The organism is Sphingopyxis sp. PAMC25046, assembly GCF_004795895.1.
In the GTDB taxonomy this organism is placed as follows: domain Bacteria; phylum Pseudomonadota; class Alphaproteobacteria; order Sphingomonadales; family Sphingomonadaceae; genus Sphingopyxis.
Genome location: NZ_CP039250.1, coordinates 344010 through 401158, shown reverse-complemented (window position 1 = coordinate 401158; position 57149 = coordinate 344010). Strand labels below are relative to the sequence as shown.

At 63.3% G+C, this 57149-nt stretch carries 53 protein-coding genes (2 of these 53 cut by a window edge); 17 read left to right on the top strand and 36 right to left on the bottom strand.

The window, feature by feature from the left end; translation table 11 throughout:
* The 3 genes in view from E5675_RS01835 to E5675_RS01825 are tightly spaced (at most 39 nt apart) and all read left to right on the top strand, a layout consistent with a single transcriptional unit that may run on beyond the window.
* A protein-coding gene (locus E5675_RS01835) for a TrlF family AAA-like ATPase (protein ID WP_037553330.1) crosses the window boundary here: on the top strand, positions 1-303 show its final stretch. Its footprint begins 2661 nt before the window's first position; only the last 303 of its 2964 coding nucleotides appear in the window; its start codon lies beyond the left edge, outside the window; its stop codon occupies positions 301-303.
* 39 nt (positions 304-342) lie between these two features.
* A complete protein-coding gene (locus tag E5675_RS01830) occupies positions 343-1128 on the top strand; it encodes a hypothetical protein (RefSeq protein ID WP_037553329.1) in 786 nt (261 codons plus the stop codon).
* Positions 1125-4061, top strand: coding sequence for an SEC-C metal-binding domain-containing protein (locus E5675_RS01825; protein ID WP_197411522.1), 2937 nt, complete (start codon positions 1125-1127; stop codon positions 4059-4061). The genes E5675_RS01830 and E5675_RS01825 overlap by 4 nt, the downstream gene beginning before the upstream one ends.
* 10 nt (positions 4062-4071) lie before the next feature.
* Here E5675_RS01825 and E5675_RS01820 read toward each other — a convergent pair whose 3' ends face one another.
* The 4 genes from E5675_RS01820 to E5675_RS01805 all read right to left on the bottom strand — a co-directional run bounded on the left by E5675_RS01820 (position 4072) and on the right by E5675_RS01805 (position 8086).
* The gene (locus E5675_RS01820) at positions 4072-4788 is read right to left on the bottom strand and encodes an SDR family NAD(P)-dependent oxidoreductase (RefSeq protein WP_037553328.1); all 717 of its coding nucleotides are present in this window, start codon (positions 4786-4788) and stop codon (positions 4072-4074) included.
* Positions 4789-4840: 52 nt separating this feature from the next.
* Complete coding sequence (locus tag E5675_RS01815) at positions 4841-5713, bottom strand: antitoxin (RefSeq protein WP_235211415.1); 873 nt, start codon at positions 5711-5713, stop codon at positions 4841-4843.
* 35 nt (positions 5714-5748) lie between these two features.
* Positions 5749-6846, bottom strand: coding sequence for a MarR family transcriptional regulator (locus E5675_RS01810; RefSeq protein ID WP_037553325.1), 1098 nt, complete (start codon positions 6844-6846; stop codon positions 5749-5751).
* Between the two features lie 163 nt (positions 6847-7009).
* Positions 7010-8086 carry a PIN domain-containing protein gene (locus E5675_RS01805; RefSeq protein ID WP_037553323.1) on the bottom strand — a complete coding sequence of 359 codons (1077 nt, stop codon included), beginning with the start codon at positions 8084-8086 and terminating at the stop codon, positions 7010-7012.
* Positions 8087-8295: 209 nt separating this feature from the next.
* Between E5675_RS01805 and E5675_RS01800 the strand changes: the two genes are divergently transcribed.
* Positions 8296-8526, top strand: a complete 231-nt coding sequence (locus tag E5675_RS01800; RefSeq protein ID WP_037553321.1) for an EexN family lipoprotein — start codon at positions 8296-8298, stop codon at positions 8524-8526.
* Positions 8527-8532: 6 nt separating this feature from the next.
* Here E5675_RS01800 and E5675_RS01795 read toward each other — a convergent pair whose 3' ends face one another.
* On the bottom strand, positions 8533-9462 hold the full coding sequence (locus tag E5675_RS01795) for a HEPN domain-containing protein (protein ID WP_037553319.1): 930 nt from the start codon (positions 9460-9462) through the stop codon (positions 8533-8535).
* A gap of 83 nt (positions 9463-9545) precedes the next feature.
* The gene (locus E5675_RS01790) at positions 9546-9869 is read right to left on the bottom strand and encodes a DUF736 family protein (RefSeq protein WP_037553318.1); all 324 of its coding nucleotides are present in this window, start codon (positions 9867-9869) and stop codon (positions 9546-9548) included.
* Between the two features lie 369 nt (positions 9870-10238).
* On the opposite strand from E5675_RS01790, the gene E5675_RS01785 reads away from it, so the two are divergent.
* From E5675_RS01785 to E5675_RS01760, 6 genes are all read left to right on the top strand, one after another.
* Complete coding sequence (locus E5675_RS01785; RefSeq protein WP_052181962.1) at positions 10239-11165, top strand: lipid kinase; 927 nt, start codon at positions 10239-10241, stop codon at positions 11163-11165.
* A gap of 203 nt (positions 11166-11368) precedes the next feature.
* Entirely contained in the window at positions 11369-13027 is a 1659-nt protein-coding gene (locus E5675_RS01780; protein ID WP_037553316.1) for a hypothetical protein, read from the top strand.
* Between the two features lie 206 nt (positions 13028-13233).
* On the top strand, positions 13234-13878 hold the full coding sequence (locus E5675_RS01775) for a sigma-70 family RNA polymerase sigma factor (RefSeq protein ID WP_136173115.1): 645 nt from the start codon (positions 13234-13236) through the stop codon (positions 13876-13878).
* Positions 13875-14795 carry a FecR domain-containing protein gene (locus tag E5675_RS01770; RefSeq protein ID WP_052181960.1) on the top strand — a complete coding sequence of 307 codons (921 nt, stop codon included), beginning with the start codon at positions 13875-13877 and terminating at the stop codon, positions 14793-14795. The genes E5675_RS01775 and E5675_RS01770 overlap by 4 nt, the downstream gene beginning before the upstream one ends.
* A 93-nt stretch (positions 14796-14888) precedes the next feature.
* Complete coding sequence (locus tag E5675_RS01765; protein ID WP_168707775.1) at positions 14889-17819, top strand: TonB-dependent receptor; 2931 nt, start codon at positions 14889-14891, stop codon at positions 17817-17819.
* Positions 17813-19786: an Atxe2 family lasso peptide isopeptidase gene (locus tag E5675_RS01760; protein ID WP_037553315.1), complete on the top strand. Its 1974-nt coding sequence runs from the start codon at positions 17813-17815 to the stop codon at positions 19784-19786. The genes E5675_RS01765 and E5675_RS01760 overlap by 7 nt, the downstream gene beginning before the upstream one ends.
* On the opposite strand, the gene E5675_RS01755 is transcribed toward E5675_RS01760, so the two are convergent.
* The 14 genes from E5675_RS01755 to E5675_RS01700 all read right to left on the bottom strand — a co-directional run bounded on the left by E5675_RS01755 (position 19687) and on the right by E5675_RS01700 (position 33500).
* Positions 19687-21387, bottom strand: coding sequence for an asparagine synthase C-terminal domain-containing protein (locus E5675_RS01755; RefSeq protein ID WP_039579005.1), 1701 nt, complete (start codon positions 21385-21387; stop codon positions 19687-19689). The two genes, E5675_RS01760 and E5675_RS01755, sit on opposite strands and share 100 nt — an antisense overlap.
* Positions 21384-22043 (bottom strand): lasso peptide biosynthesis B2 protein, encoded by a 660-nt coding sequence (locus tag E5675_RS01750; protein WP_136173114.1) that lies wholly within the window; start codon positions 22041-22043, stop codon positions 21384-21386. The genes E5675_RS01755 and E5675_RS01750 overlap by 4 nt, the downstream gene beginning before the upstream one ends.
* Before the next feature lie 56 nt (positions 22044-22099).
* Positions 22100-22222, bottom strand: a complete 123-nt coding sequence (locus E5675_RS21880; protein ID WP_255265931.1) for a hypothetical protein — start codon at positions 22220-22222, stop codon at positions 22100-22102.
* A 68-nt stretch (positions 22223-22290) separates the two neighbouring features.
* Complete coding sequence (locus E5675_RS21875) at positions 22291-22413, bottom strand: hypothetical protein (protein WP_255265930.1); 123 nt, start codon at positions 22411-22413, stop codon at positions 22291-22293.
* 82 nt (positions 22414-22495) lie between these two features.
* Positions 22496-23134, bottom strand: coding sequence for a GntR family transcriptional regulator (locus E5675_RS01745; protein WP_052181958.1), 639 nt, complete (start codon positions 23132-23134; stop codon positions 22496-22498).
* The gene (locus E5675_RS01740; RefSeq protein WP_037553312.1) at positions 23131-24042 is read right to left on the bottom strand and encodes a phytanoyl-CoA dioxygenase family protein; all 912 of its coding nucleotides are present in this window, start codon (positions 24040-24042) and stop codon (positions 23131-23133) included. Before E5675_RS01740 ends, E5675_RS01745 begins: the two co-directional genes overlap by 4 nt.
* Before the next feature lie 13 nt (positions 24043-24055).
* On the bottom strand, positions 24056-24673 hold the full coding sequence (locus tag E5675_RS01735; RefSeq protein WP_052181957.1) for an acyl-homoserine-lactone synthase: 618 nt from the start codon (positions 24671-24673) through the stop codon (positions 24056-24058).
* Positions 24674-24764: 91 nt separating this feature from the next.
* Positions 24765-25508, bottom strand: a complete 744-nt coding sequence (locus tag E5675_RS01730) for a LuxR family transcriptional regulator (RefSeq protein ID WP_052208764.1) — start codon at positions 25506-25508, stop codon at positions 24765-24767.
* 242 nt (positions 25509-25750) lie between these two features.
* A complete protein-coding gene (locus E5675_RS01725) occupies positions 25751-26683 on the bottom strand; it encodes a DUF2493 domain-containing protein (RefSeq protein ID WP_037553311.1) in 933 nt (310 codons plus the stop codon).
* 317 nt (positions 26684-27000) lie between these two features.
* A complete protein-coding gene (locus E5675_RS01720) occupies positions 27001-28035 on the bottom strand; it encodes a toprim domain-containing protein (protein WP_037553310.1) in 1035 nt (344 codons plus the stop codon).
* 189 nt (positions 28036-28224) lie between these two features.
* A complete protein-coding gene (locus E5675_RS01715; protein WP_037553309.1) occupies positions 28225-30342 on the bottom strand; it encodes a ParB/RepB/Spo0J family partition protein in 2118 nt (705 codons plus the stop codon).
* A 121-nt stretch (positions 30343-30463) separates the two neighbouring features.
* Entirely contained in the window at positions 30464-31657 is a 1194-nt protein-coding gene (locus tag E5675_RS01710; protein WP_136173113.1) for a DUF932 domain-containing protein, read from the bottom strand.
* Positions 31658-31894: 237 nt separating this feature from the next.
* Positions 31895-32824, bottom strand: a complete 930-nt coding sequence (locus E5675_RS01705; protein ID WP_197411521.1) for an alpha/beta hydrolase — start codon at positions 32822-32824, stop codon at positions 31895-31897.
* Positions 32766-33500 (bottom strand): methyltransferase domain-containing protein, encoded by a 735-nt coding sequence (locus E5675_RS01700; protein WP_052181955.1) that lies wholly within the window; start codon positions 33498-33500, stop codon positions 32766-32768. Before E5675_RS01700 ends, E5675_RS01705 begins: the two co-directional genes overlap by 59 nt.
* 83 nt (positions 33501-33583) lie before the next feature.
* On the opposite strand from E5675_RS01700, the gene E5675_RS01695 reads away from it, so the two are divergent.
* Complete coding sequence (locus tag E5675_RS01695; RefSeq protein WP_081932949.1) at positions 33584-34354, top strand: helix-turn-helix transcriptional regulator; 771 nt, start codon at positions 33584-33586, stop codon at positions 34352-34354.
* A gap of 196 nt (positions 34355-34550) precedes the next feature.
* Positions 34551-35252: a histidine utilization repressor gene (gene hutC, locus E5675_RS01690; RefSeq protein WP_052181953.1), complete on the top strand. Its 702-nt coding sequence runs from the start codon at positions 34551-34553 to the stop codon at positions 35250-35252.
* 6 nt (positions 35253-35258) lie between these two features.
* On the opposite strand, the gene E5675_RS01685 is transcribed toward hutC, so the two are convergent.
* From E5675_RS01685 to E5675_RS01655, 7 genes are all read right to left on the bottom strand, one after another.
* Positions 35259-35993, bottom strand: coding sequence for a PepSY domain-containing protein (locus E5675_RS01685; RefSeq protein ID WP_037553306.1), 735 nt, complete (start codon positions 35991-35993; stop codon positions 35259-35261).
* The gene (locus tag E5675_RS01680; protein ID WP_011542692.1) at positions 35990-36694 is read right to left on the bottom strand and encodes a PepSY domain-containing protein; all 705 of its coding nucleotides are present in this window, start codon (positions 36692-36694) and stop codon (positions 35990-35992) included. Before E5675_RS01680 ends, E5675_RS01685 begins: the two co-directional genes overlap by 4 nt.
* An 11-nt stretch (positions 36695-36705) precedes the next feature.
* Entirely contained in the window at positions 36706-39411 is a 2706-nt protein-coding gene (locus E5675_RS01675) for a TonB-dependent receptor (protein WP_037553305.1), read from the bottom strand.
* Between the two features lie 285 nt (positions 39412-39696).
* Positions 39697-40449, bottom strand: a complete 753-nt coding sequence (locus E5675_RS01670) for an amino acid ABC transporter ATP-binding protein (RefSeq protein WP_037553304.1) — start codon at positions 40447-40449, stop codon at positions 39697-39699.
* Positions 40446-41693: a cystathionine beta-lyase gene (gene metC, locus E5675_RS01665; protein ID WP_037553302.1), complete on the bottom strand. Its 1248-nt coding sequence runs from the start codon at positions 41691-41693 to the stop codon at positions 40446-40448. Before metC ends, E5675_RS01670 begins: the two co-directional genes overlap by 4 nt.
* Positions 41683-43875: an ABC transporter permease subunit gene (locus tag E5675_RS01660; protein WP_223181174.1), complete on the bottom strand. Its 2193-nt coding sequence runs from the start codon at positions 43873-43875 to the stop codon at positions 41683-41685. The genes metC and E5675_RS01660 overlap by 11 nt, the downstream gene beginning before the upstream one ends.
* Positions 43872-44942: an amino acid ABC transporter substrate-binding protein gene (locus E5675_RS01655; protein ID WP_003046368.1), complete on the bottom strand. Its 1071-nt coding sequence runs from the start codon at positions 44940-44942 to the stop codon at positions 43872-43874. The genes E5675_RS01660 and E5675_RS01655 overlap by 4 nt, the downstream gene beginning before the upstream one ends.
* A gap of 55 nt (positions 44943-44997) precedes the next feature.
* Here E5675_RS01655 and E5675_RS01650 point away from each other — a divergent pair, with 55 nt between their 5' ends.
* Entirely contained in the window at positions 44998-45903 is a 906-nt protein-coding gene (locus tag E5675_RS01650) for a LysR substrate-binding domain-containing protein (RefSeq protein ID WP_003046376.1), read from the top strand.
* A 36-nt stretch (positions 45904-45939) separates the two neighbouring features.
* Here E5675_RS01650 and E5675_RS01645 read toward each other — a convergent pair whose 3' ends face one another.
* The 9 genes from E5675_RS01645 to E5675_RS01600 form a co-directional block, all read right to left on the bottom strand.
* Positions 45940-48411 (bottom strand): TonB-dependent receptor, encoded by a 2472-nt coding sequence (locus tag E5675_RS01645; RefSeq protein ID WP_003046379.1) that lies wholly within the window; start codon positions 48409-48411, stop codon positions 45940-45942.
* A 241-nt stretch (positions 48412-48652) separates the two neighbouring features.
* Positions 48653-49000 (bottom strand): hypothetical protein, encoded by a 348-nt coding sequence (locus tag E5675_RS01635; protein ID WP_003046382.1) that lies wholly within the window; start codon positions 48998-49000, stop codon positions 48653-48655.
* A gap of 26 nt (positions 49001-49026) precedes the next feature.
* Entirely contained in the window at positions 49027-49551 is a 525-nt protein-coding gene (locus tag E5675_RS01630; RefSeq protein WP_003046385.1) for a DUF411 domain-containing protein, read from the bottom strand.
* Between the two features lies 1 nt (position 49552).
* Positions 49553-49942 carry a DUF305 domain-containing protein gene (locus tag E5675_RS01625; protein ID WP_223181178.1) on the bottom strand — a complete coding sequence of 130 codons (390 nt, stop codon included), beginning with the start codon at positions 49940-49942 and terminating at the stop codon, positions 49553-49555.
* Between the two features lie 92 nt (positions 49943-50034).
* A complete protein-coding gene (locus E5675_RS01620; RefSeq protein WP_003046391.1) occupies positions 50035-51246 on the bottom strand; it encodes a copper resistance protein B in 1212 nt (403 codons plus the stop codon).
* Positions 51243-53084 (bottom strand): copper resistance system multicopper oxidase, encoded by a 1842-nt coding sequence (locus E5675_RS01615; RefSeq protein ID WP_037553295.1) that lies wholly within the window; start codon positions 53082-53084, stop codon positions 51243-51245. Before E5675_RS01615 ends, E5675_RS01620 begins: the two co-directional genes overlap by 4 nt.
* 113 nt (positions 53085-53197) lie before the next feature.
* Entirely contained in the window at positions 53198-53782 is a 585-nt protein-coding gene (locus E5675_RS01610; RefSeq protein WP_003046398.1) for an RNA polymerase sigma factor, read from the bottom strand.
* Complete coding sequence (locus E5675_RS01605) at positions 53779-54216, bottom strand: periplasmic heavy metal sensor (protein WP_003046401.1); 438 nt, start codon at positions 54214-54216, stop codon at positions 53779-53781. Before E5675_RS01605 ends, E5675_RS01610 begins: the two co-directional genes overlap by 4 nt.
* Positions 54217-54218: 2 nt before the next feature.
* Positions 54219-54485 (bottom strand): hypothetical protein, encoded by a 267-nt coding sequence (locus E5675_RS01600; RefSeq protein ID WP_003046403.1) that lies wholly within the window; start codon positions 54483-54485, stop codon positions 54219-54221.
* 143 nt (positions 54486-54628) lie between these two features.
* Here E5675_RS01600 and copC point away from each other — a divergent pair, with 143 nt between their 5' ends.
* From copC to E5675_RS01580, 4 genes are all read left to right on the top strand, one after another.
* Positions 54629-55012 (top strand): copper homeostasis periplasmic binding protein CopC, encoded by a 384-nt coding sequence (gene copC, locus E5675_RS01595; RefSeq protein WP_011542702.1) that lies wholly within the window; start codon positions 54629-54631, stop codon positions 55010-55012.
* 6 nt (positions 55013-55018) lie between these two features.
* The gene (gene copD / locus E5675_RS01590; RefSeq protein WP_003046408.1) at positions 55019-55987 is read left to right on the top strand and encodes a copper homeostasis membrane protein CopD; all 969 of its coding nucleotides are present in this window, start codon (positions 55019-55021) and stop codon (positions 55985-55987) included.
* Between the two features lie 32 nt (positions 55988-56019).
* The gene (locus E5675_RS01585) at positions 56020-56709 is read left to right on the top strand and encodes a helix-turn-helix transcriptional regulator (RefSeq protein ID WP_003046411.1); all 690 of its coding nucleotides are present in this window, start codon (positions 56020-56022) and stop codon (positions 56707-56709) included.
* Positions 56710-56846: 137 nt separating this feature from the next.
* Positions 56847-57149 carry the start of a class I SAM-dependent methyltransferase gene (locus E5675_RS01580; protein ID WP_003046415.1) on the top strand. The gene runs 375 nt beyond the window's last position, so the window shows 303 of its 678 coding nt (coding positions 1-303); its start codon is at positions 56847-56849; its stop codon lies off the right edge, out of view.

Below are 57149 nucleotides of genomic sequence, written 5' to 3'. Positions count from 1 at the left end.
GAGGAAAATCTCGATCCCAAGTCGATCTATGATGAACTCGTCGGCCTGTTCCTCAAGGCCAAGGCGAAGCGCCAGGTCATCATCGTCACGCATAACGCCAATCTGGTGATCAACACCGACGCCGATCAGGTCATCGTTGCATCGGCCGGCCCGCATCCGGGGGATGGCTTGCCCGAGATCGCCTATGCGAGCGGCGGCCTCGAAGATGCACCGATCCGCAAGATGGTCTGCGACATTCTCGAGGGCGGGGAACATGCGTTTCGCGAGCGCGCACGGCGCCTGCGCGTTCGCCTGGAGCGTTAGTCTCGATATTTTGCACGGGCTCAAGGGGGAGCAAAACCAATGAGGAAAATCATTCTGGCTGCGGCGCTGATCTGCGCGCCGGGACTGGCGCAGGCGCAATCGGGCTGTGCAGCCTATACGGGCACCATGGTGCAGCCCCAGACCTTCGACCAGGCTATCGCGTCCATCAAGCCCGTCGCGCCGAAGGACGAATTCGAGACCAGCGATGCATACCGCGCCCGGCTCGCAGCAGCGGGCGGCTCCGGCCCCCTCATCATCTCGAAGAAGATCGAAGGCGCGGAATATCTGGCCTATAATGCCGATCTCGGAGCCTTCGAGGTGAAGTCCTACCTGTTCGACAATACGAACTTCAGCGCTTGGGACACCTTCTATTATGCAAAAGTCGAAAGTCCGAAGGCCAGCACCCTCAGCAACCTCGACGTGACGATTTCGAGCAGCGAGGTCACGACCGGCACCTATTCCGCGCAGAATGGCTTCGGGGCGAAGGCCACCATCAGCAAGATTACCCGGACCGAGAACGCGATCTTCGAGGGTGAACCGGCGCGCTATGGCGAAGAGCTTTTCATCGCCAACAAGGGTGGGGTCATCGGGACCATCCCCATGAGCGTCGCCGAAGCGCAAGCCTTCAAACCCCAAGCCAAGATTGCCTTTGTTGTCGTGCCGAAGCTCCCGAATGTCGTTCGCGCCACCTACCCCTATGGCAAGACGACGATCAGCAATCCGACCGATATCACGGTGAATTCGACGGTCCTGGTCGCCGACATTCAGTGCGGCCTGCTCATGGACGGGACGAACAAGGTCGTCGCAGCCTTCACGACACGATGACCGCGTCAGAAGATCCCGGAGACAATTCCGGTCATAATGCGGCCGATCACCGCGCGGAGGATGAGGCAGAACGCCCACAGCCGCCGGTCGACGAACTCCTCGTTCTCGACGAGCGCCAACTCATCCGGATCGAGGCCGTACACAGGGGTTTCCTCTACCAGCATCTTTTCGCGGCAGCGTGCCTTCTCCTCGCGGGAAAGGCGGGAGCCGAACATATCATCGTCGAGCGGGACGAGGACATTGAAGTCCAGCTTCCGGACGCCCGTATCTATGCGCAGGTCAAAACGCGGCAGGACGTCCTCAATCCCAGTGATATTTCAGGAGCACTAGAGCGTTTCGAGGACATACGTGCGGATCATCAGAACGGCCTGCGAGCTGGCGACGCGAGATTCGTGATCGCGACGAATGCGCCTCCGTCGCCAGCCCTGCTCAAGAAGATTGCCGCGGATGACTGGCCTGACGATGTCGAGCTGCATTGGCCAGGCGGTCCTGAGCCCTCCGACAATTGCCTGCCTCGACCTGCCGACAATGTTGCCGGTATGGCTGCATATTGCTCGGATCTCGCGGCGCAGCTGCCATTCGGGTTGCTCAGGCCGGAGACGCTGACCTGGAAGCTGGCCGCCATGGTCATGCTCGCATCCGCTGGCACGCCTCCGCGCGAGGATCACAGTTTTTCCCGCGAGGAATTGCCGGACCTGTTCGAGCAGCTCGTGGTCCAGATGCAGCAGCTTCCGGCGCCGCCCCCGGTGTACCGCGCCCAGGTCGACGAACCCGCCCTGCTAAGTGACCAGCCCGTCCGCATCATAGCGGGACTTTCGGGCTCGGGGAAAACCGCCTGGATGGCCGAGGCCGCGGTCCATGCTGCGCTCCCGGTCACCTATCTCGACGTTGGGGACACGCCGGGACCCGCGCTCGCGTCAGCGGTAGCGCGCGAAGTGGCGGCGAAGATGTTCGGTCGCTCCAACGACAAGCTCGGCGAAATTCTTCTGCCGGGCGCGAGCGGATTGGACATGGTGAGCGCGCTGAGCATCAAGCTCGGCGAAGACGGCCTTCACGCGGCTGTCGTCATCGATAACAGCCACCGCATTCCCGCGGCCGATATAGAGGCGCTGGTAGCACGGGGCCCCAATCTCCGATTTGTCCTGCTGAGCCAACCGGGTCGGCACATCGCCGAACTCGAAGCAGGACTAGATATTCAAGCCGAGACTCTGAACGGCTGGGACGAAGACACTATCGCGGCGGCAGTTCAAGATGCTGGTTGCCGTGCCGATTTCGGCGATTGCGAGCGGCTATCCAGAATTACCGGAGGCCTGCCATTTTATGTACTCAATGCGGCGACGATCGCGGCGCGCGAATATGGCGGCGACATTAGGGCCTTTTGTACGGATATCGAGCAGCAGACCAATATCGTCGAGACGGCTCAAGAGATTATCCTGAGGCGCGCGTTCGAAGGCTTGCCGCCGGTCGACAGAGAAACGATCGCGGTCCTGAGCCTCGCCGATGTCGCGCTCTCACGGGACGAAGCCAGTGCCTTGCTTCAAGCCGCATGCGACATCGACGCGAAGGCGGCCACGGCCCGGTTGCGCGCGCTTCCCGCAACGGGTGCGCTGGAATTATTCGGGAATAGCGGCCTAAAAATTCACGACGCGGTGAGGATACTCGGCAAAGCGGACGTCTCGGCAAAGGGTCAGGACTTCGAGCAGAAAGCCTTGGGCTCGCTGCAGCGGGTCATCGTAAGCTCGATCCGGACCAACTGGAGCCTCGCGAAGTTAGGACTGCTCATCCGTCTGTTCGGGCTTCTCGGTCAGGCGAGAATATTGGTGCAGTTTGCCACAGACGAATTGTTCCACGAACTCGGGGTCTGGCCGGAAATCGAACCCTATCTGCTGACGATCGCGGCCGATCCGAACGGAGATGCCGAGACAAGGCTGTGGGCGCTCGACGGCCTGGTCTTCAATGATCTGCGCGAGGGAGATTATGAGGCCGGCCGGGAGCGGGTCGACGAGATGGAATCGCTGCTGAGGGCGAACGAGCTCGGCGACGAGGAGTGGATGGCCTGGGGCATGAAGCGGATGTTGCTCTTGTCCGAGCTTGGCGACATTGATGGCGTCCGGGCCATGCTTGACGAAGTTTCGGATCGACTTCCCGACCAGCCCGAACATCTGCGCGTGTTTCGCTACAATCGCGCCCTCGCCCTCTTCAAGCTCGGCGACAACGATACAGCGGTAAGTGAGGCACTCGCCCTCATCGGCGAATATTATCGGGAGCTCGGGATCAGGCCCGACGATGTGATAGGACGGAACGCCCCCGAACTTCGGGAGCTTCTTCCCAAAGACGAAGATCTCACCGATCGGCTGAAACATCTGGCAGACAGTCACGATCTTTTCGCGCAGGCCTTGGGCCGGAAGAGCCAGCGATCTACTCTCGCACGCATCCATGCGATGAAATTCTACGAACTGTCGCAATCCTACCAGTCATTCGTCCGGGTTGGTCTCGATCTTGTCGAAGAACTGGTCTGGGTGAACGACTTCATAAGCGCCCGCGAGGCCTTCGAACGGAACATCTTCCCCATCTTGCAAGGCGCGGGCCTCGCGGGGCCCGTTCTCGAAGCTCGCGCTCTATATGCGGTGGTTCTTGCGTACTGCGGCGACCATGATGCGGCGGCGAACGAGGTCGAGCGGCTGCTGCCGTTCGAGGATGCGATGGATCCGAACCATCGCGCGGCATTCCAGGAGCAGAAGGCCATCATTCGCGAGGTTCGGCGCAAAGGCGGTCCCCCGCAGCGACAGGTTGTGATTCCTGCCCCTTTGCAGGCGCTGTTCGATCAGCGTCGCGGTGCCCCCAGGGAGGTTGAGCCGAGGAAAAAGGTCGGCCGCAACGAAAAATGTCCCTGCGGTTCTGGCAAGAAATACAAAATCTGCCACGGGCGATGATCGCGAGCGGCTAGAGTCGGTCGTAGATGGCGTTCGGCAGAAGTTTCATCAGGCCAGCGACGAGCCACCAGCGTTTGGTGACATAGGCATGAGACTTACGGGCGCGGATGGCGCCGTAGATCTGCTTCGCCGCCTTTTCAGGCGAAGCAACCCAGAAGAGTCCGTCACCCTTCGCCATCGCGGTGTCGACGAAGCCGGGCCGCACGTCGGTCGTTGCAATCGGCAGGCCCCGGCGCGCCATGTTCTGGCGTAGCGCCTCCATATAGTTGGAGACGAAGGCCTTGGACGCATTGTAGGCAGGCGCGTCGCCGCTTCCCCGCAATCCCGCGATCGACGAAATGGCCACCAGATGCCCCGTGCCTTGGGCGATGAAGTGCTGCATGCCGATATTGGCCGCGGCCGCGAAACCTTCGACATTCACCGCGATGGTCTCGCGTTCCGCCTCCCAGACAAGATCGGCATTTATGTGGCCGACCCCGGCACTGATCACCAGCAAGTCGAGCCCGCCAAGCCGCTCGATCAGGGCGGCGAGTCCGCGTTGCATCGCGGTCGTGTCGGCCACGTCGAACGCCTCGTAGATTATCGAACCGGAAGAATTGCCAGCGAGATTGGCGAGCAGGTCGCGGCGCCGACTGGTGACGCCAACCGAATAGCCATGATGCGAGAGCAGCATCGCCAGCTCTCGGCCGATCCCTGAACTCGCGCCGACTATGATCGCTTTGTTCACGGGCAAGCTCTTGGAATGCGCCGGAACGAAACTGCGATCACAGCCTTCGTCATCAGATTTCGAATGCCTTGAGGAAGTCGGCCATAATTTCCGCGGCATGTCGCTGCCGCAAGATCCGGGCGTTCAGCAGATCGGGGTCGGCCGAGACATCGGCTTCGTCGTCTTCGAAACTTGCCACGGCGACGGGCCCGTCGCGCAAATAGCTCTCGTCGGGATTGGGATCGCGGAAGCGAGCCGCCATGCGAGTAAGAGCCTCGCGTATCGCCTCGGCATGCGGACCGGTCAGTGCAGCCGCGAATGCGGATTGCGCCGCGCCGACGCCACCTTCCAGATTCTCGATGCAGTAGATCAGGTCGTGCGCATCCTTGCGCTCGAACCTCTGATCGAAAGCAAAGGCCTTGAGACAGGTGAAGGTGACGATATCAGCGTAGCGCACGACCTCGGTGGCACGGCCCTTACCGTTCAGCAGGTCCGCCGTGATTTCGACGGTCCCGTGATGGTCGAACACCATGGAAGCGTGGGGGATGTTCAACGCCGAGACATTTCCGTCCGAAGGAAGTTCCTTTACCTTGCCGCCTCCAAGTTCCGGCGAGTCCGCCAGAAACTCGAGGATCATCGTCGTGCCGTCCTCGATCTCGGCGCGCCACCGCCAGGATTGCTTCGCACCCTTTTCATTCTCGGCGCGCTCGAAGTTCATCGCCTTTAGATTTTCTTCTAGCGTACTGTAGGCTTCGGTCGTCGTGAGGATTCCGACGTCGACGACGATATCGACGTCACCCGTGCCCGCATGTTTCGGGACTTTCGGCGGCCTGGCGGTCACGAGATAGCGCGGCGCGAGTCCGCCGACGAGAAAGACCGAATCCTTCCATGGTCCAAGCCCGCGCAGGAGCGTGACCAGTACGCGCTCGCACGCGTCGGTGACCATGTCCTCATAGCCGCTGATCGTCTGTGGTTTGGGCATTATTTATCCAGACATTCGCTACGGAGGTGCATCGCCAATTCACGGGAACGGCCGGACGCCTGGAGCAGGTCGAGATAGACCTGCAGCGGCGGCGCATAGCAGACGCCATCGATCCGTTGGCCGACCGCGACATCGCGCCGGCTCTTCGCCTCGATGATACCGAGATTCCACCCCTCCGCCACGGGCCGGGCGTCGAGATTGAGCAGCGCCTCGATCAGCTTCTGCCCGGGCTCGATCCGGCAACGAAGCTGCGAGATGGAAGAAAGATAGGGGGCATAGATTTGAGCGGCTACCTCGCCGGTGACCGCATAGGCGGCTTTCGCCTCGTCGCACGCCTGATCAAGGCGCAGCGCCAGCGCCAGTGCGTCACTCCCTTTCGGGACATAGTAACGCCGCACTGTCGGCGCCTTCTGATCGCTCGCATAGCTGGTCCAAGCTTCGAGAAGGGGCCGTGCGGCGCGCAATCGACGCTGTTTCGACGGACCCGCCCCCTGCACATCCACCCACTCGCGCCGTTCGAGTTCCGTGAGGGTCTCGGAAGCCGTAGCGGGCGATACGCCGCTCGCATCGGCGAGATCCTTCACGCCCAGCCAGTCCTGCCGCCTCTCATAAATTTCATGGAGTGCGCGCGCCTTTTGCCCCTGAAAAATGGAATCGAATTTCTTCGTCCCTTTTTTCGGAGCCGGTTTATCGAGAAATATGAATGCCTTTTTCCCCGGAATATAAAGCGAGCCTCCGAGGTCGTAATATCCGACGCGCTCTTCCCGAAAAATCTCTCGAGCGCCCGGCGAGATCGCACGGGCGACAAAAAAAGGAATGATTTCCCGGTCGTCACCGGAATTGCTGAGATGGGCCTGATTATTCCGAAGCTGCCAGATTGCTTCGCGCACATCGCGCGGAAAAAGCTGCGCCTTGATTTCGACAAGCAATAAGAGCGGCTGGCGGCCGATATATGCGCCGATCAGGGCGTCGGCGCGGCCGCGAGGCCCGATTTCGACCTCATATCGCTCGATTTGCGCGTGCGACTGCGGCAGCGCCAAAAGCGCCTCCAAAAGCGCATCGAGCAATTCGCGCTGAGAATTTTCAAATTCGGCCATATTTTGTGCCCAGCAAAAATCACCCTAAAAGTGAATATTCGGAAAAACCTTGATATTTGCTGCGCAGAAAATTTGCATTAAAAAAATGGAAAAAATTTCATCTGAAATCTGGAAAGCGTCGAAACTGGCAACGCTCCGGTGGCGTCAACGAAGGATTTTGGCGTCACCGCGCCTCGAGGGTGATTTCACGCCTGCTGAACTGAGATGGCAATTTGATTTCGATATCGCCCGATGTGATAGCCCAATCGGTCGTCACCAAGGCTGGCTCTTCGCCACTATCGTCCTCGGACACCAGCACCTCAACATAAATAGCCGCGCTGGAAGTTGGACGAGCATGGTAAGTCCGAATATCCAAATCAGGCTCTCCCCGCCGCGAGATGACATACTCATGACCCGTCTCACGAACGTCGGCTTCGACCTCAGCCAAGACTTCGACCTCAAGGACAAAATCCTGTCCCTCCTCGGATTCGTCGACGAGAAACACGCTCGAAATCTCAAGATCGAAGAACTCGACATCTTCAACCTCGATATCGACACGGCGCGGACGATAGGAGTTAAGGCGTGCCCTCAGCCTTTCGAGCAGGGACGCGTCTCCACGGACATGCGCTTCAAGACGCTTCACCAACTGGGCTGACGCCAGAGCCAGCGAGAGAAGCTGGGCAACGGAGTCCAATTGGATCAGATCGTCCCGTCCCTCGCAGAATTTCACCAGGTCCGGATCCTTGCCAACCACATATATTCTGGGTCGACCGGGCCGGATCCAGGCGAGGAGGCTCGACAGCACAAAGGCGTCCGGAAACTCGCTCTTTTTTTTGCCCTCCCCAAAGGGCGCAGCACCAGCAAAATAATCGTCAAAAATCGCTTTGTGATCGGCAACAACGGGGATTTCGGTAAATTTTGCTGTCGCTAGGAATTCTCGAAAGCGCGCGTGAAGCAGTGCCTTCCGATCGGCTGGATCGGTATCACCAAAGGGACCGCTTTCTCCAAGCTGGCCAAAAATCGCGCCGTGCTTCTTCGCTGCTGCTTCCGCCTCCGCCAGCGCTTCCGAAAGTCTCGCTTCAACCTCCCGCGTGGTGATGGAAGTCGTGATCGGCTCGAGCGTGCTCTTCGACGCTAGATCGATCAGGCTGGACCAAGTTCGCGATTGCCAGTCGAGACCCGCCGCACGAAAAGCCTCGGTATCGATGAAAGCATATGGTGTGACGAGGCGCTGTCCGCGCGGTGCTGGTGGTTCGCTCATCGTTGCAAACTAGCTTTTGCGACGGATTTCCTCAATCGTTCCCTTGAGCCTCGCCGCCCAATGCGACGCTTGAGAGAGAGCTAAGAATGGCGCAAAACTGGCTCACATAGGCCGATGGACGGAGAACTAGCCTCAATTTGGTTCTAAATCTCAAATCGCCACTGCATGGACCGGGTCGCCGACGCTAGAGTTGATCGTCGGAGGTGACGATGATCATTTTCAAGATGCTGGCGATCGCCAGCCTGACGATCCTGACAGCATGTGCTCCGCCGGAGCCACGCAGCGTTCAATATTTCGAGGCCAATCTCGATGAGGCACGCGACGTCGTCCAAAGCTGCACGGCGGGCGACAAGCGCGGCGATGAATGCAGCAATGCCAATGTCGCGGTCGAGACTGCCGAGGGAAAGGCCAAATTCGAGCGGTTCCGCGGGAAAAAGTAGCGGGTCTCAACCTGCCTGACGCGCTGTTGTCTCAAGCTCAGCGATGCGGTCACGGCAAATAGTCTCGACGATACCGGCGAGATGCTGAACCCGCGCGCCGAGCCATTCCAGTTCGTCGGCGGTGATCGCGTAATGCTTCGAATAGCGCGCCTTGATGTACGCTTCCTTCAACTTTTCGAACCGCGACCGGTCGGCCTTAACTTCTCGCGGCCATGCCTCGATCAATCGATCATCGATCCGCTCGGCTTGGGTGCGCAGGAAAACAAGATTATGGATGTGCGGCGTGTGGAAAGTGCATACCAATAAGATGCAGTGGTAATATCGTTCCGTCGCCTGATGAAGCTGAAAGGCCGCATTGTTCAACCAACCTGCAGCGACAGCGCTTCGATAGTGATGAAGAAACTGCGCTCCGCTAGGATACCACTCATCAAAATACTCGCGCGCCATCTCGAGCGCCGCATGCGGCGTCATCGGCTTGGGTTCTGCGAGCTCCTTCCCGTCGGCCTCGTACAGCGCGATCCCGTCACGAGCGACGTCGATGAAGAAATAGCGACCCTGCGTCAGTCCGGCATTCACCTCGTCGAGACTGTGAACGATGAAATTCACCGGCGTGCGGAGCCGCTTCGTTACCGACAGCTCACGAATGAGCCGGTCGTCGAGCTTCGACCAATAGTCCGCCCGATCGGTCAGCCGCTTGTCGTTGACGATGATCAGCAGGTCATAGTCCGACTGATAGCCCTTCGCCGTGTGCGGCTCGTCGACCCACCCACCCCGTGCATAGCTGCCGTAGAGGATGATCTTGGAAATCCGGCCCTTGCGCTTCCAGTCCTGCGTCGCGAGCGCCAGCGCATCCTCGAATTCCTCGAAGATGATCTCGACGACGCGCTCGATCTCGCGTTGCTTGTGCGGGGGAAGATGTTCGAGGCTGCTCTGCATTGGGGTCACCCTAACAAGGTGGCGGCACCCTTGCACCCGGAAGATTGTTCCGATGCGCAAGGATGCCGCAAGATGGCCGCCGCTCAGTCGGCGGGTGTCCAGATGATCGCGAAAACATCGTCGCGATCCTGCCCCGCGGCCCGCCCGAGATTGGCGTAGATGCGCCGCGGCCCGAACTCGGGGGTCGCGAGCGAGAGCGAGACATAGGGACGCCCCGATTGCTCGGCGACGCGAATCCAGCCGGCTCCGATCTCGACGCCATCGGACCAAACGCGATAGTCGGGCTGCACATCGCTCGCCTTGCCGCGGTTGGGGCGTATCTCGATCGGTGCCTTGATCGACAGCGTGATGAGCTGGCCCACAAAGCCCTTCTCGATGCTGCCGCTGACGATGCCGATGCTCGCCATGTCGATACTCCTGCTGATTTGCCCGGGACCATCCCGGGCGTGCAGCCGGGCGGGTCGGCGGCTTGAGGCGCTTGCGCACCCGAAGGGCCGAAGCGCAGCGGAGGAGTGAGGCTACGCCTCGCTTGCGCGGGCGCCGCCGCCGACCAGATTGGCGGAGCGCTCTTGGGTGGGACCGGTCGAACTTCGAAAATGGAAGAGCGATCAGGGCGAGCGATCGCGCCAAGGATATGACGAAGCCGAAAAGGGAGCTGCATCGATACGGATGCTTCCCGGCCTCGTCGCGGCGATATATAGGCCTGCTCTATCGGGCGTGGTTCTTCTGAAGGCACGCGCTCGACGGTCGTAACTCTGCTGAACAGGATCGTGTCGATGCCGTGGCCCAAAGGTACGCGCGCCCTCGTGCTGCACAATGCAAAGGCGCGGCAGGGCGAGCAGGCGCTCGTTCCCGTTCGCGAGCGCCTCGCTGCCGGCGGCCTTCTGGTGACGGTCGAGCCGTTCGAGAGCTTGCCCGAAATTGCACGCGACGTGACACGCTTGCATCAGACCGCCGATATCATTGTCGTGTGCGGCGGCGACGGTTCGATCTCATCCGCCGCGCCCGCGGTGATCGAGAGCGGCCTGCCGCTGGGAATCATTCCCGCCGGAACCGCGAATGACTTGGCGCGCACCCTGTCGATCCCGCTCGACTTCGCGGCGGCGGCCGACGTCATTGTCGAGAGTCACAGCCGACGGATCGATGTCGGCATGGTCAATGGCCATGCCTTCTTCAATGTCGCGAGCATCGGGATCAGCAGCGAACTTGCGCAGAAGCTCGACCCGGCGATCAAGAAAAGGTTCGGCCGCCTCGGCTATGCCGTCGCCGCGCTGCGGGTCATCCTGGCTGCCCAGCGGTTCCGGGCGAGGATCAGGGAGAAGGGCGAGTCGAGGACCGTCAGCACCTATCAGGTCGCGATCGGCAACGGGCGTCTCTACGGGGGAGGTAATGTCGTAGAAGAGAATGCCGCGATCGACGACGGCACGCTCGATCTTTATAGTCTCGAGGTCAAAAACCTCTGGAAGCTCGCCCTCATGCTTCGCGCCTTCCGGTCCGGCACGCATGGCGCGTGGAAGGAAGTGCGCACCGCCAAATGCGTCGAGTTCGATATCGAGACGCGGCGGCCGATGCCGGTGAACACCGACGGTGAGATCGTCACCGCGACGCCTGCGCATTTCCGCGTCTTGCCTCGAGCGATATCGGTGCTCGCCCCGTGCGAATGCCCGACCACCGCACGGCAATTCCCGCTCTACCATCACTGACCGAGCGAAGGCCCAGCGCAGTTGCGGCTGCAGCGTGCGGCGACGATTTTCAGTCGTTCGAAATGGCTCTGTGACATCGCGCCGCGCGGACGTCCAAAAATCGTCTCGTTAAGTATTTGAAAAATTTGAGTTCATATCGAAGGTTGAAAAACGAGGAGGCACAGGGTAGTTAAATTAATAAATTAAGCAGTGTGACATCGACCATGACCACCATCGCGCAATATCTTTCAGAGCATGGCCCATCGCGCTCGTCGCTGATTGTCGAGGCGCTCGTCGCTGCCGGAGCGAGCCCAGAGGCAGCGCGCCAGCGCGTCGCTCGGGTCGCAAAACCGATACGCCGCTTTCCAGTCCCGATGCTGCCCAAGCGCGAAGCCTTTCTCTATCTCGACAAGGATCGGAACAGCGAACGCTTCTGGCAGAATTTCATTCGCGACATGCGCGCGACCAATTCGGTCTTCGCTGCATCGGTCGATGGCATGATCGCACGCGGCGGCCTCATCCGTGCCGACCAATTCGCGTCGATCAGCGGCGCGACGGTCATCCCGCAGCGCGGACAGCTGCCGGTCGAGACGGTCGCGCAACGCCTGATCGCCGCAGGGTTCATCAAGGAAATACATAATATCGACCACGGCCGATGTTTCGAGCTCGCGCCGTCGCTGGCTTTCGGCACGCCTGCCGGACTAAGGGCCCGCGACCTCACAGAGGGGATTCTGCTCGACGGAATGCGCGAATGGGCGAGGAAGATCGGATTTGCGAGCTACAATCTGATCCGCATCCGCGGCGACGAAGAACTCCAGCCCATCGGCCCCTTCGCCTTCGATTTCGCCGGCCCGAGCTACCTGCTTCCGCTCCAGGGTCCCGGCGGCAAGCCCGGCTTCATTGTCGCCGACGTGTTCGCTGAGGGGCGGCTTACCGCCGACGAAATCCAGTTCTTCATCCGCAAGGCGAGGATGCTCAAGGCGACCCTCAAGAATATCGGGGTGTTGTCGATCATTGTCGCGGAAGAATTTACCGGCGAAGCAATGAAGGCTGGCCATGCCGCGGGCGTGATGCTCGCCACGCCGAAAGATCTGTTCGGCAAACGGGTTGGGGTGGCGATTGCGTCACTATGCGAAGTCCTAAAAAATGCCGCCAAATATGCATCGTCCAGTCCTGAGCGGCTCACATACCTCCTCGACAATTTGCTCGACATCGAGGGACGCAGCCTCAACCTGCGCGGCATCCTATTCGAGTTAGTGGTCGGCTACCTCGCCCGGCGAAGCGCTATCTCTATCGATATGGGGGTTACCGCGCGAAATCCTGCGACCGGCCAGACCGCGGACATAGACGTTCAGGCCATCACCCAGCAGTCGAGCGCGGTGACAGCGATCGAATGTAAAGGCAAAGAGCCCGGCGGATCACTGTCGCGCGCTGAGGTCGAAATCTGGCTCAAAAAGATTCCGATCTTTCGTGCGCACTATGCGAACCATGCCGCCCTACGAGAAGCCGAACATCGCTTCGAGATATGGACGAGCGGAACGATCGATGCCGACGCTCTCTATCTTCTCAAGGAAGAAAAGGCCAAGCGGTCCAAGGCGCCGATCGACTGGAAGGACGGGGATGCGGTTCTTGCGTTGGCGCGTGCCGGAAAGGAAAAGGGTATCGCCGACGCGCTCAACCAACATTTTTTCAAACACCCGTTCGCCGAGGTCGGCAAGACGCTCGCGGCCGAAAATCCTCCAGAGTTCAATTTCCCGTCGTTCATGATGCCTGCTTTCAAGCCAGACACGGGACCCGGCCCCTCGGGGCTGCCCGCCCTTCCCGACCTTTCGGGGATGGTCACCGAATGCTCACTCGACGACGAACTAAAGGGCGCGAAATAGCCTCGCGGTCCGCAGGAATTTGACTCGATCTGGACCTATCTCCGCACAGCCGGCTTGCAAGCGACAGGGGCAAAGCTATGCTTTGAGGTGCATCGGGCAAGGCGCACGGTGCCAGGCGTGAGAACCTGCTTAGCTTAGTTTTCCTATTCCATCCTGCCGGGTGGCCGCTGCGCATGTCCAAGCCCTCGGGCTAAAGGCGGCGGCGCTTGTTCGCTAAGCAAGTTCTCAACGCCCGGCTTGCCGCCTTCGTCCCGAACGGGAAGGCGGCAGGTATGGACTTCGAGGACAAGGACAGCGAGCGACCGGGTATTGCCGGCGGCGACCCCTTGCCGCCAGAGGATTGGGAGCGCTTCGGCCGATCGGCGCGCATCGAGGCGATCTACTCCGAACACCGCCCCCAAATAACCCGCTTCTTCAAGAGCCGCGCGCCGACCCAAGATGTCGGCGACCTTGTGCAGGAAGTCTTCAGCCGCTTTGCGAGCGCGCGCGGCGGCCTCGCTGCGCTGGTCGAAGGCCCCGGAGCCTATCTCGTGAAGAGCGCCCGGATGCTCCTCGCCGAATATGGTCGCGCCGACGGGCGCCGTCACCGGTCGCAGCACGACAGTTTCAGTGACGAGCATGAGGGAGCGAGCGACCCGCACGCCGCGCTCGAAGCGCGCGACGTCCTTCGCCGGGCAGAAAGAGCCATTTCGAGGCTATCTCCGCTCACGCGCGAGATTTTCCTGATGCATCGCTTCGAAGGACTACGCTATCCCGAGATCGCTCGAATCAAGGGAATCAGCGTGAAGACGGTCGAAAGCCACATGACCAAAGCCCTTGCCGCCATCAAGCGCGCGCGGGGTAAGCAGTGAGCCGCGCCGAAAGCGAAGCCACCGCCTGGCTCGACAAGATGATGGGCCCCGATGCCGACCAGCACCGGGCGGCGTTCGACGAATGGCTGGCCAAGCCGGACAACGCCAAGGCCTATGACGAAGCGCGCGACAATTGGAACTGGTCTGCGGCGATGTCGCCGTCCCGGATCGAGGCCGATGTTCGGGCCGATGCCCGGGAGCGTGAACCCGGCGGGCGGCGATGGGCTTTTGCCACAATTCTCGCTGCGGTGATCGCGGTCGGGTTCGCCTGGTATCTGGTCGGCCGCGACAGCGATCAGCCGATCATCGCCACCAATTCGGCGCAAGGCGAGAGCCAGCTCGCCGACGGGACGCGCGTGACGCTGATGGACGGCGCCCGCATCGAGACGCGCTTCTCGGACGGCGAACGCCGCGTCATTCTGTATGACGGCCGAGCCAGGTTCGAGGTCGCACACGACGCGTCGCGTCCCTTTCTCGTCGAGGCCGGAGATTCGGTCACGCGCGCGCTCGGCACCATCTTCGAGGTCGATCTCCGCGCGGATGTTCCGCGCATCGCGCTGGTCGAAGGCTCGGTCGAAGTGCGGCGCCTCGAAGGCGGAAAGGCACTTCGCCTCCGCCCCGGCGAACGCGCCGAGGTCAGGTCGACCGGCCCCCAGACGATCAAGAGCGAGGAGGCGAACGCCCCGGCCAAATCACTGTGGGCCGACAATCTCCCGCTTGGCGCGATCCTCGACCGCGCTGGCCGCGAGAATGGCGTCAAGATCAGCTTGGCCGATCCGGCGCTGGCATCGCTGCAGGTGACGGGACGCTTCGACATGACCGATGCCCGGAAACTTGCGCTGAAGCTCGGCGCCGCGCTCGATCTCAAGGTCGAGTTCGGTGCGAACGGACCGATTCTCGGCGCGAAATCCGAGTAGGACACCCAAGAAAAACCCATAGGGTGTTCGGAGCCCCCGTCATTTTTTCCCTTCAGACGGCCAAAATCGGCCGCACGGGAGGGATGAATGACGATGAAATTTTTCGCGGCCGTTCTGGCTTCGGGCGTCTCGGCGACCGCACTCTATGCACCCAGCGCGTGTGCGCAGACGGGCGAGCAGACCTACAATATCGAGGGTCAGCGCCTTAGCGACGCACTTCGCAAATATTCGGACATTTCCGGCCGCGAGGTCATCGCGGCTTCGAGCCTGCTCGAAGGCCGACGCAGCAACCGTGTCCGCGGGCGACTCTCTCCCGACGCCGCCCTTTCCCGACTCCTCACCGGCACGGGCCTGACGATCGAACTCGTCGAAGGCGCATGGGTCCTTCGCTCGGGAAACGTCGATGCCGGGGAGACTGGATCGACTGAGACGAACGGCGAAGCGATCATCGTTACAGGCTCGCGCATTCGCGGTGCAGGACCGACCGGTTCTCCGGTCGTCACCATCGACCGCGAAGCCATCGAAAAGAGCGGCTATGGCACTGTTCAGCAGATGCTCCAATCACTGCCACAGGCATTTGGCGGCGGCCCCAACGAGGCAGTCTCGACGACCACGACCCGGAACGGCGGGGGTTCGGATTCGACTTTCGGCTCGAGCATCAACCTGCGCGGCCTCGGGACCTCGTCGACCCTCGTCCTCATCGACAATGCGCGCCCAGCGCTTGGCGGGATCGGCGGCGTCTTCGCCGACATCTCGCTCATCCCGGTAGGCGCGGTCGAACGGATCGAAGTGCTGATCGACGGCGCATCGGCGATCTACGGCGCCGACGCGGTCGCCGGGGTGGTGAACGTGCGGATGCGGAGTCGCTTCGAGGGAGCCGAGACAATGCTGCGCGCGGGCACCGCCGATGGCGATACGACCGAGTTGCAGTTCGGCCAAATCTTTGGTCGTGACTTCGGCGGCGCACGGCTGGTGCTTGCTTACCAATACTCGCAGCGCGGTGCGCTCGCGGGCGCCTCCCGCGATTTCGCGCGCGAGGATCTGCGGGCCTTCGGAGGCCCCGACTATCGGACCAACTTCGCGGTGCCCGGGACGATTACGGCCGCGAATGGACAGCGGTTTGGCATCCCGGCCGGACAAGACGGCCGCGCATTGACTGCCGCTCAGCTGATTCCAGGTGTCCAGAACCGCTACGACGGTCGCGTGAACAGCGACATTTTGCCGAGAACGCGCATTCACAGCCTTTATGCCGCTGCCGAATTCGACCTTACCGACACGTTGACCTTTCGCGCAAGCGCGCTCGCGGCGCAGCGCCGCTACAGCCGCGTCAGTACCGGAGACTTCATCCAGGCCGCGCGGGTGCCGGTTACCAATCCTTTCTACGTTGATCCGATCGGCACGAACCAGCCGGTCAGCGTCGCCTATCGCTTCGTGAACGACTTGGGACCGCAGATCGACAGCGGCCGGGCGCGCGGCCTCACCGCCTCAGCGGGCTTCGACCAGGAAATTGGCCGCTGGCGCGTGCAGGTCGGCGGCGCCTATGGCCATCAGCGCGGCATCGCGAACAAGGCCAATCTCGTCAATCGCCCGCGCCTTGCTGCGGCGCTTGCCGACACCAACCGAGCAACCGCATTCAACGTCTTCGGAAACGGCACCGCAAACAATCCGGTCACCATCGACAGCATTCGCGGCACATTCCAGTCGGTCAATGATTTCGAAAGCTGGTCGGCGGCGCTCCGCGGTGACGGCCCGCTCTTCCGCCTGCCCGGCGGCGAGGTCCGGCTCGCGATCGGCGCGGAGTATCGCCGCGAGAATTTCGACTATTACACCGTCAACGGATTCAGCCTCGCGACGCCCTTCACCGACCCATTCGACATCATTCCGAGCGTGCGGAAGGTTCGCGCAGCCTATGCTGAACTGCTCGTGCCGGTCTTCGGGCCGGATAACGGGATGCCGGGTTTCCGCAGGCTCGACATTTCGTTGGCCGGGCGCGCCGAGAAATACAGCGACGTCGGCCGAAGCGAAAATCCCAAGGTCGGCGTCCGATGGGAACCGTTCCAGGGCATTGCGCTGCGCGGGTCCTACGGAAAATCCTTCCGCGCGCCCGCCTTCGACGAGCTCATCGGCGAGGCGATTTCGCTGTTTCAGACCGAAGCGGTCCCCGACCCCGCTTCGCCGACGGGCACGACCAACATACTCGGCCTGTTCGGCTATGCACCGGACGTAGGTCCCGAAAGAGCGACGACCTGGACCGCGGGCATCGACGTCGCCCCCTCGTCGCTTGCCGGTTTCAAGGCGTCGGTCACCTATTATGACGTCGACTATCGCGACCGCATCGGGACGGCGAGCGAGGATTACACCCGCTTTCTTGTCGACCGGGCGCGCTTCGGCGGGCTGATCACCGACAATCCGTCGCTGGCACTGGTAGAGGGATATTTCGCACGTCCCAGCTTCGTGAACGCAGCAAACATCGCGCCGGGCCAGGTCGCCGCGATCCTGGACGGTCGCATCCGCAACCTCGCCGCCGAACGCCAGCGCGGGATCGATTTCGATGTCGGCTATTCCCCCGCATTCGCGGGCGGAACGCTCGACCTCGGCATCGCGGGCACGCATATCTTCTCGATAAAACAGCAACTGACTCCGGGCGGGCCGCAGGTCGATGTCGTCGGCACCTATGCCAAGCCGGTCAAATGGCGCCTTCGCGGTCGCTTCGGTTGGGCGACGGGCGGCTTCTCGGCCAATGCCTTCGTCAACTACATCGACGGCTATCTCAACCAGGTCGTGACGCCGATGGAGCGGGTCGGTTCTTGGACCACGTTCGACCTCAGCATCTCGCAGCGCATCGGGGGCGGCGATGGCGTGGAAGGGCGGGGCCTGCGGCTCAGCCTTGGAATCACCAACCTGTTCGACAAGGATCCGCCCTATGTGAACAACCGCAGCGTGTCGTCCGCGCTCGGCTACGACCCCGAGAAGGCGAGCCCGCTCGGCCGCATGATGTCGCTCCAGGCCACCATCCGATGGTGAGCAAAGCCGCGATCCTCGGCTGTCTCCTGGCCGCGGCATCGCCCGCGGCCAGCCAGACGACCCCGCGCGAAATCGCCGAGATTGCCGACCTGTCGGGGCTCGCGGTCTCTCCTGACGGAAATTGGATCGCCTATCGGGTCGAGCGCCCATCCACCGTCACCAACCGGATCGATATCGACTGGTATCTAGCGCCCACGGACGCCACCGCCCCTCCCCGCGCGCTCGGACGACTCGGCACCGCGATGTGGAACGACGCCGGGAGCGTCCTGCCCGGCGAAGCCACATGGATGCCCGACGGCAAGGCAGTCGTTGTCCGTGCCCTTGTCGACGGACGAATCGGCCTGTGGGTGAGTCCCATCGACGGGTCGGGATTCCACGAGATCGGGCCAAGCGAAGGCGAAATCGAGGCCTTTGCCATCGCCGCTGACGGTACCGTCATCTCGCGCGAAGGACCTCCGCGCGATGCGATCGCGCGGGCAGAGGAGGCCGAGCGCGACACCGGTATCTTGTTCGACGCGCGCGTCGATCTTGCCCAACCCCTCTATCGCGGCGCCTCAATCAATGGACGTCCTTCGACGCAGCGCTTCTCTGGTGACTGGTTCGACCGCGTGCCGCTGCTCGAAGATACACCGCGCGCTGTCGTTGCCCGAGACGCATCCGGCACCAGCGAGCGCCCGGCGAACGACGCTGAACGCGCCCTGCTCAAGCCGGCGCCCGGGCCGGACATCCCCGAAAGCCTCCGCGGCATTCTTCGGCAGCGCGGCGTCTGCGTCGCGGCGAGCGGCTGCCCGAACGATGCGGAGCGTATCGCATGGCGGAGCGGGCTTGCCGACGGCCGCGTCCTGATCGCACTCCGCGCCCAATCGGGCCAAACGACCCTGCATGTGTGGACGCCCGCGTCGGCGAAGTTCAAGATGATCGCGGTCTCGGCAGGACAGCTCTCGAGTGGGCGGAGCGACAGCAAGCCCTGCGCTGCAGGCGAAAAAGCAATCTTTTGCGTCGAGGCGGCCGCGTCGGTCTCACCCCGCCTCGTCCGGATCGAGGCCTCTGGCCGCAAGAAGATCATCGATTCCCCAAATTCATTTCCTGGCCGCGACGGGCTCCTTGTCGAAACGATCGCGTGGCAGGTGAGCGGCAGCCGTGCGTCGGGCATACTCATCCGCCCGAAGATCCCCGGGCGGCTGCCGCTCTTCGTCACCTACTATCGCTGCAATGGATATCTGCGCGGCGGAACAGGCGACGAATGGCCTCTGCGCGCGCTTGCCGCGGGCGGCATCGCATCGCTCTGCATCGACGTCCTCCCAGGCGGCGAGATCGCGCAGGATCGCTACCAGATCGGCATGGAAGCCGTGCGGGCCGCGATCGACACCCTCGACCGGCGCGGAACGATAGATCGCAGCCGCGTCGGCATGGGCGGTCTCAGCTTCGGAAGCGAGGTTGCGGTATGGACTGCCATGCACAGCGATCTTCTCAAGGCGGTTTCGATCGCCTCGGTCCAGATCGAACCCACGTATTACTGGTACAATGCTCGCCCGGGCCGCGAGACATTCGCCCGCAATATCCGGCAGAACTGGAAGCTCGGCCCGCCGGATACCGAACCTGCCGAGTGGCAGGCGCTTTCGGCCGCGCTCAATATTGATATGATCACGGCGCCGATGCTGCTGCAACTTCCCGAGAGCGAAGCGCGCCAGTCGGCCGAACTGATGAGCAAGCTTGCTACCAACGGTCTCGGCGAGACCCACCTCTTCCCCCTCGCCCCGCATCTGAAGGTCGAACCCCGCCAGAAGCTCGCGGCCTATGAGCGCAATCTCGACTGGTTCCGCTTCTGGCTCAAAGGCGAGATCGACCCCGATCCAGCGAAGGCCGATCAGTATCGTCGCTGGCGGCTGCTCGGCCCCATCAAGGGCGAGGCTTCTACCGACCGCACCCAACGTTCGACATCGGCGATTTCGAGCAGCCGGAAATAGGCGAAGTCGCCCTCGACGAGATCGTGCGCGAGGTAGGTCTCGATCGCAGGCTTGTCCAGCAGCCCGCGTTCCGCCAGCCGCCCGCCGAGCAGGAGGTCGGCGAGCGCACCGCGCTGGCGAAGATAGCTTGCGGTACAGAGGGAATCGAGCCGCCCTTTGCCGCGCCTCCAAACGACCTCCGGCGGAAGTCGCGACGCGAATGCGGCGCGGGCAACCGCGCGGTCGCGACCGCCCCTCACCCACGCCCAGCTCGGAACAGTAAGGCAAAATTCTACCACCGGCTGTGAAAGCAGCGGCGCTACGACATCGCGGTCCCGCCAGCGGCGCGGCCGGTCGACGAAGTCGAGGATGCGCCGAAGCGCGCGCACATGGTTGCGCTTGCCGCGCGGCGCATCCTCCTCGCCCGCATCCCAGGGATGAGCCGGCGGCGAGGCCGGCACCTGGTCCGCGACGCAGAAGCCGGTCTCACGGCGCCAGCCGCTCGGGCCGTCCCGCACCGCCCGATACGCCAAGCGAGCGGCCTGCCAGACCGTTGCATCGCCCGCGCGCGCGACGTCGCGCATCGTCTCGAATGCAGGGCGCCGCGGCCCGAAATGACGAAAGGCGTCGAGGATCGGCGCGACGCTCGTGTCGAAATCGAAGATATTGTCCCCACCGATGCCCCCGAAGATCGCGGCATCGGAAACGGGGAACGCCGATTCGAAGGCATCGTCGATCCCGCCGAGCACGCCATAGGCGGAGGGCCGCGCGTGAAGGACAGGCGGTAGCGATACCAGATCGATGCCGGTATCCGCGTGGGGCATTTCGAGAAGCTCAGCACCGCAATGCGCCGCGACGGCGCGCGCGTAGGGACGCTCGTCGCCGTCGGCACCGGACGAAACGAAAGTGACGGCAGAGAAATTGGCTTGCGCCGATGACAGGCCTGCCGCGACGATCGAAGAGTCGAGTCCGCCCGACAGCTCGAGCAGGATGTCGCTCCGATTCCCACACCAGCCTCGCAAGCACCCAAGGAACCGACGTTCGAGGTCTAGCGCAAGTTCAGCGACTGGTCGAAGATCGGGCTGCGAGACAGCCTTCCAAGGCGTCCACAAAGTCTGGACAGCTGACTCCTCGGCCAAAAACTTGGCACAGCTGCCGGGCAATAGCTCGCTCACACCTTCAAGCCCGGTCCGTTCGGTCCGCAGATTGGCGTACGCCAAAGTCCCGGCGATGAACTGCCAATCGAATGACCCGATGCCAAGCATTGGCGCGACCAGCTCGAGATCGTTCCAAAGCAGAAAGCCGTCTTCAAACCGGGTCCAGTAGATCGGCATGCCGGTGAGCGCGGCGCGCGCGATCTCGACCGATGCATCGTCGACGGTGAAGGCCAGATAGCTTCCCCAGCCGTCGCCGGGCGCGTGGCAGGTAGCGCCCGAAAGCGAATAAATGTCCCCGAGCAATAGGGCACCGCTTTCCATCACTTGGTCAGCAATGCCGGCGCCTGCATAGACGGTCAGTGCGCCCGCATTCTGAACGCATCGCAATGCGTGGCGCTCGGCAGCTGCCGCAAGCGCCAGCCCCCCGGACGTGGTTCCCACAAGTGCGAGAATGCCGCGTTTCATCCGATCGCCAATATTGGTGTGAAGTTGCGGGCCTCGGCCGAGATTCCGGTCAACACCGCGCCGGGACTCTGTAACCAGCAATGTGCGGCAAAGGGGCTGAGACGCACCCCAAAAACCAGCCGCGCGCCTAGGCCGTGCGACAGGAGGATGTGGTCGAGCGCTAGCGCGTCGATCAAACATCGTGGCGGGGTCCGCGCCATCCAGCGCGATGCTGCATAGGATGAAGCGATGCCCCGAACCGCCGCTTCGGCGCCCGGCACGCCGAGCCGAAGCTTTGCGTTCCGCATGGCTTCCACCGTTGACGCGATCCGGTTTGGCCGCATCGAACGTCTTGCCCAGCGCAGCGCGCGGGACGCTGCGAAACCCATGCGGAGCGATGTCGGTCCGTCGGCGACCGCCGACAAATCGTTGGCCGGAATGTGAGGCGAGGCCGGATCGAGCTTCGTCGGCTCGCTCGACCGTGCGAGGAATCCTGTCGCCACAAGACGCCCCATCGCCTCGCTGTCGTTCGGCTCGCCTGCCCGAAGCCGCTCGAAGGCCGCGCGGTCTTGCCCGCGCAGCGCGAAATATTTGTCCCGGACAAGGTCGAGGAAGACGAGATCTCCGTCGACTTCGCAATAGCCCGTTCCGGTTGCCAGTTTCCAGCCGGTCGTCATGGCGCCGCGCGAGACCCGGGAGCCGCTCGATGCTGGACGGCTCCCGGATACACCAGTCAGTCCTGGACGAGACCGGGCGTCGGCATACGGCCGCCGGCTTCGACATACAGGCCCCAGTCGCCGGCGGTGTCACCGGAGACCGAGCCGAGTTCGACGAGCGTGTCGTTATCGCGTTCCATGTTGCTTCCCTTCTCAGACACAAGGAAACGACCGGGGGCCGGCCTCGGGCCGGTCCCCGGAGCGCTGGTCAGTCCTGGCTGAGTCCGAGCGGCTTGAACTTGCCGTTCGTTTCGATGCCGACGTCTTCGCTGCCCGCGGTGTCGCCGGTAACGCTGCCGAGTTCGATCAACTCATTGAGTTCGCGGTCCATGATCGCTTCCTTCCATGATTGCCGCGGAATTGCGGCCCTCTCGAAGCTAGGGAGGCCGCGCCGTATAGGAATTTAATACGACTCATATTCTCCGAATATTATCCAGCGGCTCGGACCGGCGCCGGATTTCGGCCGCGACGCGGCCGGCATATGACGCGCGGCGGCGATGGAAGCGCGTGATTTTACTGCGTAAAGCGCTCCATCGACCGAACCGGTAATCGTCCGCCATCGCCGTGAGCGCGTCGCCCACAGACCCATCGACACGAACCTCCAATGTGCGGATTGTCATGCTTCGCTCGACACAATTGATGATGGTAGCGCGAAGTTCGCCGTTGCTGCTGCCGATTGCGATGGTCCGGAAGAGGCCATTGAGCCCCTCAGGATAGGCCTGGTGATTCGCGAGCGAGATCAGTCCGCCTGGCAAATCGGGCCTCGGCGTCCTCCCCTTCAACGCCAGCGAGAGAAGGGCGCCGGTCCACCAATAGAGTTCGACCAAATCCGCCTCATTAAGAAGGGGCTGCCGAAACCCCTCCTGATGCCAGCTCTCGATGATCCGCTCGCCCGACAGGCGATACAGGGCATCGCGAACGGGGGTAGCGCTGGCCGCCAGCGACTTTGCGAGCTGCGCCGCCTCGAGGCGCGTACCGGGCGGATAGGTGCCCGACAGGATACGCGCCTTGAGGTCCAGATAGACCCGCTCCATCGTGGTGCCCGGGCTCATGCCGCGAGCGTCCCGTCTCCGCCCGCCGATCTTTGGTCGCCGATATAGTCGGCAAGAAGCGCCTGCTGGTCGGGCCGGAGCGCATCAACGGCTGCGATCGGGTCGGGGGGATAGCCGCGGAACAGGATCGAGGGACACTGGCCCTCGAAGTTGCCGAGGTTTGGGCGATGCTGTACATAGCCGGTCAAGGCCGCCAGCTCCGGCGGAAAGTCCTTCGCGACGTCGGGTGGATAGGCGAGCCACTGGTTCTCATATGGTTTCAGCCAGCCAAGGCAGTAGCTGATGATGATCCCGCGCCGCACCGACGCGCTGCAATTGCCGCCGGCTCCGTGGAGCGTCGAACCCAGGAAGACGATGGCATCGCCCGGCATGGTCTCGGCAATGATCGGCTCCTCCGCCGGTTCCTCGATGAGCGCCTCGAGCCCATGGCTTTTCGGCCAGATGATCGTGGCGCCATTCTCGGTGGTGAAGGGCGTCAGCGGCCACATCACATTCACGAGATATTCGACCTCACCGAGTGTGCCCTGCCACATATCTTGATCGCGGTGCGGGAATTGCGGAAGCGCTCCCGGATGCAGCTCAATCGCTTGGGCGAGATTGAGCTGGATGCGCTCACACCAGTCGCCGAGCGCGGCCTCGGCGAGGGCGAGGATCGCCGGGTTCATGACCAATGCGCCAACATGCGGCGAGCGGATGAGCAGGCGGCCGAAGCGCTTGGTGCGTGTCCCATAGAAGCCGCCCTCGCAAAAGGGCGTCGCGGCGTATCGCGGATCGAGGTCGCGATCGATCGCCGCGATCAGCTCGGCGGGAACGGCTTCGCGAACGATCGCGTAGCCGTTTTCCTTGAGCGCCCGCATCGAAGCAGAGGGCGGCTGGTGGCTATCGACTGGAGCGATATCGGTAATCATGGTCCCGCTCCTTTCACGCTGCATTGGCCGCGACCGGCGTCGCAGCGCTGCCCGAAACAATCCCCGCCGACTTGAGCCTTGCGGGGGTGTCGGCGTCGATCTCGATCCGCAGCGAGGTCAGCGCGCGGCCGTCGTAAATGCCGGCTTCGCCGAGCGCCTTGCAGTCCCAGCCAAAGGTCCGGATCTGAGCGAACCAGTCGAGCTCTGCGACGCCGGTGTAGGAGCGGATGCCGTTGGCGAGCGCATAGTCTACCAGCCCGACAAGAAGCGTGTCGCGCGCGGTGCGGCGCTGGCGCGCACCGATCCCCGGCGACAGGCAGAAGCGCGTGATCTCGAAGATGTCGGGGCCGGACGGCGGGATGCCGTCGACGAGGCCGGGGAAGAGACCATCGAGAAGAGCCGGGCGCGTGGTGGGAAGGAGGCGCGCCGAGGCGAGATGCCCGCCCTCCTGATCGCCGACGATCAGATAGGTCGCATGGGGATCGTCGAAATGATCGATCTCGAACCGGTCGGCGAGCACCGGCAGGTCCCATTTCAGAAGATCGATGAAGACGCGCTTACGCGCCTCGAACATCGCGCGGAGCAATTGATGCTCGTGCGCGCGGTTGGAATGGTCGATTACCGAAAGCATGGATGTGTCTCCTTTTCGAAAGAGACCATCCAATTGAACGGCTTTTTGCCACTCCACCATAGCACGATCGGGGGGTGTCGGCGAAAAAAGTTCAGCGCTTGGCGATATCCTCGTAGCTGAGGTCGCCGGCATAAAGCGCGCGCACCGTCAGCGTGATCCCACCATTCGCGTCGTAACGCTGCCGCGCGTTGCGAAGATGCTCGCGAACCGTGTCGGGACTGAGATCGAGGATGCGTCCAACCTTCGGGGCACTGTTGCCTTTGGCGGACAAGATCAGACATTCGCGCTGGCGGTCCGTCAGCCGCGGCCCGACCTGCGCGAGTTCGGGATTGGCGAGCAGCCGCGCGGCTTCGAAGGCTGGCCCACCGATCATTCGGGCAAAGAGGAGCGCCATATCATTCGCGGCGATCCCCGGCGTCCAGGCGAAGGACACCGAACCATGCGCCTCGCCAGGAATATGCGCCGGTATGGTAAGCCCGTCTCCTATTCCGTGCCGCTGCGCCTCACTGAGAACCAGTTCGTCCTCGGGGCGTTCGCCCGAAAGCGGCTTCATGTTGCGCCAGAAGAAACCCTCGAGACTGCGGTGACTGGCGCGATGCACCGGATCGGTAAGCCCTAGGCCGCGCTCGTCAAACCAGCGGGCCCAATCCTCGGGATAGTTGTGGACGCGAACACCCCTGTCGGGAGCCGCGAGGAAATCGACATGGTGGCTCAGCGCGAACCAGGAACAGCCCATGCGCGCGCAGGCCTCCGCCAGCAGATCGGCCAGACCCGCCGCATCCTTCACCCGCGTGACGTCGAGCGCAAAAGCATGCGCAGCGTCCATCGTCGGCATTGCGACCCATGGCAGCGGACGGCAGTCGTCGCCAAGTCGGCCGACCGTCCCTGCTCCTCGTCATGGCCTGCGAGCGGTGCCCTCTCAATGGGCCGTCCCGCCGGCGACGGGTGATCGCCGCTGGTCATAGCGATCTACAATGATGTAAATTTGCGGATGTTACGAATATATTTCAATTATATTCGGGAGATAGAACCAGATTGGGGCCATTTTGCCGAAAGCGTCCGAATGCCCGACGGCTGTCATCGGCCCCGCTTGCGAAAATCCCAGACCGGAAGGCCGATCTTCGCAGCCTTGTCGGCGAGATTGTCCTGGATGCCGGTGCCGGGGAAGATGATGACCCCGACCGGCAGTGCTTCGAGCATCCGGTCGTTGCGCTTGAACGGCGCGGACTTGCCATGCCGGCTCCAGTCGGGACGGAAGGCCACCTGCGTCACCTTGCGGGTTTCGGCCCAGCAGGCGGCGATGCGTTCGGCCCCCGTCGGCGTTGCCCCATGGAGCAGGATCATATCGGGATGGCGGTCGCGTGCGCGATCGAGAGCATCCCAGATCGCCCTATGATCGTCGACATCAGCGCCGCCGGTGAACAGGATGCGCGTGCCCTCGGGAAGAAGTGCAGCCGCTTTCTGGCGCAACCGCGCGTCGAGAAAGTCACGGCTGTCGATCATCGCCGCGGTCATCGACCGGTGATGCGCGCGCGATCCGGTGCGCGGTGACCAGGCCTTGCGGCAGTGGGTCCGAAATTGTTCGGCGGCGCTTTCGCGGAAGAATTCCATCGCATCGCGCCGTTCGATCAGGCTGATCCCCTGCTGCACGAGGCGTTCGAGCTCGACCGACCGGATCTCGCTCCCGTCCTGTTCGCGCTGGGCTCGGCGTTGCGCCTGTTCATTGTCGTCGAGGCTGCGTTCGACCCGCTCCCCCGCGCGGTGGAAGAGGTTGACGACGTTCCAGAGGAGCTCTTCGAGATCGGGCTCGATCCGCGTATCGTCGAGACAGCCGACAAGGGCATCGAATATGTCGGCGACAGCGCCGGCCGCCAGGCGGGCATCGGGCAGCGGGCGCGGGTCGGGTTCGTCTTCGAAGGGGCGATGTCCGAAGAGTTGCATCTCCTGAAGGAGGAGATGGGTGGCGCCGGCTTCGGCAGGATCGTCGGCGGGTTCGGTGGGGCTCAACATGATCGTCTCCAGTCGGGTTTTGCCGCGCTCGCGCGGCCTTCGCGGCGACCCCTCGCGGCGCGCCGTACCGAACTGCACCGCGGCCCCGGCCGCGGCCGAAGCCGAAGGCGGAGGATGGCGGGCGAAGGCTATTTTGTTTCGCGATGCAAAGGGGCGCCGCGCGCCCCGGCGGAAAATAGCCGCCCGCCCGCCATTGCGGGCCCGGTACGGTTCGCCGCAGTCGCCCTCTTGCGAAGGCCGGAGCGCGGCCACCCCGTGGTGCTGCATCAGCACCGGTCCATCCCTCGCCCGCCCTCCTTCCGGCCGATGCTGAGGCGTCAGAGCAGGAGTGAACGATCCGCAGTCCGGAGCTGGGATCGAAGCGAGCCGATCATTCGCTGTCGGCCGAGTGTCATGAGATCGGCATTGAAGTCGCCGCGATCCGCTTCGAGCGCGATGACCTCGATGCCGAGCGGCCGGGCTCGGTCGCAAAGCGTCCCGAAGGCGGCCGCACCCGCCGGGTCGTCGTCACGCGCGACATACAGTCGCTGCAGTCCGCGCGGGAAGGTCAACGCTCCCAGATGGGCCGCCGAAAGGGCGGCGATCATCGGCAGGGCTGGTGTGATCTGACGCAAAGACAGGATGGTTTCGATGCCTTCGCCCGCCGCCATGACCGCAGCCGACGTGCCGAACCGAACGCCATGACCGAGCAATTGGCCCATGGCGCGCCGCGGATAGGCAACCGGCGCCTTGTCGCAGGCGGCCGAGTCGAGCCAGGTGCGATGGACTCCGGTGACATTGCCCGCCTCGTCAGTGATCGCCGCGATCAGGGCGGGCCATGCCCGGCGGACATCGGGGGCGTCGTCCTCGGATGGATGATAGAAGCAATGGGGATGGAAACGAAGCCATTCGGCATCGCGAAGGTCGCCGATCGCGCGGGCAGACAGATAGGCGCGGGCAAGGGTGCCGCTGAGCGGCTTCGATCCGGCCCATAGCCTGCGGGCGGCCTCGGGGGTGCCGCGCGGTGCTTTACGCGGAGCCGGATTTCGGTCGCCGGGCATGACGGCAGGCAGGCTCAGAAAGCGGCGCGCCTCGTCGAGCGTGTCGCGGAAGGATGTATGGCCGCAGCTCGCGGCGATGACATCGAGAAGATCGCCATGATCGCCGCTGGCGGCATCGGTCCATTTGCCAGCGGACCGAAGACCGTCGGCGGTGCCAGAAAGGCGAACGTAAAGGCTGCGGCCCGGCGAATTACGGACGTCACCGACCATCCAATAATGTCCCTCGCGGCGTCCATGGGAGAGATATCGGCGGCAAACCGCCTCGGCATCGTCGGCGAGGCGTCGCGCGACCTCGGCTGCAGGACTCGACATGGGGGCCTCCTTCACAAGACAGGCTGCGCGCGATCCCGCCCGGTGGAGCGGGTCAGGAAGGCATGCGGCGGTCTGGCAGCCCCTGCCGGACACCTCCGATGTTCGCGCGGAGCGTCCTGATTTCAAGGGCCAGCGAAAAAATGGGGAGCCCGGCACAGCGCCGAACTCCCCGAATGATAGTCGGTGGCGTTATTCGGCGGCAATCGCTTCGATGTCGTCGTCGCCCAGCTCGTCATGGCCCGCTTCGATTGCAGGGCCATCGTCATTGGCCGCAGCCAGCTCCCCATCACCGTCGGGCTCGTCGATGACGGGCGTGCGCAGCGGATGTGCAAGCCAGCCGGTGCCTTTGAGCAGGTCCTCGGCGGCGCTCGCCATCTCGGGCTTCTTCAGTCCCGCAATCCGCGCCGCCGCTTCGGCCCCGCAAGCCTCTTCGACGGCATCGAGGATCCCCGGCTTGGTCACCCGTCCGAGGTAATTGGCCGTGGTAGCAACCCAGCCCGCCTGGACCATGTCGAGGCCCGACGCCCGCGCGAGGATGTGCGAATGGTCGATCCGGCTCGCCACCGCGCGGGCCGACACCCGGCCTTCATTATAGCGGGTCGCCGGCTCCCACACCGCATTGACGCCGAAGGAGACGCAGTGCGCGAACAGTGCTGCCTGGTCATCAGCGTCGAGACCGGCAAGCACGTCCCACAGATCGGCGGTCGCATCGGGCAGCCGCTCGGACCAGCCTTCGTGCCGTTCGCGAATGGCCCGCGCGGACGGCGTATCGTTGAGCCCCGCATCATAGCCGACCATCGAATGATTGCGCAGCGCGATGCCGACGCAACTCGCCGAGGAGGCATAGGTGTAGAAGCATTCGAGAACGATGGCGTGGAGCATCGCCGCAAACGCCACCAGCGGGCTTGCGGCCAGCGCGTCGCGCAGCGCAAGGGTGCGGTGCGCGGTGAGGTCGGTCACGAGCTTGTCCGGAAGCGGGCGGACGAGATCATCCGGATCTTCGCCCTCGCCGGTGCCGCCTTCTTCCGGAGATGTCGCGCCGACCGCATCTTCCTGCATTTCGTCGCCGATCACGCCGCCGGCCGCTTCCTCGCCGCCCGCAGCTTCCTCGTCAACGGGCTCTTGCGGCTCGTCCTCGGGACGAACGAAGCCGCGTTCGATATGCAGCGACCCGTCGACATCGATGCTCACGAAGGTGCCGGCGATCGCCACTTCCTCCGGGTCGTAGATCAGCGGCTTCGAGACGAGCGGCGCGATCTCCTCGTCGATCGCATCGATCCGGGCACTGATTTCATCGGGGATGTCCTCGGCGCCCGCCCATTCGTCTTCGAGCCGGTCGGCTTCCTCGCGCAGCGCTTCGATCCGCGCCTCATCGTCGGCGCTCGTCTCGGCCGCCACGCCATCGAGCGGGCGGTGGCCGAAGGTGTGGCCATAGGGGAAGTCGACCGCCGTCTCGATCCACTTCCAGCCTTCCGCCGCGACACGCGCAACCTCGGCTTCGAACTTCTCGGCCTGCAGCCGGTCGAGCAGCGCGACGTCCTCGAGCCAGCCGCCGTCATCGCTTTCGAAGAGATCGCGAAGAATATGTCCGCCTGCCTCGCGATAGGCGTCGAGGGTGACGAACTGGACGCGCTTGTCCGATGCCCGAACCTTGTCCTCGGTCAGCCGCGCGCGGATATACCAGGGCTGCTGGGTGTGGCTCGAGGCGAGCATATCCCAGACCTGTTCCTGCCGCGCGTGATCGCTCGACACCGAAAAGGACATCAGCTGTTCGAGCGTCATGCCGTCATCGGCGTAGATGTCGTGGAGCTTGGGCGAGACCTCGGCGAGCTTGAGGCGCTGTTTCACGACCGCGGGCGTGACCATGAAGGTCGCCGCGATCGTTTCGATGTCGGTGCCCTGTTCGACGAGCTTCTGCATCGACCGGAACTGGTCGAGCGGATGCAGCGGTTCGCGATGGACATTTTCGGCGAGCGAATCCTCTTCGGCCGACACGGCATCATCCTCGCGGACGATGCAGGGCACGGGCTCGGTCTTCGCCAGGCGCCGCTGTTTCACCAGCATCTGGAGCGCGCGGAAGCGGCGACCGCCGGCCGGGACTTCGAAGCGACCGGTTTCCTGGCCCGCCTCGTCGCGCTGGGCGCGAACAGTCAGGCTCTGGAGGAGGCCGCGCCGCGCGATGTCCGCGGCAAGGCTGTCGATCGACACCCCGGCCTTCACGCGCCGCACATTGGCCTGGCTCAGCACGAGCGCGCTGAAGGGAATTTCCCGCGCGCCGCTGAGGGTGATTTTTGCCTGTTTCGTCATGATGCTTCTCCATGACAGGCCGCCGCGAGACTCTCTCCCGGCTCTCAGCCCGTCATGGCTCCGGCGCAGCCCTCTCCCTCTGAAGGGAAAGGACCACGCCGCCGGCGAACGCGAGATTTGCTCAGTGGACCGAGGCCAGAAGCTTGGCACCCTTGGCTTCCAGCTCGAGCCGTCCATCCTGATGCGGACGCTCGCGGGCCAGCGCGGTGATCCCCTGCACGAAGTCGAAGATCGATGCGGGCGGGTGCCCCTCTTCCTGCAGCACGCTGCGGATGATCCGCTCGCTCTCGCCCTTCGAGAAGCCGCGTTTGCGCAGGAAGGTCTGCCGATCGTCATCGTCGCGCGCGACGATCGCGGCCCGAGCGGCCTTGATGCCGTTCATAAAGGAGACCGGCGAGGAAGAGGCGAAGCGTTCGAGCGCGGGCGCCGCTTCCTGCGCGAAGCGACCGGCCGCGAACTTGCTGTGCCGGATGCTGATCTCTTCGAAGCCCTCGGCGCCCCAGATGTTCCGGTTCATGCAGACGGCGCGAAGATAGAAGGTCGCCATGCCGAGGGCTTTCGACCCGACCTCGCTGTTCCAGCAGTAGAAGCCGCGGAAGAAGAGGTCGGGATCGCCGTCGGGCAGACGACCGGCCTCGATCGGATTGGCGTCGTCGACAAGGAAGAGGAAGACGTCGCGGTCGCTGGCGTAGAGCGTCGTCGTATCTTTCATGACCTCGACGAAGGGATTGTGGCGCATCGTCGACCAGTCGAGGAGCCCCGGCACCTTCCACCGCGTGTCGCCAGTGCCATTGCCCGCGATCTTCATGACCGCGGCGACAAGCTCATGATCCCAGATGCGGCCATAATCGGGGCCGGTCACGGCACGCAGCTCGGTGCGCCCGTCGCCGGTCTCGAGCGTCTTCACCAATTCCCCGCGATGCGCGAGCAGACCGTGCTGCATGTTGATGCCCGCCAATGCGGCGGGAAGCTGGCGCAGATAGGCCGACGGCGCCCCGACGAGACTGCACATTTGCCCGAAAGACCAGTGCGTGGGTGCAACCGGCGCTTCGCGGTCGGGAAGGAGCAGGCTCAGTCGCTCGGGTTCGTCGGGCGCGGCGATGACGCGAATGGCGCGGGTTTCGACAGTCCGCGCAGTCGCGGTCTCGGCCCGCGCGCGCACTGCATCATAAAGGTCGGAGAGCGACAGGTAGCGCTCGTCGTCGGGCCGGGAGAACCATTCGGACGAGACGCGGCCGATGCGCCGGCCTCGCGAGATATCGACCTTGTAGCCCGGGGACGAATCGCGGGCGAGGGTGCTGGGTAGAAGTGTCATGGCGTGTCTCCGCGACGGGTCCGGAAGACTCTCTCCCGGTTTCAACCCGTCACCTGGCCCCTCTCTCCTCTCCCTCTGCGGCCGCCGAAGGGGGCCGCGCTTCGCGGCGGGACATCGCACCACCGACGCAGGTGCCGGCCGAGACCGCTTGCTGCTATCGCAATCGGGTGCGCGCCAGGTCCGGCTGGATGGGCCTGCTTCGGCGGTTATCCGTCGGTCAGATCGTAGAGGCTGCGATCATCCTGTGGGTGCGGCTCGAACTTCGGCAATAAAGTCGAGAAGAGCGGGCGCGATGAACCGACCGAAATCGCGGCTTGTTTTCACGTTCGATGACAGCGAAGCCGCCGCCAATCGGCCACGGGGAATGATGCTCGCAAGCTCTTCGGCCAGCGACTGCGGGTGTCTCGCGTCGTCACCCGCGAACAAGATGACCGGAACGGAAATGACGGCAAGCTCTTCGGGATCTTTAAAGGATCGGTCGCGACCGATCGCCGCAGCCGCGGCAATGCTCTCCGCATCGGAACGCGGGATCGCCTCGCAAACCATCGCGCCGATGATCGGAGATAGATGCGGCAAGAGGGGCTCCCATCCGGCCAGAATGCCGTCACGCTGTACTCGCAAGGCGAACGCCTCCATCATCCGGATTTCAGCCTCCTTTGCCTTATCGTCCTCGATATCCTCGATCCCGATCGCGATGACAGCCAGAACATAGGTCGGAAGATCCACCGCGAAGCGGAGTGCTATCGTCGATCCAAGTCCGGCGCCTCCGATGATGGCGCGCGAGAAACCAAGGGCGTCAAGCAACGCGACTGCATCGGATACATATTGGGCCCAAGTGTGGCGCGCCGTGTCGCGACATCGCGATCGGCCATAGCCGCGCACATCGGGAAGTATTACCGCATATTCGTCCGGGATTGTCTCGATCAGGGGCAGGAACATTGCGTGATCGGGTCCGCCACCGTGGCATAGCAGGATCGGCGTTGGATTCTCGATCCCTGGAGCCGCCGCCGACACCCAGGCAGACAACTCACATCGATCATCGCCCAGAAACCGGATCTCGGCCAGAGCCGCTTGCCTCGACATGATCGCCTCTCCTTCATTCTCGGGCCTAGGCGGTGTCTGCAGCTTCGCCGTCGCGAAGAAAGCGAGCGACGATGCAGCCATCATCGCTTATTCCGTCGCGGCGGGCATCGTCTAGAATGCCCTCCAGTTCCAGCCTCCCGATCGGGTCGTCGTCATTTTCCAGGAGACCGCGGGCCGATCGTTCGACTTCGGCGACGTCGAGCGGCGAAAGGATAAGGCGGCAAAAATAGTCGATCGAAAATTCTTCGGCTGCAAACATAGAGATTAGTTCGATCGCCGTGGGGCAGGCGTTGTGCACATATCCGCTCTTGCGGTCGCGCCTCTTCAGCCAGTTGTCATAGCGTCGTGCGACGCGCTGGGAAGCAAGGGTGTCGTCGAACCAGCAATCCAGGATGAGCACGGCGCAGCGCGCGACGCGCGACGCCTCGCGCAATGCTCTCGGCAAATTCTCCGTATGATGTGCGACATAATCGAGCGTCACGACGTCGAAACTGCGGTCTTCGAATGGCAGCGCTTCGGCACGACATGAAATGACGTCCAAACCCCGGGATCGCGCGCGGACGCAAGCTTGGGTTTCCGGCTCGATCCCGACAGTGCGGGCGATGCCCGCTTCGCGCGCTGCGACGAGAAGATCGCCCGTGCCGCATCCGACGTCGAGTAAGGTTGCCGGCTTGAGAGCGACAATTTCGTCGAGCAATTGGCGCTTATATTCCCCATGGGGACGGGCGGCGGACGAACGCTTCGTGGACTGGATCATCATGGGTAGGCGCATAAGGTCTCCGTCGATTGCGAAGACGATGCTGAGCGTTGGAGACTATGTCCGATAGATGATATCAGGACATAATGAATTCACTATCCGACAAGAATGCTCCTTCGGTCTCGATCGAGGTGGAACGAGCCACATTCCATGCACGAAGCATCGGGGAGTGGCACCGGCACCCAGTAGTCCAACTGATATACCCGAGCAGGGGGGTCATGATATTGCACACCCGTGAGGGACAATGGGTCGTTCCGCCCCAGCAGGGCGTTTGGCTGCCCGCGGACCATGAGCATCGCGTCGAGACCTCGGGCGGTTTCGAGATGTACAGCATATATTGTTTCGGCAGCATTCTACGGAGGCTGCCGAAAGAAGCCGGGCTAACTTCCGTGAGCCCCTTGATGCGCGAGATCATTTTTGCGGCCGCAGGCACGGGCGCAGGGGCGCGTCAGCGGCATCTGGCCTTCCTCTTCGCCGACGAGATGGCGTTGAAAATATCGCCTGCCCTGACGATCCCGTCGGTCACAGCGCCCCGTATCGCGCAAATCGCCGCGGCACTCGATCGCAATCCCGGCGACCGGAGGAGCCTCGAAGCCTGGTCGGAGCAACTCCATATCTCGAGCCGAAGCCTTGCGCGGCTGTTCCAACGCGATACCGGAACAGGCTTTACCGCGTTTCGGAACCAGATTCGGCTCAAGGCCGCGCTCTTGCGGCTGGCGCAGGGCGAGGCGGTCACATCGATCGCGCTCGAACTCGGTTTTGGGACGGCGAGTAACTTTATCCGCTCGTTTCGCGAACTGACCGGTGTAACGCCGGCACGCTACTTTCCCGATCGCAAGCGGAATCGAGACAATTAGTCTCCCGCTCTCACCGAGAGTGGCTTGGCGCGCAAGTTTTTGCGCAATCGGCGCGTGACATTCTGTTTTACCTAGCTGGGAGTCGGCGAAGTTGTATAGACGACTTATGAACCCTTCGCTCACTCGAAAATCCCCCGCTTCAGAATCTCGGCCCCGCGAGGCAACCCGGCCGCCCGAAGAGACGGGAGGCGAGGTGATGCCCCGGTACGTCGCCATCAAGCAAAGCATTTGCGATGCAGTGCGGGACGGCCGCCTCAACCCAGGAGACCGGGTGCCGTCGGAAGCGGAGCTGGTTCAGCAGTTCGACGTTTCGCGGATGACCGCGAACCGCGCTCTACGCGAGTTGCAGGCGGCGGGCGTCGTCGTGCGGCGCGCCGGCAGCGGATCGTTCATCGCAGAGCCAAAGCCGATCGGCCAGATGATTGAAATCCGCAACATCGCCGAGGAAATCCGGGAGCGCGGTCATGCGTACCGCGCCCGCGTGATCCAGAACCGCGAAGAGCGCGCCAATGTAGAGACGGCGCCGCTGCTCGAGGTGTCCGTGGGCACGAAATTGTTCCATTCGATCATCGTCCATCACGAAGCCGAATTTCCGATACAGATAGAAGAGAGGTTCGTTCTCGCGTCGATCGCCCCCGACTATGGCACGCTCGACTTCACGCGGATGACACCAAATGAATATCTGACGCGCATTGCACCGCTCGAACGGGTCGAGCATCGCGTTTGCTCGACGATGCCCGACGAGCGGATGCGCGGCATGCTGGGATTGTCCGACGGCGAACCGGTGCTCCAGATGACGCGCCGGACTTGGAGCCGCTCGCGCCTTGTGTCGCATGCCTGGCTGACACACCCCGGAACACGCTTCGAGCTGTCAGCCGCCTTTTCGATCGACGATTGAGGCCGGTCAGCCGGTGCGGGTGACCACGACCGGCTTGCGGCGCCGGCGCAGCCAACGGAAGTCGGCTTTGCTGAAGCTTTTGAACAGCAGGTAGAAGCCGGTTCCCGACAGCCATAGTACACCGAAGGCGACGAAGATGATCAGCGGGTGGTTGAAGCTCGACCGGTTGATATAGTCCATATTGTGGAGCATCCAGAAGAAGTCCCATGTGCGCCAGGTATCGCCGCGCATCACGAGAAAGCGGGCGGTATCGAGCGAGACATAGGCGCTGCTGTTCTCGTCGTCCGCGAAATCGACGCGCCACATCGCCCCCTCATGATCGCGCGATTCGAGGTTCGGCTTGGCGATTACGCTCACCTCTCGGATCGGCGCCTCGTTCATCATGGAGGCGACTTCGCGCGCCATGGCCTCGTCGACCCGGATGTGCTCGCCGCTTGTCGCGTCGACGAGACGGACGCCTTTTGCGGAGCGCACTTCATAGACCGGCCGGGTTCCGAGATCGCGAAGGATCACGCCCGTGACAGGTTCGCCGCGCGGCAGGGCCGCCACGTCGAAATATTCCCCCGGTGGCAGTGGATGCGCATGCGACATCCCGCCGCCGTGCCCGCCGACCTTATCCTTGTCGAGCAGCGCCATCACCGATCCGCTGAGCGCCCAGAGCAGGAACTGGAGACCCAGGATCAGCCCGACCCATTTGTGGATGCGCCGGAAGAAGAGCGGCGTCAGTCGGATGCGTTTCATGCCTGCTTCCTCTTGCGGCGTTTGAAGGACCAGATCAGCAACCACGCCCCGCTGATCGCCATCGCGAAGACGCTCCAGGTCGCGACGCGGAGCAACGGGTTGTTGACGTCGGTCCGCTCATCATAGTCCATGATGTGGAGCATCCACGCGAAGTCGAACACGCGCCACAATGCGTGCCGGCGCGAGATAAGCTCACCGGTCGTCGGCGACAGATAGAGCGTCGGGCGGTTCCAGCCCTCGAACTCGACCTGCCAATAGGGCGGCTTGCGCGACTGCATTTCCTGTGGCGCTTCGGTCAACAGCCGCACCGACACGATCTTGCCGTCGCCGGTGTAGATGCGCCGCGCCTGCTCGCGGACCTGGGACTCGGTAAGCGCAGGCAGCGGCGCACCCGAGCGGGCATCGAACAGCCGCGCCCCTTCGGGAGTTTCAGCGCGCCAGACGGGGCGATCGAAGAACCGCTGCAAGCGAACCTCGGACGCACCGGGCGCGGCCGCAACGATCCGCGACGGCGGCGCGAGGCCCGCGAGGTCGAAGGGCTGAACCATCGGCGCGCGCACGAGATGGTCGCCATGGATGGTGTCGATATGCACGACCACCATGTAGAAGCCGGTCAGCGTCCAGAGCAGCGCCTGGACGCCGACCACCAAGGCCAGCCATTTATGCGTTCGCCGGACGAGCAGCGGCCAACGGATCGCCATATCGATTACCCTCAGAACGCGGTGCGGAAGCCGACGTAGAAACGCCGTCCGAGCAGGTCATAGGTCATCGTGTCGGTGTTCGCATCGGTGAAGCTCTGGATATAGGGCGCCTTGCGATCGAAAAGATTGTCGACACCGACCTGGAACCGGGTCTTCTCGTCGATTTCGAAAGCGACCTGGAGATTGTGGTAGAAGACATTCGGCGTGCTGTAGCCGATGTCGCCGGGGGCCGCATTGAAGTCGGTCGCCTTGCCGATCCACTGGGTCGACCAGGTCGCGCTGACCCCGTCCTTTTCAGCGGTCAGCACGCCATAGCCGCGCCATTTCGGATAGCCGCCATTGCCGCCGCCGATAAAGCCGTCGAAGTCGATCGGCGCGCCGCCGGGGAAAGGCAGGACCACATATTTGTTGAGATAGGTCACGTTGACGTCGAGCGAGACGTTCACGCTGCCGATGTCATTGTTGTAAACGAGACCCAGATCGAGGCCGTTCATTTCTTCGCGGCCCGTGTTGATCGGTTGCGCGGAGAGGAAGGTAACCTCGCCGGTCAACGGGCTGCGGGTAAAATCTTCGCAGAAGGGATGCGAAAGATTCTGGCTCGCATAACAAATGCTGAGCTTTGTCGAGCCCGGAATAGCACGGATCGCATCCTTGATCTTGATGTCGAACCAGTCGGCAGTGAGCGAGAGTCCCGGAACCAGTCCCTTCGGTGAAATCACCGTCCCGACGGTCCAGGTCGTCGAGCTTTCGGGTTTCAGATTCTCGTTGCCGCCGACCGTTGTCAGGATCGTTGTACCGAGCTGAACATAATTGGCCGGCACGCCCGACGCCTGACAATTGGCGATCAGTGTCGCATTGCCGCTGGTCGAATAGCGCGAGCAGGGGTCGGTGGTCGTCAGATTGCCCTCGGAGACGCCGCCGAACAATTCGGGGACGTTCGGAATGCGAAAGCCGGTGCCGTAGGTGCCGCGCAGGCGGAAGCTGTCATTGATGACCCAGTCGACGCTCCCCTTGTAGTTCCAGTCGCTGCCGAACAGGTCGTAGTTCGAGTAGCGAACCGCGCCGTCGAGGGTAAGCGACTGGAAGAAGGGTGTGTCGGCCAGAACGGGCACCGACAGTTCGAGATAGGCTTCCTTCGCCGTGCTCGTTCCGGAGATCGGATCCTGCTGGTTGGTGTTGGCAATACCGAGCACCGTCAGCGGATCGGGATCGCGCCAACCCTTTTCCTTGCGATAGACGACACCCGCCGCGAAGGAGACGGGGCCTGCGGGCAGCTTGAAGAGATCGCCGTTGATATCGGCGGTGACCGTCGCAAGCTCGTTGCCGCCGCGGTCGCGCGACGTGAACAGGATATAGTCGAGAACCTCCGGGGTCAGGTCGCCGAACCCGAGATAGTCGGCGCAGGGGATCGTGGCACCGGCAGCAAGACTGCACTTGGTCGTATCGAGGGAATTCGCCACTCGCTCGAGATTGGCGATGTTGGTCGAACCATCGACCGCGGTGTTGCGGCCGAAGGCGCCCGCGATTTCCCATCCCCAATCGTTAGAGAGCTTGCCGCGGAGGCCAAACGTACCCTGCCAGGTATCGGTTTCCTGGAAGAATTGGCGCGGGCCGGGCTCGGCGAGGCGGCGCTGGATGAGGACGATATTCTGCCCCGTCGGATTGGTGGGATTGCTCGCCGCGATCGAGAGGTTGCGCAGCGTTCCGGGCGTCGCGATCTGATTCGACTTGCGGAAGGTGTAAAGGAATTCGCCGAACGCCTCGATATTGTCAGTGATGTCATAGTCGGCGAAAAACGCCGTGCTCACGCGCTCGACCGGGCTCACCGCGTTGAGGAACGGGTTCGAGTTGAAGTTGTGCTTGGCAGCGCTGTACGGCTCGAAGAAGTTGCCGTTACCGCCCAGCACCTGATTGAAGTTGATCTGCTGGCCGTTCGGCAGCACCGCGCGGCCGCCGATCGTCGAGGCGCTGTTCACGCAGCTCAGCATGCCGGGCGTGGTTTCGGCAAGCGAGCAAGGCGCGCGCGTTGCCATATTGACCGCGCTCGTCTTCTGATAGGTGACCGCCGCCATGAAACCGCCGCGATCGTTGCGGACGCCCCACAGGAGGTCGGCGGTGAAGTCCGAGCCATCGCCCTTTTCGGTGATGCCTTGGCGCACGCTGAGGCCGAGGCCTTCATAGTCAGTGCGGGTCACGAGGTTGACCACGCCCGCCATCGCGTCGGCGCCATAGATCGCCGAGGCGCCGTCCTTGAGCACATCGGTGCGCGCGAGCGCCGCGACCGGGATCATGTTAAGATCGGGCGAGGAGTTCGCGCCGGTGCCGCCCGCGACGAGGCGGCGGCCGTTGAGCAGAACAAGCGTGCGCTTGATGCCGAGACCGCGCAGGTTCACCTGCGCCGTGCCATATCCATTGTTCGCCCAATAGGCGGAGGTCTGGTTGCCTGCGAAGCCGGCGTTGGCGGGAAGGCGCTGCAGCACCGTCTCGATATTGACGACGCCGGTGTTCTCGATCTGCTCGGCCGACACGACGGTCGCGGGGCCGACGCCCGCGAGATCCTGGCGACGAATGCGCGAGCCGGTCACGACGATGTCCGATCCGTTCGGAGCATCCTCCGCGGCGGGTGACTGCGTCGCAGCATCGCTCTGCGCGAGCGCTGGCGTTGCAAAGGTCGCGACCGCTGCGGCGCTGGCGAGCAAAATTGTCCTGGTCATCATAGCGAAACCCCCTGATGGTTGGCTGATTCCCCTCAGAGAGCATCAAATGTATATACAGGTCAATAGGAATTTATTGAATCATATCAATTGGTTATGAAGTAAATTCCGGGCGCACGATACCTACTAGATACGCACCCCAAAGCTCTACCCCTCATCAATTTTGAAATTTTTTCCGGCCTGAGCCTTTTCGCGCAAGGAGCCGGCGGGCCCCTCCCTCGGCTTGCTTATGAAATGACATGATTAAGTGGGTCGGCACAGCTTGGGGGCGCGACCGACTTGAGCCGCTCAATGCGAAAGTATCTGTTCGAGAAAGGTCCGTGCGCGTTCGCTTTTCGGCGCGGCGAAAAAATCTGCCGGCCTTGCGTCTTCGATGATCTGGCCCTGATCCATGAAAAGCATGCGATCGGCCGCCTCGCGCGCGAATCCCATTTCGTGCGTCACGCACACCATCGTCCGTCCTTCGCCGGCAAGGGACGTCATCACATCGAGTACCTCCTTGATCATCTCGGGATCGAGCGCCGATGTCGGCTCGTCGAAGAGAAGAATCCGGGGCTCCATCGCCAGAGCGCGGGCTATCGCGGCCCGCTGTTGCTGCCCTCCCGAGAGCTGCCCCGGATATTTGCCCGCCTGGTCGCCAATCCTCACCTTGTCCAAATAGGATATGGCGCGCGCCTCCGCCTCCGGAAGAGACAAGCCGCCGAGCAGGACGGGCGCGAGGGTGCAATTCTCCAGCACCGTCTTGTGCGGGAACAGATTGAACTGCTGAAAAACCATGCCAATGGCGCGGAGCGCCGCAACGGCCTCTCGCGACGCGTCGGTTATCCTGGTTCCCTCGATCAGGACGGCACCGGAGTCGGGCACCTCGAGCCTGTTCATGCAGCGAATGAGCGTCGATTTGCCGGAGCCTGAAGGGCCGCAAATCACGATCCGCTCGCGCGGGGCGATTTCGAGGTCGATCGAGCGGAGGGCATGATAGGCGCCATAATATTTGTCGACCTGCCGCAAGCTGACGGCCGCGTGGCCCGAGGCATCGGTCATGACGCCTGCCCCCGGCCGCGTATCGCCCGTACCCGCGCGAAGGCTGCGGCGAGGTCGGCGATCAGATCCTGCGGCGCTTCGAGGCCGGCGTGAATACGGATCAGCGCCCCATCTGCCTCGCCATTGGGAAAATCGCGGATCGGAGCGGGCCACGCCGGAACCGCGAGGCTTTCGAAGCCGCCCCAACTCGAACCGAGCTGGAACAGCGAGAATTCGTTGAAAAAGGCGCTGGTTTCCGGAGGGGTAAGACCATCGAGCTGAACACCGAACAATCCGGACGCTCCGGTGAAATCCCGCTTCCAGATCGCATGGCCGGGATCGGAAGGATGGGCCGGATAGCGGACCGCGACCACTTCGGGTTGCTGGGCGAACCATTCGATCAGCGTCGCCGCGGTACGCTGGTGGCGTTCAAGGCGGGCATCGAGCGTCCTGATGCCCCGGTGGACGAGATAGCAATTGTCGGGACTCGCGCAGTTGCCCCAGCGCGCCGCCGCATCCTTGAGCTGGCGGTAGACGGCATCGCTGGCGGCGGTCATCGTGCCGAGCAGACAGTCGGAGTGCCCCGAGAGATATTTGGTTGCCGAAGCAAGCGAGATGTCGACCCCATGGGCCAACGGTTTGAAGAAAAGCGGCGTCGCCCAGGTGTTGTCGAGAGCGGTCAATATGCCCCGGCTGCGTGCAACCGCCGTGATCGCGGGGACGTCGATCATATCGAATGTCTGCGAGCCCGGGGTCTCCATGTAGATGAGCCGGGTGTTGCTGCGGCACAGCCCGGCAATCTCCGCTCCGATATCGGGCCGGAAATATTCCACCTCGACCCCGAAGCGCGCGAGAACGTCGGTCAGAAACTTGCGGGTCGGCCCATAGACGCAATCCGCAACGAGCAGATGATCGCCCCCGGCCACGAAAGCCGTGAGGGCTAGCGCGATCGCGCTGGTTCCAGACGAGGTGATGACGGTGGCGCAGCCGCCTTCGAGTTCGCTGACGGCCTCGGCGAGCGCAAAGGTCGTTCGCGTTCCGTACAGGCCATAGATGACCTCATCGTAGAGACCCTGGTGCCGGTCCATATAGGCCTCGACGCTGCCGTAGATAATGGTGGAGGCTCGATCGACGGGCGGATTGATGAGGCCCCGCTGATCGCGCGGGCGGGGACCGCCGTGAACGGCACGCGTCGGGTCCTGCCAGGCGTGCCCTTTCGGGCTTGCCGGCTCCCCGGGCCATTTTCTGTCGTGATTATCCTGCATAGTTTAGTTTCCGTTCGATCTTCATGCTGAGCCGGGACAGGGAGAAACAGAGGAGGAAAAAGATTGTCCCGGTAAAAAGATAGGCTTCGGCGAAATAGGGTCGCCATTGCGCCTCGACGTAGGAGAGGCGGGTCGTCTGCAACAAATCGAAGACGCCGACGATGAGGACGAGCGTCGTGTTCTTGACCTCGCTGATCGAAGTGTTGACCAGCCCCGGCACGCTGACTTTCAGCGCCTGCGGCAACAGGATATGGCGCCGCGCCTGCCATTTGGTGAGGCCAAGAGCATGCGCGGCCTCGGCTTGCCCGACGGGAACCGCCAGCAGGCCGCCCCGGATGACCTCGGCCATATAGGCGGCAGTGAAGAATATGAGCGCGAGCTGGACGCGCGGCAGGCTGTCGATCGAGAGATAGGAGGGCACGAACAGCGGGAACAGGACCGCAGCGAGGAAGAGCACTCCGATCAGCGGCGTTCCGCGAACCAGCTCGATGAAGGCGACGCTCGGCCAGCGAATGCCGCGCCGCGCCGACCTGCGGCCGAACGCGAGGAGTATAGCCAATGGAAAAGCGCCGACCACCGCAAGGCTCGCGAGCAGCAATGTGACCGGCAGGCCGCTCCACTTCTCCATCGGGACATAGGAAAGGCCCGCGAATCCTCCTCGTAGCAGAAGTACCGCCACGGCGATTGCGCCGAGCCAGACAAGCCCGAGGCGGCTGCGCCAGAATCGCGGGACGAAGGAGAAGGCAAGGCATGAAAGCAGCGCGGCCGCCGCTGCTGCGGACCGCCACTGCTCGGCTTCGGGATAGGTGCCAAACAATATCAGCCGCGCATTTTCGCGGAGGAATGGCCAGCAAGCACCGCTGGCCAAACGGCAATCGGCCGCGCCCCCGGCGAAGGTCGCGTCGAACAGCAGCCACGAGAGCCCCTTGCCGGCGAAAGCCGCGGTCATGGCGAGGATCGCGATGGTGAGTATCGACTGGCGTCCTCCTCTGAACAGATTGCGCCGTATCCACGACGGCCAGGCGGTCGCCGAGCGCAGCGGAAAGGGTTCGAGGGGCGCCGACTGGATGCTCCGGCCGGGCTGCCCGGCGACGCTCCAGCCCAACTGGCGGGCATAGAGGCCGGTGACGAACGACAAGGATAGCGAAAGCAGCAGGAAGGTCGCGACGATCAGGCCGACGCCCTCGATCGCCTGCCCTGTCTGACTGATGACGGTATCGACCACCGAGACAAATTCGGGATATCCGATCGCGACCCCCAGGGAGCTGTTCTTGATCGTGTTGAGATGCCAGCTCGTCATCGGCGGTATGGCGATGCGCAGCGCTTGCGGCATCACGATCCGTCCCATTGTTTGCGCGGGCGACAGGCCGAGCGCTTTGGCGGCCTCGCTCTGCCCTGCGGGAACGGCGAGGATCGCGCCGCGGAATATCTCGGCCAGATAGGCCGAGGCATAGACCGAAAGGCTGGCGACCAGCGTCAGAAACTCCGTGGAGAGCGACAATCCGCCGACGGTTCCGAAGCGCCCCGCCCGCGGCAGATCGATCCCGCCCCACAGCAAGAGCGGCACCAGGGAGATGCCGGCGAAGGCCAGCGCAGTGCGCGTGCGAACGGCTCCTCGCCGCACGGCACCCAGCAGGATCGCACAGGCGACGATCGCGATGAGAAAGACCGGCCGTCCCGGATCGGCCAAGGAGAGCGCGGGGAGGTGCAATCCCCGATTATCGAGGTCGAACGGTCCGACGGCGCCCGGGCCGGGTCCGGGCAGACCGAACAGCAGCGCGGCGTACCAGACGAACATCTGGAGCAGCAGCGGAATATTGCGAACCAGCTCGATATAAAGGCCGGAGAGCCTCGCAAGCAGCCAGTTGGACGACAGGCGCGCCATGCAGACCGCGAGGCCGAGCAAGGTCGAGAAGATGATGCCGAGCGCCGATATCAGGAGCGTGTTGAGAAGACCCACCGCCAGCGCCGCGGCATAGGAATCGCCCGGCGCGTAAGCAATCAGCGTTTCGCCAATCGCGAAACCCGCCCGGTCGAACAGGAAACCGAACCCCGTCCGGATGTTTCGGTCCGCGAGATTGTCCGCCAATGTCGCAAACAGGCCGTAGGCGACCACAAGCCCGCCCGCGATCAGCAGCCAGGGTAACGCAGCGATGGCAAGCCGCCTGTGTTTATGAGTCATCGCATCGGCAACGGGTAGATCAGCCCGCCGTCCCGATAGAGCTTATTCTGTCCGCGTTCGACGCCGAGCGGCGTAATGTGCCGGTCGAAGATTTCGCCATAATTGCCGGTCGCCTCGATTGCCCGGTACGCCCAGTCATCGTCAAGGCCGAGCGACTTGCCGAATCCGGGCAAGCCGCCGAGCATCTTGCGCACTTCAGGGTCGCGCGAGGCCATCCGCATGCGCGCGGCATTCGCGCGGGTGACCCCCATTTCCTCGGCAGCGAAGAGCGCGTTCAGCACCCATTTGTTGATCTCGTACCATTGCTCGTCGTCGCTGCGCACGACTGGGCCGACCGGTTCTTTGGTGAGCCGCTCGGGCAGCACCACATAATCGTCGGGATGCGCGGTGTCGGCCAGGCGGATCACCGTCAGCGTGAAGGCATCGGTGGTCATTGCGTCGCACCGCCCGGCAAAGAAGGCGAGCTTGGCTTCCTCGGGATTCTCGAACACGACGGACTGGAAACGCAGCCCCTTGCGCTCGAAATATTCGGCGGTGTTGAGTTCGGAGGTCGTCCCCTTGGTGATGCAGATCGATGCGCCATCGAGATCCGTCGGAAGCCGCACACCCGATCGCCGGGGCACCAGGAAGCTCTGCCCGTCATAATACATGGTGCCGACGAAATTCACCCCGAGGTCGGTGTCGCGCGTCAGCGTCCATGTCGTCGTCCGCGACAGGACGTCGGCCTCGCCCGTCTGCACGATCGTGAAGCGCTTGTTCGAGGCGACCGGCATGAACCGGACCTTGCGGGCATCGCCGAGGACCGCAGCGGCGAGCGCCCGGCAGTAATCGACGAAGAAGCCCTGCCAGCGTCCGCGTTTGTCGAGATAGGACATGCCGAGCTGCCCCGTATGAATTGCGCAATTGAGCGTTCCGCGCGCGCGAATCCGCGCAAGCGTCGATCCCTTCGCCGCGGCGATTTCATGCCCACCGGTGCCGGCGGGCTCGCGGCCGCAGCCGCCGAGTAACAGGGCGCCTGCGGCGAGCAGCGCCGGTAACCAGCGGCGCGATGCGTGCGACCTATTCATAAACGAGGCTTTCAATGCTAGCGCCATAAGAAATAGCTATAGGGAGCGATGTCCGATGAACCTGCGTCACCTCGAAGCCTTCAGGGCCGTGATGCTCTCGGGATCGGTCACCCAGGCCGCGCAGTCGCTCAACCTGTCGCAACCCGCGGTGAGCAAGATGCTTGCCGAGCTCGAGCATCAGCTGGGCTTTCAGCTCTTCCTGCGTTCGCGCGGCAGCGCGCTCACCGTGACGCCCGAAGCCGACGCCTTTTTCTACGAAGTCGAGCGGAGCTTCTCGGGCATTGCGGCCCTGAAGCGGGTAGCGGAAGACATCCGCAACATGGCGACCGGCACGCTCCGGATCGCCGCCCTTCCGGCGCTCGCGGTCAGTTTCCTGCCGCGTGTGATCGCGGCCTTTCGCGAGACACATCCCGGCGTCACCGTTCAGCTCCAGACCCGCAGTTCCTCGACGGTGCGGCAATGGATGGCGAACCAGCAGTTCGACATCGGGCTCGCGACGCCGGCGCGCGAATTGCCCGGCATAAGGATGGAGCGCTTCCTGCGCTGCCCCGGCGCCTGCGTTCTCCCTGCCGGCCACCGCTTGGCCGTCAAGGACGTCATCCGGCCGGCCGATCTCGAGGGCGAGCCCTTCATTTCGCTCGCGCTCGAGGACGGCGTGCGTCACCGCATCGACCGCATTTTCGAGGACGCGGGCGTCCACCGCGAGATGGTCATCGAAACCCAATATGCGATGACCATCTGCGCGCTTGTCATGCAGGGGGTCGGATGTTCGATTCTCAACCCCGTGACCGCAGCGGATTATGCCGAGCGGGGCCTTACGGTCCGTGATTTCGCGCCGGAGGTCCATTTCGAATATATGCTCTTCACGCCGAAGTTGAGGCCGATGTCCCAAGTCGCTGCGGCCTTTATCGCGGTGCTCGAATCCCACCGCGACGCGATGTTCGGCTCCGACGCCAGCTGAAGACACAAGACGCCGCACGGCCCTCACGGCCACCGATCAGAAGGAGGCGGTCGCGCGGACGTACCAGAAGCCCCCGTTGAACCCCGTCGGCGCGAAGCGGAGATATCGGATCCCGTTGTTGATCTGGGATTGCCGCGCCTCGACGTCGGGGTAATTGTCGAAGATATTCTCGCCGCCGACCGCGAGCTTGAGCATGTCGCTAACCTTGTAGGACAGCTCGAGATCGACCAGCAGTTCGGCGCCGCCCGTCTGGTCGGCAGCCGGTGCGGCGCCATAGTCGGTCCATTTGCCATAATAGTTCGCGCGCGCGACGAAGCCGAAGCGCTCGCCCGCATAAGTGAAGGACGCATTGCCCTTCCACTTCGGAACGAAGCCCTCGAGTTCGAGCAGCCGCTCGCGGTCCGCAGTGATCACCGGCGAGGCCTTGATGACATCGGTTTTGGTATAGTTGCCGTTGAGGCCGAGCGTGGCCTTGCCGTCGCCGAGGTCGAAGCCCACGGTGAGCACCGCATCGACGCCCTGGGTGCGGCTGTCGAAGGAATTGGTGAAGAAGCTCACCTGCTGGAAGGAATCCCCACCGGGAATGCCAAGCGCCGCGAGCTGCGCACGCTGCGCCGGGGTGAGATTGAAATTGCCCGATACGGCGATCCGGTCTTCGACCTTGATGTTGAAATAGTCGAGCGTGAAGGTGATGCGATTGGAGGGCTTCACCACGATGCCGCCGGCGACGTTGAACGAATTCTCGGGCCGAAGCGGCGTCGCGCCGAAGAATTGCGCCACCGGATTGTTGGGCGCGATAATGCCTGCGGTCAGCGGCGCCCCGGTTATCGAGTCGATGTTGGTCTGGACCTGCGAGGCGTTCGACTGGCCCGGCGTCGGCGCCCGAAAGCCGGTGTTGACCGATCCGCGCACCGCGAAGACGTCCGAGAAATCATATCGCCCGTTGATCTTCCAGGTGAATTTCGAGCCGAAGTCCGAGTAATTCTCGTAGCGGCCGGCAAGGCCGAACTGGAGCGCGTCGGTGAGATTGCCTTCGAGCGACGTATAGGCGGCCCAGTTGCTGCGCGCGAACTCGCCCGCCTGGATGGGACTGAAGCCCGGGAAGCCGTTCGAGCCGACCGGCAGTCCGACGCGGTTTCCGGTATCGGGATCGATGACCGACGCGAAAGGACCAACCTGCCATGATGCGATGTCGCCGGCCGTGATCTCATATGTCTCGCGCCGATACTCGAGACCGCCTGCAAGCGTCAGCGGATCGGAGGTGCCGATCGCGATGGGGTAAGTGAGATCGAGATTGAAAGCGAGTTCGCGCTGCTCGAGCTGCCCCGGCTTGAAGGAGGTCGGCGACGCGAGGCCAAGCGACGGATTGACCGTATTTTCGATCCGGTAGGAAGCATGGTTCTGACCATAGGAAGCGCTGAGGTCATAGGTCAGGCCCGAGGAGAATTCGCCCTTGAGGCCGGCCGCCAGCGCCGCATCGGTCACCGTGGCACCGAAATCCGGGGTGAAACCGCCGGGAAAGAGCTGGCGGAAGCTGAACCGCTGTCCTCCGGGCGTATTGGTGAGCGGAATCGAGGTGGAAATGAAGCTGGCATCGGGGTTGCGGTAAAAGAAGGCCGTCGTGCCGCGGCTCCAGCTATAGTTGCCGAAGGTGTAGAATTCCATCTCGTCCGACAGTTCGATGCCGGCATTGACGAAGATGCGCGCCGCCTCGGATTCGGGATTTCCCCAGCGCTGCGCCGGGACCGGGACATCCTGAACGCCGGCATCGATGAGCGCCTGCGCGTCGGGACGCTGAATGCCGCGCGACGTCGTGCTGGCGTTCACATATTCGCCGCTGATGTTGACGAAACCGGCGTCGGTGAAGGGAAGCCCGACATTGCCCTGGACGAGGAAATCCTCGCCGTCGCCCTTATAGAATTGGCCATAGCGGGCGATCAGCAATCCGCCTTCGCGGTCGCGGCGCAGACCGAAATTGAGGACGCCGGCGATCGCATCCGATCCATAGAGCGCCGACGCGCCGTCACGCAGAACCTCGAGCTGGCCGATCGCGATCGACGGGATCGCCGAAAGATCGGGTCCCTGCGATCCCCGGATATAGGGAACATTGGTGAACTGGACCGTCGCGCCGCGATGGCGCCGCTTGCCATTCACGAGCACCAGCGTCTGGTCCGGCGGCAGGCCGCGCAGCGAGAAAGGCCGGGTAAAAACGGCGCCGTCGTTGCTGACGAGGCGCTGGACATTGAGCGACGGGACCTCGGTGCGCAGGAGATCATTCATGTCGGCCGTGCCCTTTTCGAGCAGTTCGGCACCGGTGATGATGTCGATCGGCTGAGCGGAATCGGCCGCCTTGAGATCGTTCCGCCGCGTACCCGTCACGACGATTTCGCCCTGCGACGCGCCTGGCCCCGGCGCCTCTTTGGCGTTATCCTGCGCGAAGGCGGCGGCGGCCGACATGCCTGCCAGGACGGCGATAATCGAGCCACTCGTGCGAAGCAATTTTCTCATGGTCCCCTCCCATTTGCGAAAGCTCTCGGCTTCGCCACCGAGCTATCTTCGCGGCCTTGGCATGACCAGAAATAATCACCACTCATCGCTATAAACGAGATGGTTATTCCATATGGTTATATCTCTCGCTGCGGCATCGAGCAGCGCCCGACCGCGCGGCATGCCGGGCGCGGCGATGCCGGACACTTCGCGCAGCTTGTCCTCGACCGCCCGGGCGACATGCCGCGTCGGCACATGCTCCTTATTTTTTGTCCATATCGTGCCCGGCATGAGGATCGGGTTCGGGTTCGACAGGTTTCGGCGCTTCCGGCGCGGCCTTTGCCCGCGGCGGCACAGCGGCCTTCGCGGCGGGTTCTTGCTTGGGGCGGGATTTCTCCGGAGGCATCGCTTCTTCGGTCGGCGCCGCCGGGGCAGACGCGGCGGGCGGCTCGTCCGCTACGGGCATGGTCTCGACCATTGCGGGCGGCTCACCGGCAGTGACCTCACTCTGTTCCGGTGTGACGTCGCTCTGCTGCGCGGGCTCAGTGCCGCATCCTGCCAGAGCAAATATCAGCGCGGCGGCGCTCGCTAGGGGAATGAATCTCGTCATATCTGTCTCCTCTTCGTGTCGGCAGGTCATGCGCGGAATTCAGAAACCTTGCCGTCGCTGCCGAATGCCATCACTTCGAATGCGTCCGCGCTTCCGTCCGGCATTTCCATTCCCGGAGAACCGCGCGGCATGCCGGGCACGGCGATTCCGCGAATGTCGCGTGGCTTGTCGTGGAGGAGTCTCGCAACATGCCGCATCGGCACATGACCCTCGATCGCATAGCCGCCGATCACGGCCGTGTGGCACGACGCCAGCTGGCCAGGCACACCATATCGCGTCTTTACGGCGGCCATGTCAGCGCGGTTCTCGACAGTCACATCATAACCGGCCTTGCGTGCGATATCCGCCCAAGCTTCGCAGCAGCCGCATTCGGGATCGCGATAAACGAGCATTCGCTTGGGGCTGGACGTCTCGGCGCCCGGCGCGGGCGCCGCGCCATTCTTATCGCTGGTCGCCGCCGGGCCCGAGGCAGAATTGCATGCCGCAAGCGCCATCCCCGATCCGACCGCAATCAGGCCGAAAAGATGACGGCGCGTCATCAGATTTTTCATGTCATTTCCTCGCGAGAATGGATTTCATCTGTTCGATTTCGGCCGCCTGCCCCGCGATGATGCCGCGGCAGAGTTCGCGTATCTCGGCATCTTTGAGAGAAGCCTGTTCACACATGAGGATCGCGCCCGAGTGATGCGGGATCATCGAACGCAAGAAGGCCGTGTCGCCGATCGTCGTCTGTGTCCGGATGAGCCCGAAGCTCCCGAAGAAGGCAACTGCCGATCCCAGCAGCAGGAACGTATTGAGACGTTTCGACGGGAACATGCCCGGCATTGCGACGATCATCAGCACGACCATCGGCGAGACCATCATCAGCGTCATGTAGAGCATGTTGAGATTATTGTAGAAGCTCGAGAGGCGGTCGATCATGACGAACATCACCAGATACATGATGACGCCGCTGACGATCGTCTGCAGCGCGAGGCTGCGATAGGCTGGTTTCACGGCATTTCTCCTCGACGTGTCGCCACCCCGCGAAACTTCTAGAACCAGGCCCGCACCCCCATCACGAAGCTGACGCCGCTCGCATCCTCGCCCGCGGCGCGGGCAAAACGCGCGGTATCGCCGACCTTGCGCGCCCATTCGACGCCGACATAAGGCGCGAATTCCTTCACGACCTCGTAACGCAGGCGAAGCCCGAGCTCGAAATCCGAAAGCCCCGAACCAACGCCGGTCTCGGGGACATCCTGGAGCGCAAAATTGACCTCCGCCATCGGCTGGAGGATCAGTTTCTGGGTGATGCGCTGGTCGTAATAGCCTTCGAGCCGGGCGAGCAGATCACCCTTGTTCGAAAGAAACAGCGCGCCCTCGACTTCGAACCAATAGGGGGCGAGCCCCTCGAAGCCGATCGTCGCATAGGTGCGGTCGGGGCCGGGCCCAAGATCCTGCCTGATACCCGCCTGCGCGTTGAAATAGGGTCCGATCGCCCGGCTGTAGAGCGCCTGTACCTCGGCGCTCTCGATGCCTTCGCCGAACACGCCCTCGCCTTCGCTCTTGATCGTCAGCCGGTTAATGTCGCCGCCGTACCAAGCCTCACCGTCCCAGCGGAACCCGTCGCGGCCCTTGCGCGCCTGATATTCGGCAAGGTTGAAGCTGATGAAAGCGATGGTCTGCGCACCATTCTCTTTCATCATGTCGTGGCGCGAATGCTCCATTTCGGCTTGGGGATAAATGCGATCGGCATACCAGTCGCCGGGAGGCGCAGGCGCGGTAGCATCGCCCGGCGGCAAATCGGTGCCGCTAGCGCTGCTCGTGGTCGCCATGCCTTCCATTCCCGCCATCGCGTCCGCAGATCCGCCCTTCGGGGTGCAATGGCCCATTTTGGCATGTTCGGGCGGGCAATCGGGATCGGACGGCTGCGGTGCGCCATGATCCATCGCACCCATGTCCGAAGCGCCCTTGCCTGGAGCTTCCGCCTCAGGCGTACAATGACCCATCGCCGCATGTTCGGGCGGGCAGCTTGAAGCCTCGGGTTCCATGTCCATGCCCTGCATGTTCCCATGGTCCATCTGCTCCATCGACCCTTCGGCGGGCGCTTCGGGCGCGGACTGCGCTACGGGTGCTGGCGTTGGCGAGGGAGCGGGTGTCGGCGCGGGCGCCGCACCATGCATCGAATGATCCATCGACTGCGCCGCGGCGGGCACAGCAAAGGCCAGCGGGGCGATACCCGCGAGGAGAAGCGCGACCCGGGTCATTCGCCGTCTCCCTTCGGACGGACGCTGACGACGCGCATCATCCCCGCGTGCATGTGATAGAGAAGGTGGCAATGGAACGCCCAGTCGCCGAGCGCGTCGGCGGTGAAATCGAAGCTCGCGATGCCGCCCGGCTGGACAAGCACCGTATGCTTGCGCGGCGACCGGTCGCCCTTGCCCGTCACCAGTTCGAAAAAATGGCCGTGGAGGTGGATGGGGTGGCTCATCATCGAATCGTTGATGAGGTTGATCCGCACGCGCTCTCCCTCGATGAAGGGGATGGGCTCGTGATAGTCGGACATCTTGATGCCGTCGAACGACCACATGAAGCGTTCCATATTGCCGGTCAGATGGATGTCGAGCGAGCGCGAGGCGGCGCGGGTATCGGGGTTGCGCTCGAGCGCGACAAGGTCATGGTAGGTCAGCACCTTGTGCCCGACATTCTCCAGTCCCTGCCCCGGCTCGCCCATGCGATCCATCGGCATCGGCGAGATCGTCTGAACGCTGGGATCGCGCTTGACCTGCGGCGCGACACTGAAGTCGCGCATGCTGTGCTGCATGCCTCCGCCAGATCCATGATCCATGCCCGCCATCGCGCCGCTTTCCCCCGCTGGCGTACAATGGCCCATCTTGGCATGTTCGGGAGGACAAGAAGGGTCGCTCGCCGGCATGGGCATGGCGCCCATATCGCCGCCCGAATGGTCCATACCCGCCATCGCGCCGCCCGACATGTCGCCCATGCCCATGTCCTTCATGGTCGCGAGCGGCCGTTCGCGGAGCGGCGGCACCTCGGCGACCATGCCAGCGCGCGGTGCGAGCGTCGCGCGTCCCATGCCCGAGCGGTCATTGGCCTCGGCAACGAGCGTATAAGCACGGTCCTCGACCGGGGTCACGATGACGTCATAGGTTTCGGCGACCGCGATCTGGAACTCGTCGATTTCGGTCGGCACGACATTGAGCCCATCAGCCTGGACGACGGTCATCCTGAGGCCCGGGATACGGACGTTGAAGATCGTCATCGCCGACGCATTGACGATGCGCAGGCGTACCCGCTCGCCGGGGCTGAAGAGCGCGGTCCAGTTGTCGCGCGGACCATGGCCGTTGACGAGGAAGGTGTAGGTCGAACCATTGACGTCGGCGACGTCGGTCGGGTCCATCCGCATCTTGCCCCAATCGATCCGCTCCTTGAGCGGTTGATCCTTGCCGGCAAGCAGGCCCGCCAGCGTCTGGCGCTGCATGTTGAAATGGCCGGGATTGACCTTGAGCTTGCGGAAGATCGCCTCGGGCGACAATTGACTGTGGTCGGACAGGACGACGACATGCTCGCGGTCGTAGCCGATCGGGTCGGCGCCCGCGGGATCGATGACGATCGGGCCATAATGGCCGAGCTGTTCCTGAAGCCCCGAATGGCTGTGATACCAATAGGTCCCCGATTGAACGACCGGGAATTCATAGACAAACTTCGAGCGCGGCTTGATCCCGGGGAAGCTGACGCCGGGCACGCCGTCCATCTGGAACGGCAGGATCAGGCCGTGCCAGTGAATCGAGCTGTCCTCGTCGAGATCGTTGACGACGGTGAGGCGCGCGTTTTGTCCCTCCTTCAGCCGGACGAGCGGCGCGGGCACGGTGCCGTTGATCCCGATCGCGCGACTGACCTTGCCGTCGATGCGCATCGTCTGGCGCGCGATGCGCAGCGTTATGTCATTGCCGGATACGGTCGGAAGCGGCGCGGTGATGCCGGACGACACCGGCTGGGCCCAGGCCGGGAACCATGCGGCCATCGCCGCAGCAGCCCCTCCACCCAAAGCTCCACTGACGAACCGACGCCTTTCCATCTGCATATTCTTTCCGACCGTTACTGACTGTTCCTAAAGCTATACGCAGGCGGCACGCCTGCCCCTCAATAAAAATGCCGGACGATGAGGAGATGCCGCCTGAACGAGCGGTCGAACCCTCAACCCTCGGCGCTCGCAGATGTTCCCGCGAGCAATTCCCGGAGCCTGGTCCGCGCTCGATAGAGGCGCGTTTCGACTGTTTTCTCGCTGACCCGCAAAATGACCGCTGTTTCGGCCTGGCTGACCTCGTCGACACCGCGGAGGAGCAACACTTCGCGCAAATTCTGCGGCAGCTGATCGATCGCCCCGCGAACCCTGGCGAGCTCTCGCCTGTCGGTCGCCGCGGAATCGGGCCCAGGACCATCGCTTGCTACGTGATGCGCATTTTCGAGCGGGAGCGCGCGGGAGAAAAAGGCGCGCACCTTTCGCCGTCGTGCCCAGTCGCGACATTTGTTGAGCGCGATACGGGCGATCCATGTGCGGAAGGGGCGTTCGCCATCATAGCGATCGAGCGCCGAAAAGCCGGAGACGAACGTCTCCTGCGTCAAATCCATCGCCTCGTCGGCATCGCCGATCTGCTTTACGATGAGCCGGTAGACGCCCGTTTTGTAACGGCGCAGCAACTCGCGATAGGCGTCTTCGCGGTGCGCGCGCGCAAAGGCCGCCAGATCCTGGTCGCTACATTGCGATAGGTCGGCGCTCACCGCGCATCGGCGGTCAGCGCCTTGACCACGCTTTTGTCGAACATTTCCGCTTGATCGGGGTTGAGAACCCCGCGCATCGCGAAGAGATGCTGGAGCGTTTCCTTCTGCAATGTCCCCATCACCTCATGCGTCTCGTCGATCGCCTCGGTGACGCGCGGTCCATAGCCATGCTCGGCTTCGATCGCCTGCGCGAGCCGGACATTGGCGGCGCGCATCTCGAGTTCGAGCGCCTGGCGGCGACCGGCGAAGTCGGCTTCGATCCGCTCGAGTTTCTTTTCCTGCTCCGGGGTCAGGTCGAGTTGGCCGTGGAGAAGCGCATGAAGTTCGGTTTCGCTGGCTTTGGGCGCATCGGCTACCAGACGGCCGATGAACACGCCGGCAATCGCCGCGGCGAAGGCAATGAGCCCCAAGAGAAGAAGACGGCGCGACGGCATCGCTACTGTACATCCAGCAAGGTGGAAGGCACCAATGCGCTAGGCGGGCCGAATGGGGTCAGGGGGCTTGCCGCGACCGCCGGCTGGGAAATCGCACTCCCCGCAAAGACACCGCCGCCGAGCGAGACAAAGGCCGCGAGCGCCATCAGGCGGCGCATCGCTACCGCTTCGCGCCGGCGGATCGCCAATGCGCCCATGATGCGATCATCGAGCGCATCGAGCGCTGCGGGCAGATCGATCCTGTTCAAAATGCGAAGCTCCTTATCCATCGATCGTCTCTTCAAACCTTTCCATCATTGTACATACGCGCCGAAGCGCCTCACCCCTCACACCAGAATATTATTCCGGAATATTTGAGGGCCATGCCGATATCCTGCGTATTAGCAGGACAGACACGCATTTGGAGGTGTTCATGTTCAAGTCTCTTCTCCCCTCTGCAGCGGCGGCTTTCGCTCTGCTTCTCATGCCGGCCACGGCAAGCGCGCACACCAAGCTCGTCAGCTCGACGCCCGCCGCCAATTCGACCGTTTCGAAGGTCACGTCGGTCAATCTTCAGTTCAACGAAAAGATCGTCGCCTCGACCCTCAAGACCGAGCTGGTCATGACCGGCATGCCCGGCATGGCCAATCATGCCCCGATGAAGGTGCCTTACTCGTCGATGATGGGCAAAGAGGGCAAGTCGGCGATGCTGATGCTCAAGCGGCCGCTGACAGCCGGAACCTACAAGGTCACATGGTCGGCGGCGGGCGCTGATACCCACCGCATGGGCAGCGAATTCAGCTTCACCGTAAAGTAAAAGACGGTGGGGGACCCCGTTCTGATCGGCATCAGGTTCGCACTTTATGCGGACCTGATGCTCATCGCCGGCCTTGCTGCGTTCCCGCTTTTTGCGCTGACACGGAGCGAACGCCTTGCGCCGCAGTCGATGATGGCCTCGATCTGGCGCGCAGAGCGATGGCTCTGCGCCGCCGGACTGCTTCTCTCCATCTTGGGGATGGGCGTGCTCGCGGCTTCGATGCAGGGTGTGGGGCTCCTCTCCCTGGAACTCCAGCCTTTTTGGGACCTTGTTCGCGAGACCGAGGTCGGCACAGCCTGGGTCTACCGGAGCGCAGCGCTGCTGCTCGCGCTGGGAGTCGCGATCTGGATGGTCCGCTGGCCGACAACTTCGGCCGCCGTACTCGCGGCCGCGGGCTCGGTGGCCGTCGCGAGTCTGGTCTGGTCCGGCCACGCCGGCGCGACCGAAGGCGCCGCAGGCACCGTGCACCGGATCAGCGACATCTTGCACCTGATTGCAGCGGCGGTCTGGATCGGCGCGATCGGCGCCTTCCTGATCCTGATCTCACCACGTCGTGTCCGCGAATGGCCGGGCGGACTCCAAATTGCGGCGCGGAGCCTCGATCAATTCTCGCGCGTCGGTACGATCTGCGTCCTCGTCATCGCCGCCACCGGCCTCGTCAACAGCCAGATGATCGTCGGCGCCGAGAATCTCGGCCGTTCCCTCGGCTCGCCCTATGGACAATTGCTTCTCGCCAAGCTTGCGCTGTTCGGACTGATGCTGGCGCTCGCGGCGGCGAACCGCTGGCGGCTGACCCCGGCGCTCGCGGCCGCCGTCCCGGGGACCGATACCGACAATGTCGACGCCGACCCCGACCTCGCGATTGCAGCCATGCGCAGAAGCCTCATCATCGAAGCGTCGGCCGCGCTCGCCATACTCGCGCTGGTTGCCTGGTTCGGTACGCTCGAACCCTTCGTCACCGCCGATCCGGTTTGACCCCAAGCACCGCCTCTTGGTCGGGTTCGATCATGCTCGGGACCGGCTGGGCGCTCATTGACGCGCGCATCGGGAGCAGCCGTCCCCATAACCATGTGGCGCACCAGATCAGCCTCGCCATCGAACGCGACCTCGAAATTTCCGGTGATGCCGACCTGATAGTTCCCGCCGGACACGCCATTGCGATAGCGTCGCATGTCCGGCACCGCCTCGGGCCGCCGGGCGCCCTCGTGCGGTCATTTTATCTCGACCCGCTTTTTCGTGCCGGCACCCGGCTGTCCGCCGGATCGGCGCCTGTCCTGTTGACGCCGATAGAGACAGCCGGACTAGGTGACATCGCAAGCGGCGCGGACGCGAAGCGCTGGGCGTCCGACTATCTCGACCGCTCGCAGGCGCGTCCGGTGGATGCCCGCCTGTCCGAAGTGCTCGCGGCCCCTGACGATTTGTCGACCGCGCGCGCCTTGGCCGACGTCGCCTGCCTTTCGCCCTCGCGCCTCCGCGAAATCGTCAGCCGCGACTTCGGCGTGCCTCCGGCCAAATTGCTGCAATGGCTCCAGCTTCAACGCGCCGTGCGGACGCTGGTCGGCGGCGGAGGTCTTGCCGACGCCGCGGCGGCGGGAGGCTTCGCCGATCAGTCGCACTTCACGCGCCGCTGCGCTCAATGGCTAGGCGTGACGCCTTCGGCCGGCCTTAGTGCCTTCGCGTTCGAAATCGTGCCCTGAGCCGGATGCGCCTCGCACCGCGTCGCCCCGGCGAAACATTCAAGACTGCCGCGCCTGTTTGCCCTTAAGCGTCTCGTCGAGACCGGCGATTGCGGCCGCAATCCGGCGGCAAGCCAAAGCGTCGAAAGGAGACGGCCATGCCCGACCCGAAACCCGTAGCAAGATCCTACACGCCAGCGGCAGGATATCACTTCCTGACGCCCTTTTATGATTTCGGCGTCGCGGTGACAACGCGCGAGCGCGTGTGGCGCGACCGTCTCGTTCGCCATATGGCGCTCGGCGAGGGTGACGTCATTCTCGATATCGGCTCGGGTACGGGAAATCTTGCGCTGGCGATCGCTCGCCATAGCCGGGACGTCCGCTATCTTGGTTTCGACCCCGACGAGGCAGCGACGCGAATTGCCCGAACGAAGACCGCGCAGATTGTTCCACCGCCGGAG

Bases quoted from the DNA above. Each gene is read 5' to 3' on its own strand.
- E5675_RS01760 (WP_037553315.1), top strand. From the start codon at position 17,813: ATGGTGAGCAAAGCCGCGATCCTCGGCTGTCTCCTGGCCGCGGCATCG.
- E5675_RS01785 (WP_052181962.1), top strand. From the start codon at position 10,239: ATGCCGTGGCCCAAAGGTACGCGCGCCCTCGTGCTGCACAATGCAAAG.
- E5675_RS01825 (WP_197411522.1), top strand. From the start codon at position 1,125: ATGACCGCGTCAGAAGATCCCGGAGACAATTCCGGTCATAATGCGGCC.
- E5675_RS01635 (WP_003046382.1), bottom strand. From the start codon at position 49,000: ATGACGAGATTCATTCCCCTAGCGAGCGCCGCCGCGCTGATATTTGCT.
- E5675_RS01790 (WP_037553318.1), bottom strand. From the start codon at position 9,869: ATGGCGAGCATCGGCATCGTCAGCGGCAGCATCGAGAAGGGCTTTGTG.
- E5675_RS01675 (WP_037553305.1), bottom strand. From the start codon at position 39,411: ATGATGACCAGGACAATTTTGCTCGCCAGCGCCGCAGCGGTCGCGACC.
- metC (WP_037553302.1), bottom strand. From the start codon at position 41,693: ATGCAGGATAATCACGACAGAAAATGGCCCGGGGAGCCGGCAAGCCCG.
- E5675_RS01800 (WP_037553321.1), top strand. From the start codon at position 8,296: ATGATCATTTTCAAGATGCTGGCGATCGCCAGCCTGACGATCCTGACA.
- E5675_RS01680 (WP_011542692.1), bottom strand. From the start codon at position 36,694: ATGGCGATCCGTTGGCCGCTGCTCGTCCGGCGAACGCATAAATGGCTG.
- E5675_RS01735 (WP_052181957.1), bottom strand. From the start codon at position 24,673: ATGCTTTCGGTAATCGACCATTCCAACCGCGCGCACGAGCATCAATTG.
- E5675_RS01795 (WP_037553319.1), bottom strand. From the start codon at position 9,462: ATGCAGAGCAGCCTCGAACATCTTCCCCCGCACAAGCAACGCGAGATC.
- E5675_RS01600 (WP_003046403.1), bottom strand. From the start codon at position 54,485: ATGGATAAGGAGCTTCGCATTTTGAACAGGATCGATCTGCCCGCAGCG.
- E5675_RS01750 (WP_136173114.1), bottom strand. From the start codon at position 22,043: ATGACGACCGGCTGGAAACTGGCAACCGGAACGGGCTATTGCGAAGTC.
- E5675_RS01730 (WP_052208764.1), bottom strand. From the start codon at position 25,508: ATGCCGACGATGGACGCTGCGCATGCTTTTGCGCTCGACGTCACGCGG.
- E5675_RS01670 (WP_037553304.1), bottom strand. From the start codon at position 40,449: ATGACCGATGCCTCGGGCCACGCGGCCGTCAGCTTGCGGCAGGTCGAC.
- E5675_RS01740 (WP_037553312.1), bottom strand. From the start codon at position 24,042: ATGATTACCGATATCGCTCCAGTCGATAGCCACCAGCCGCCCTCTGCT.
- E5675_RS01620 (WP_003046391.1), bottom strand. From the start codon at position 51,246: ATGACCCGGGTCGCGCTTCTCCTCGCGGGTATCGCCCCGCTGGCCTTT.
- hutC (WP_052181953.1), top strand. From the start codon at position 34,551: ATGCCCCGGTACGTCGCCATCAAGCAAAGCATTTGCGATGCAGTGCGG.
- E5675_RS01585 (WP_003046411.1), top strand. From the start codon at position 56,020: ATGCTCGGGACCGGCTGGGCGCTCATTGACGCGCGCATCGGGAGCAGC.
- E5675_RS01710 (WP_136173113.1), bottom strand. From the start codon at position 31,657: ATGACACTTCTACCCAGCACCCTCGCCCGCGATTCGTCCCCGGGCTAC.
- copC (WP_011542702.1), top strand. From the start codon at position 54,629: ATGTTCAAGTCTCTTCTCCCCTCTGCAGCGGCGGCTTTCGCTCTGCTT.
- E5675_RS01745 (WP_052181958.1), bottom strand. From the start codon at position 23,134: ATGAGCCCGGGCACCACGATGGAGCGGGTCTATCTGGACCTCAAGGCG.
- E5675_RS01655 (WP_003046368.1), bottom strand. From the start codon at position 44,942: ATGAATAGGTCGCACGCATCGCGCCGCTGGTTACCGGCGCTGCTCGCC.
- E5675_RS01830 (WP_037553329.1), top strand. From the start codon at position 343: ATGAGGAAAATCATTCTGGCTGCGGCGCTGATCTGCGCGCCGGGACTG.
- E5675_RS21880 (WP_255265931.1), bottom strand. From the start codon at position 22,222: ATGGAACGCGATAACGACACGCTCGTCGAACTCGGCTCGGTCTCCGGT.
- E5675_RS21875 (WP_255265930.1), bottom strand. From the start codon at position 22,413: ATGGACCGCGAACTCAATGAGTTGATCGAACTCGGCAGCGTTACCGGC.
- E5675_RS01645 (WP_003046379.1), bottom strand. From the start codon at position 48,411: ATGAGAAAATTGCTTCGCACGAGTGGCTCGATTATCGCCGTCCTGGCA.
- E5675_RS01755 (WP_039579005.1), bottom strand. From the start codon at position 21,387: ATGAAACGCGGCATTCTCGCACTTGTGGGAACCACGTCCGGGGGGCTG.
- E5675_RS01780 (WP_037553316.1), top strand. From the start codon at position 11,369: ATGACCACCATCGCGCAATATCTTTCAGAGCATGGCCCATCGCGCTCG.
- E5675_RS01650 (WP_003046376.1), top strand. From the start codon at position 44,998: ATGAACCTGCGTCACCTCGAAGCCTTCAGGGCCGTGATGCTCTCGGGA.
- E5675_RS01705 (WP_197411521.1), bottom strand. From the start codon at position 32,824: ATGATGGCTGCATCGTCGCTCGCTTTCTTCGCGACGGCGAAGCTGCAG.
- E5675_RS01625 (WP_223181178.1), bottom strand. From the start codon at position 49,942: ATGTATCTGGTGATGTTCGTCATGATCGACCGCCTCTCGAGCTTCTAC.
- E5675_RS01810 (WP_037553325.1), bottom strand. From the start codon at position 6,846: ATGGCCGAATTTGAAAATTCTCAGCGCGAATTGCTCGATGCGCTTTTG.
- E5675_RS01815 (WP_235211415.1), bottom strand. From the start codon at position 5,713: ATGGTCACCGACGCGTGCGAGCGCGTACTGGTCACGCTCCTGCGCGGG.
- E5675_RS01695 (WP_081932949.1), top strand. From the start codon at position 33,584: ATGAATTCACTATCCGACAAGAATGCTCCTTCGGTCTCGATCGAGGTG.
- E5675_RS01805 (WP_037553323.1), bottom strand. From the start codon at position 8,086: ATGAGCGAACCACCAGCACCGCGCGGACAGCGCCTCGTCACACCATAT.
- E5675_RS01630 (WP_003046385.1), bottom strand. From the start codon at position 49,551: ATGAAAAATCTGATGACGCGCCGTCATCTTTTCGGCCTGATTGCGGTC.
- E5675_RS01700 (WP_052181955.1), bottom strand. From the start codon at position 33,500: ATGATGATCCAGTCCACGAAGCGTTCGTCCGCCGCCCGTCCCCATGGG.
- E5675_RS01715 (WP_037553309.1), bottom strand. From the start codon at position 30,342: ATGACGAAACAGGCAAAAATCACCCTCAGCGGCGCGCGGGAAATTCCC.
- E5675_RS01685 (WP_037553306.1), bottom strand. From the start codon at position 35,993: ATGAAACGCATCCGACTGACGCCGCTCTTCTTCCGGCGCATCCACAAA.
- E5675_RS01605 (WP_003046401.1), bottom strand. From the start codon at position 54,216: ATGCCGTCGCGCCGTCTTCTTCTCTTGGGGCTCATTGCCTTCGCCGCG.
- E5675_RS01720 (WP_037553310.1), bottom strand. From the start codon at position 28,035: ATGTCGAGTCCTGCAGCCGAGGTCGCGCGACGCCTCGCCGACGATGCC.
- E5675_RS01615 (WP_037553295.1), bottom strand. From the start codon at position 53,084: ATGCAGATGGAAAGGCGTCGGTTCGTCAGTGGAGCTTTGGGTGGAGGG.
- E5675_RS01660 (WP_223181174.1), bottom strand. From the start codon at position 43,875: ATGACTCATAAACACAGGCGGCTTGCCATCGCTGCGTTACCCTGGCTG.
- E5675_RS01765 (WP_168707775.1), top strand. From the start codon at position 14,889: ATGAAATTTTTCGCGGCCGTTCTGGCTTCGGGCGTCTCGGCGACCGCA.
- E5675_RS01725 (WP_037553311.1), bottom strand. From the start codon at position 26,683: ATGTTGAGCCCCACCGAACCCGCCGACGATCCTGCCGAAGCCGGCGCC.